The sequence below is a fragment of the Pseudomonas putida genome, assembly GCF_028682635.1.
Classification (GTDB): domain Bacteria; phylum Pseudomonadota; class Gammaproteobacteria; order Pseudomonadales; family Pseudomonadaceae; genus Aquipseudomonas; species Aquipseudomonas putida_AE.
This window is the reverse complement of record NZ_JANHLK010000019.1, coordinates 55,549-110,436: the sequence shown is the minus strand read 5'-3', so window position 1 is coordinate 110,436 and position 54,888 is coordinate 55,549. Positions and strand designations below refer to the sequence as shown.

General features: G+C 59.1%; 56 protein-coding genes and 2 tRNA genes (2 of these 58 cut by a window edge). 33 read left to right on the top strand and 25 right to left on the bottom strand.

Annotated features, from left to right (window positions below):
• The 4 genes in view from NPS56_RS22005 to NPS56_RS21990 are tightly spaced (at most 31 nt apart) and all read left to right on the top strand, a layout consistent with a single transcriptional unit that may run on beyond the window.
• Positions 1–406 carry the 3' portion of an ABC transporter substrate-binding protein gene (locus tag NPS56_RS22005; RefSeq protein ID WP_274076575.1) on the top strand. 401 nt of this gene lie to the left of the window's left edge, so only the last 406 of its 807 coding nucleotides appear in the window; the start codon falls outside the window, past its left edge; the stop codon is at positions 404–406.
• Positions 407–417: 11 nt separating this feature from the next.
• Positions 418–1,185, top strand: a complete 768-nt coding sequence (locus NPS56_RS22000) for an amino acid ABC transporter permease (RefSeq protein ID WP_274076566.1) — start codon at positions 418–420, stop codon at positions 1,183–1,185.
• A 1-nt stretch (position 1,186) separates the two neighbouring features.
• On the top strand, positions 1,187–1,966 hold the full coding sequence (locus NPS56_RS21995; RefSeq protein WP_274076565.1) for an amino acid ABC transporter ATP-binding protein: 780 nt from the start codon (positions 1,187–1,189) through the stop codon (positions 1,964–1,966).
• Between the two features lie 31 nt (positions 1,967–1,997).
• A complete protein-coding gene (locus NPS56_RS21990) occupies positions 1,998–3,608 on the top strand; it encodes a gamma-glutamyltransferase family protein (protein ID WP_274076564.1) in 1,611 nt (536 codons plus the stop codon).
• 411 nt (positions 3,609–4,019) lie between these two features.
• Here NPS56_RS21990 and NPS56_RS21985 read toward each other — a convergent pair whose 3' ends face one another.
• Positions 4,020–4,361 carry a DUF6124 family protein gene (locus tag NPS56_RS21985; RefSeq protein WP_274076563.1) on the bottom strand — a complete coding sequence of 114 codons (342 nt, stop codon included), beginning with the start codon at positions 4,359–4,361 and terminating at the stop codon, positions 4,020–4,022.
• A 129-nt stretch (positions 4,362–4,490) separates the two neighbouring features.
• Here NPS56_RS21985 and NPS56_RS21980 point away from each other — a divergent pair, with 129 nt between their 5' ends.
• Positions 4,491–5,129, top strand: coding sequence for a LexA family protein (locus NPS56_RS21980; RefSeq protein ID WP_274076562.1), 639 nt, complete (start codon positions 4,491–4,493; stop codon positions 5,127–5,129).
• Between the two features lie 39 nt (positions 5,130–5,168).
• Here NPS56_RS21980 and NPS56_RS21975 read toward each other — a convergent pair whose 3' ends face one another.
• The 4 genes from NPS56_RS21975 to NPS56_RS21960 all read right to left on the bottom strand — a co-directional run bounded on the left by NPS56_RS21975 (position 5,169) and on the right by NPS56_RS21960 (position 10,940).
• A complete protein-coding gene (locus tag NPS56_RS21975; RefSeq protein ID WP_274076561.1) occupies positions 5,169–7,124 on the bottom strand; it encodes an acetyl/propionyl/methylcrotonyl-CoA carboxylase subunit alpha in 1,956 nt (651 codons plus the stop codon).
• Positions 7,124–7,939 carry a gamma-carboxygeranoyl-CoA hydratase gene (locus NPS56_RS21970; protein WP_274076560.1) on the bottom strand — a complete coding sequence of 272 codons (816 nt, stop codon included), beginning with the start codon at positions 7,937–7,939 and terminating at the stop codon, positions 7,124–7,126. The genes NPS56_RS21975 and NPS56_RS21970 overlap by 1 nt, the downstream gene beginning before the upstream one ends.
• 135 nt (positions 7,940–8,074) lie before the next feature.
• Positions 8,075–9,679 (bottom strand): carboxyl transferase domain-containing protein, encoded by a 1,605-nt coding sequence (locus tag NPS56_RS21965; RefSeq protein ID WP_274076559.1) that lies wholly within the window; start codon positions 9,677–9,679, stop codon positions 8,075–8,077.
• Between the two features lie 97 nt (positions 9,680–9,776).
• Entirely contained in the window at positions 9,777–10,940 is a 1,164-nt protein-coding gene (locus tag NPS56_RS21960; protein WP_274076558.1) for an isovaleryl-CoA dehydrogenase, read from the bottom strand.
• Positions 10,941–11,215: 275 nt separating this feature from the next.
• On the opposite strand from NPS56_RS21960, the gene NPS56_RS21955 reads away from it, so the two are divergent.
• A complete protein-coding gene (locus NPS56_RS21955) occupies positions 11,216–12,913 on the top strand; it encodes an AMP-binding protein (protein ID WP_274076557.1) in 1,698 nt (565 codons plus the stop codon).
• Positions 12,914–13,605: 692 nt separating this feature from the next.
• On the opposite strand, the gene NPS56_RS21950 is transcribed toward NPS56_RS21955, so the two are convergent.
• The 3 genes from NPS56_RS21950 to NPS56_RS21940 all read right to left on the bottom strand — a co-directional run bounded on the left by NPS56_RS21950 (position 13,606) and on the right by NPS56_RS21940 (position 16,169).
• Positions 13,606–14,505, bottom strand: coding sequence for a hydroxymethylglutaryl-CoA lyase (locus NPS56_RS21950; protein WP_274076556.1), 900 nt, complete (start codon positions 14,503–14,505; stop codon positions 13,606–13,608).
• Between the two features lie 129 nt (positions 14,506–14,634).
• On the bottom strand, positions 14,635–15,033 hold the full coding sequence (locus tag NPS56_RS21945; protein WP_274076555.1) for a MerR family transcriptional regulator: 399 nt from the start codon (positions 15,031–15,033) through the stop codon (positions 14,635–14,637).
• Between the two features lie 206 nt (positions 15,034–15,239).
• The gene (locus NPS56_RS21940; protein WP_274076554.1) at positions 15,240–16,169 is read right to left on the bottom strand and encodes a LysR family transcriptional regulator; all 930 of its coding nucleotides are present in this window, start codon (positions 16,167–16,169) and stop codon (positions 15,240–15,242) included.
• Positions 16,170–16,333: 164 nt separating this feature from the next.
• On the opposite strand from NPS56_RS21940, the gene NPS56_RS21935 reads away from it, so the two are divergent.
• On the top strand, positions 16,334–17,563 hold the full coding sequence (locus tag NPS56_RS21935) for an acyl-CoA dehydrogenase (protein ID WP_008057192.1): 1,230 nt from the start codon (positions 16,334–16,336) through the stop codon (positions 17,561–17,563).
• A 44-nt stretch (positions 17,564–17,607) separates the two neighbouring features.
• Here NPS56_RS21935 and NPS56_RS21930 read toward each other — a convergent pair whose 3' ends face one another.
• Complete coding sequence (locus NPS56_RS21930) at positions 17,608–18,414, bottom strand: TatD family hydrolase (RefSeq protein ID WP_274076553.1); 807 nt, start codon at positions 18,412–18,414, stop codon at positions 17,608–17,610.
• A gap of 235 nt (positions 18,415–18,649) precedes the next feature.
• Between NPS56_RS21930 and NPS56_RS21925 the strand changes: the two genes are divergently transcribed.
• Together NPS56_RS21925 and NPS56_RS21920 are read left to right on the top strand one after the other, a co-directional pair.
• Positions 18,650–20,071: a transglycosylase SLT domain-containing protein gene (locus NPS56_RS21925; RefSeq protein WP_274076552.1), complete on the top strand. Its 1,422-nt coding sequence runs from the start codon at positions 18,650–18,652 to the stop codon at positions 20,069–20,071.
• A 103-nt stretch (positions 20,072–20,174) separates the two neighbouring features.
• Positions 20,175–20,609: a DoxX family protein gene (locus tag NPS56_RS21920; RefSeq protein WP_274076551.1), complete on the top strand. Its 435-nt coding sequence runs from the start codon at positions 20,175–20,177 to the stop codon at positions 20,607–20,609.
• Positions 20,610–21,419: 810 nt separating this feature from the next.
• Here the strand turns inward: NPS56_RS21920 and NPS56_RS21910 are convergent.
• Positions 21,420–22,703, bottom strand: a complete 1,284-nt coding sequence (locus tag NPS56_RS21910; protein WP_274076550.1) for an NAD(P)/FAD-dependent oxidoreductase — start codon at positions 22,701–22,703, stop codon at positions 21,420–21,422.
• Positions 22,704–22,886: 183 nt separating this feature from the next.
• Here NPS56_RS21910 and NPS56_RS21905 point away from each other — a divergent pair.
• Positions 22,887–22,963, top strand: a tRNA-Val gene (locus NPS56_RS21905).
• Positions 22,964–23,094: 131 nt separating this feature from the next.
• Here the strand turns inward: NPS56_RS21905 and NPS56_RS21900 are convergent.
• On the bottom strand, positions 23,095–23,469 hold the full coding sequence (locus NPS56_RS21900; RefSeq protein WP_274076549.1) for a hypothetical protein: 375 nt from the start codon (positions 23,467–23,469) through the stop codon (positions 23,095–23,097).
• Between the two features lie 177 nt (positions 23,470–23,646).
• On the opposite strand from NPS56_RS21900, the gene NPS56_RS21895 reads away from it, so the two are divergent.
• Positions 23,647–23,841 carry a hypothetical protein gene (locus tag NPS56_RS21895; RefSeq protein WP_274076548.1) on the top strand — a complete coding sequence of 65 codons (195 nt, stop codon included), beginning with the start codon at positions 23,647–23,649 and terminating at the stop codon, positions 23,839–23,841.
• Between the two features lie 62 nt (positions 23,842–23,903).
• Here the strand turns inward: NPS56_RS21895 and NPS56_RS21890 are convergent, their stop codons facing one another.
• Positions 23,904–24,656: a carbonic anhydrase gene (locus tag NPS56_RS21890; protein ID WP_274076574.1), complete on the bottom strand. Its 753-nt coding sequence runs from the start codon at positions 24,654–24,656 to the stop codon at positions 23,904–23,906.
• Between the two features lie 241 nt (positions 24,657–24,897).
• Here NPS56_RS21890 and NPS56_RS21885 point away from each other — a divergent pair, with 241 nt between their 5' ends.
• Positions 24,898–25,353 (top strand): DUF2214 family protein, encoded by a 456-nt coding sequence (locus NPS56_RS21885; protein ID WP_274076547.1) that lies wholly within the window; start codon positions 24,898–24,900, stop codon positions 25,351–25,353.
• A 97-nt stretch (positions 25,354–25,450) separates the two neighbouring features.
• On the opposite strand, the gene csrA is transcribed toward NPS56_RS21885, so the two are convergent.
• On the bottom strand, positions 25,451–25,642 hold the full coding sequence (gene csrA, locus NPS56_RS21880) for a carbon storage regulator CsrA (protein WP_008057174.1): 192 nt from the start codon (positions 25,640–25,642) through the stop codon (positions 25,451–25,453).
• A 251-nt stretch (positions 25,643–25,893) separates the two neighbouring features.
• Between csrA and NPS56_RS21875 the strand changes: the two genes are divergently transcribed.
• Entirely contained in the window at positions 25,894–26,259 is a 366-nt protein-coding gene (locus tag NPS56_RS21875) for an SPOR domain-containing protein (protein WP_274076573.1), read from the top strand.
• Positions 26,260–26,333: 74 nt separating this feature from the next.
• On the opposite strand, the gene NPS56_RS21870 is transcribed toward NPS56_RS21875, so the two are convergent.
• The 3 genes from NPS56_RS21870 to NPS56_RS21860 form a co-directional block, all read right to left on the bottom strand.
• Positions 26,334–27,023 (bottom strand): endonuclease I family protein, encoded by a 690-nt coding sequence (locus NPS56_RS21870; RefSeq protein ID WP_274076546.1) that lies wholly within the window; start codon positions 27,021–27,023, stop codon positions 26,334–26,336.
• A 4-nt stretch (positions 27,024–27,027) separates the two neighbouring features.
• Positions 27,028–27,318 (bottom strand): DUF1654 domain-containing protein, encoded by a 291-nt coding sequence (locus NPS56_RS21865; protein ID WP_274076545.1) that lies wholly within the window; start codon positions 27,316–27,318, stop codon positions 27,028–27,030.
• 147 nt (positions 27,319–27,465) lie between these two features.
• On the bottom strand, positions 27,466–28,554 hold the full coding sequence (locus tag NPS56_RS21860) for an asparaginase (protein ID WP_274076544.1): 1,089 nt from the start codon (positions 28,552–28,554) through the stop codon (positions 27,466–27,468).
• 325 nt (positions 28,555–28,879) lie between these two features.
• Between NPS56_RS21860 and NPS56_RS21855 the strand changes: the two genes are divergently transcribed.
• From NPS56_RS21855 to NPS56_RS21820, 8 genes are all read left to right on the top strand, one after another.
• Positions 28,880–29,302 (top strand): hypothetical protein, encoded by a 423-nt coding sequence (locus NPS56_RS21855; RefSeq protein WP_274076543.1) that lies wholly within the window; start codon positions 28,880–28,882, stop codon positions 29,300–29,302.
• A 153-nt stretch (positions 29,303–29,455) separates the two neighbouring features.
• A complete protein-coding gene (locus NPS56_RS21850) occupies positions 29,456–30,412 on the top strand; it encodes a sugar ABC transporter substrate-binding protein (protein ID WP_274076542.1) in 957 nt (318 codons plus the stop codon).
• 54 nt (positions 30,413–30,466) lie between these two features.
• Positions 30,467–32,020 (top strand): sugar ABC transporter ATP-binding protein, encoded by a 1,554-nt coding sequence (locus NPS56_RS21845; RefSeq protein ID WP_274076541.1) that lies wholly within the window; start codon positions 30,467–30,469, stop codon positions 32,018–32,020.
• Positions 32,017–32,994 carry an ABC transporter permease gene (locus NPS56_RS21840; protein WP_274076540.1) on the top strand — a complete coding sequence of 326 codons (978 nt, stop codon included), beginning with the start codon at positions 32,017–32,019 and terminating at the stop codon, positions 32,992–32,994. Before NPS56_RS21845 ends, NPS56_RS21840 begins: the two co-directional genes overlap by 4 nt.
• A 3-nt stretch (positions 32,995–32,997) precedes the next feature.
• On the top strand, positions 32,998–34,017 hold the full coding sequence (locus NPS56_RS21835) for a LacI family DNA-binding transcriptional regulator (RefSeq protein ID WP_274076539.1): 1,020 nt from the start codon (positions 32,998–33,000) through the stop codon (positions 34,015–34,017).
• 59 nt (positions 34,018–34,076) lie between these two features.
• The gene (gene rbsK / locus NPS56_RS21830) at positions 34,077–34,994 is read left to right on the top strand and encodes a ribokinase (protein WP_274076538.1); all 918 of its coding nucleotides are present in this window, start codon (positions 34,077–34,079) and stop codon (positions 34,992–34,994) included.
• Positions 34,991–35,395, top strand: coding sequence for a D-ribose pyranase (gene rbsD, locus NPS56_RS21825; RefSeq protein ID WP_274076537.1), 405 nt, complete (start codon positions 34,991–34,993; stop codon positions 35,393–35,395). The genes rbsK and rbsD overlap by 4 nt, the downstream gene beginning before the upstream one ends.
• The gene (locus tag NPS56_RS21820; RefSeq protein WP_274076536.1) at positions 35,347–36,363 is read left to right on the top strand and encodes a nucleoside hydrolase; all 1,017 of its coding nucleotides are present in this window, start codon (positions 35,347–35,349) and stop codon (positions 36,361–36,363) included. The genes rbsD and NPS56_RS21820 overlap by 49 nt, the downstream gene beginning before the upstream one ends.
• Before the next feature lie 18 nt (positions 36,364–36,381).
• Here NPS56_RS21820 and NPS56_RS21815 read toward each other — a convergent pair whose 3' ends face one another.
• A complete protein-coding gene (locus tag NPS56_RS21815) occupies positions 36,382–36,591 on the bottom strand; it encodes a hypothetical protein (RefSeq protein ID WP_274076535.1) in 210 nt (69 codons plus the stop codon).
• A gap of 133 nt (positions 36,592–36,724) precedes the next feature.
• On the opposite strand from NPS56_RS21815, the gene NPS56_RS21810 reads away from it, so the two are divergent.
• Positions 36,725–37,030, top strand: a complete 306-nt coding sequence (locus tag NPS56_RS21810) for a hypothetical protein (protein ID WP_274076534.1) — start codon at positions 36,725–36,727, stop codon at positions 37,028–37,030.
• A 168-nt stretch (positions 37,031–37,198) separates the two neighbouring features.
• Positions 37,199–37,516: an I78 family peptidase inhibitor gene (locus NPS56_RS21805; RefSeq protein ID WP_274076533.1), complete on the top strand. Its 318-nt coding sequence runs from the start codon at positions 37,199–37,201 to the stop codon at positions 37,514–37,516.
• Between the two features lie 71 nt (positions 37,517–37,587).
• Here NPS56_RS21805 and NPS56_RS21800 read toward each other — a convergent pair whose 3' ends face one another.
• Both NPS56_RS21800 and NPS56_RS21795 read right to left on the bottom strand, forming a co-directional pair.
• Complete coding sequence (locus NPS56_RS21800; RefSeq protein ID WP_003179963.1) at positions 37,588–37,800, bottom strand: cold-shock protein; 213 nt, start codon at positions 37,798–37,800, stop codon at positions 37,588–37,590.
• Between the two features lie 292 nt (positions 37,801–38,092).
• Positions 38,093–38,395, bottom strand: coding sequence for a hypothetical protein (locus NPS56_RS21795; RefSeq protein ID WP_274076532.1), 303 nt, complete (start codon positions 38,393–38,395; stop codon positions 38,093–38,095).
• 373 nt (positions 38,396–38,768) lie between these two features.
• Here NPS56_RS21795 and thrS point away from each other — a divergent pair, with 373 nt between their 5' ends.
• From thrS to NPS56_RS21750, 9 genes are all read left to right on the top strand, one after another.
• Positions 38,769–40,691, top strand: a complete 1,923-nt coding sequence (gene thrS / locus NPS56_RS21790; protein WP_046815517.1) for a threonine--tRNA ligase — start codon at positions 38,769–38,771, stop codon at positions 40,689–40,691.
• A complete protein-coding gene (gene infC / locus NPS56_RS21785) occupies positions 40,691–41,242 on the top strand; it encodes a translation initiation factor IF-3 (RefSeq protein ID WP_172435703.1) in 552 nt (183 codons plus the stop codon). Before thrS ends, infC begins: the two co-directional genes overlap by 1 nt.
• A 60-nt stretch (positions 41,243–41,302) precedes the next feature.
• Positions 41,303–41,497 (top strand): 50S ribosomal protein L35, encoded by a 195-nt coding sequence (rpmI, locus tag NPS56_RS21780; RefSeq protein WP_002553160.1) that lies wholly within the window; start codon positions 41,303–41,305, stop codon positions 41,495–41,497.
• Between the two features lie 28 nt (positions 41,498–41,525).
• Positions 41,526–41,882 (top strand): 50S ribosomal protein L20, encoded by a 357-nt coding sequence (rplT, locus tag NPS56_RS21775; RefSeq protein WP_007905879.1) that lies wholly within the window; start codon positions 41,526–41,528, stop codon positions 41,880–41,882.
• 109 nt (positions 41,883–41,991) lie between these two features.
• Complete coding sequence (pheS, locus tag NPS56_RS21770; protein WP_007905876.1) at positions 41,992–43,008, top strand: phenylalanine--tRNA ligase subunit alpha; 1,017 nt, start codon at positions 41,992–41,994, stop codon at positions 43,006–43,008.
• Between the two features lie 26 nt (positions 43,009–43,034).
• Positions 43,035–45,416, top strand: a complete 2,382-nt coding sequence (gene pheT / locus NPS56_RS21765) for a phenylalanine--tRNA ligase subunit beta (protein WP_274076531.1) — start codon at positions 43,035–43,037, stop codon at positions 45,414–45,416.
• A gap of 3 nt (positions 45,417–45,419) precedes the next feature.
• On the top strand, positions 45,420–45,722 hold the full coding sequence (gene ihfA, locus NPS56_RS21760; RefSeq protein WP_002553164.1) for an integration host factor subunit alpha: 303 nt from the start codon (positions 45,420–45,422) through the stop codon (positions 45,720–45,722).
• Complete coding sequence (locus tag NPS56_RS21755) at positions 45,703–46,059, top strand: MerR family transcriptional regulator (protein WP_003179985.1); 357 nt, start codon at positions 45,703–45,705, stop codon at positions 46,057–46,059. The genes ihfA and NPS56_RS21755 overlap by 20 nt, the downstream gene beginning before the upstream one ends.
• A gap of 89 nt (positions 46,060–46,148) precedes the next feature.
• Positions 46,149–46,225: transfer RNA gene (locus NPS56_RS21750), tRNA-Pro, on the top strand.
• Positions 46,226–47,310: 1,085 nt separating this feature from the next.
• Here the strand turns inward: NPS56_RS21750 and NPS56_RS21745 are convergent.
• Positions 47,311–49,740: an AAA family ATPase gene (locus tag NPS56_RS21745; RefSeq protein ID WP_274076530.1), complete on the bottom strand. Its 2,430-nt coding sequence runs from the start codon at positions 49,738–49,740 to the stop codon at positions 47,311–47,313.
• Positions 49,741–49,966: 226 nt separating this feature from the next.
• On the opposite strand from NPS56_RS21745, the gene NPS56_RS21740 reads away from it, so the two are divergent.
• On the top strand, positions 49,967–50,125 hold the full coding sequence (locus NPS56_RS21740) for a hypothetical protein (RefSeq protein ID WP_274076529.1): 159 nt from the start codon (positions 49,967–49,969) through the stop codon (positions 50,123–50,125).
• On the opposite strand, the gene NPS56_RS21735 is transcribed toward NPS56_RS21740, so the two are convergent.
• The 5 genes from NPS56_RS21735 to mobH form a co-directional block, all read right to left on the bottom strand.
• Positions 50,119–52,059 carry a DUF3732 domain-containing protein gene (locus NPS56_RS21735; RefSeq protein WP_274076528.1) on the bottom strand — a complete coding sequence of 647 codons (1,941 nt, stop codon included), beginning with the start codon at positions 52,057–52,059 and terminating at the stop codon, positions 50,119–50,121. The two genes, NPS56_RS21740 and NPS56_RS21735, sit on opposite strands and share 7 nt — an antisense overlap.
• Positions 52,056–52,541 (bottom strand): three component ABC system middle component, encoded by a 486-nt coding sequence (locus NPS56_RS21730; RefSeq protein ID WP_274076527.1) that lies wholly within the window; start codon positions 52,539–52,541, stop codon positions 52,056–52,058. The genes NPS56_RS21735 and NPS56_RS21730 overlap by 4 nt, the downstream gene beginning before the upstream one ends.
• 3 nt (positions 52,542–52,544) lie before the next feature.
• Positions 52,545–53,756 (bottom strand): ABC-three component system protein, encoded by a 1,212-nt coding sequence (locus tag NPS56_RS21725; protein WP_274076526.1) that lies wholly within the window; start codon positions 53,754–53,756, stop codon positions 52,545–52,547.
• Positions 53,757–53,982: 226 nt separating this feature from the next.
• Positions 53,983–54,123: a hypothetical protein gene (locus tag NPS56_RS21720; RefSeq protein WP_274076525.1), complete on the bottom strand. Its 141-nt coding sequence runs from the start codon at positions 54,121–54,123 to the stop codon at positions 53,983–53,985.
• A 179-nt stretch (positions 54,124–54,302) separates the two neighbouring features.
• Positions 54,303–54,888: the end of a MobH family relaxase gene (gene mobH, locus NPS56_RS21715; protein WP_274076524.1), read on the bottom strand. Its footprint extends 1,133 nt past the window's final position; 586 of the gene's 1,719 nt are visible here — the last part of the coding sequence; its start codon lies beyond the right edge, outside the window; its stop codon occupies positions 54,303–54,305.

Genomic DNA, 54,888 nt, shown 5'->3' with positions numbered 1-54,888 from the left:
GAACAGCCTGGAAGATCTGTCCGGATTGAAGGTGGCGGTCAGCAACGGTTCGACGATCCGGGTGCTGCTGGGCAAGGAAAACGAAAAACTCGAAGCGGCTGGCAAGGCGCCGATGAAACTGGTGGTGTACAACGTCGACGCCGATGCGTTCCAGGCCTTGCGCATCAATCAGGTGGACGCCTTCGGCACCACGGTCGAATCCGCCGGGCATTACCAGCAACTCGCCCCTGACCTGTTCCAGTCGGCGGTGCCGGCGTTCAATCGCATCCTCACCGGCTTCGGTGTACGCAAGAGCGATCCGCAGCTGACCGTGGCCTTGACCGAAGTCCTGCAAGGCATGCGCGCCGACGGCAGTTACGCCGCGCTCCTCAGTAAATGGCACGTCGACAGCGACAAACTGGACTGAGGGCAGACCGGATGAACTTCAATTGGGATGTGTTCTGGCAGTACCTGTTGCAGCCCAGCGATGTCTACCTGACGGGGCTGTGGCTGACCTGCCTGATCAGCGTGTCGGCGATGTTGCTCGGTTGCGTGCTGGGGCTGATCGCGGCGTTGATGAAGCTGTCGAGTAATCCGCTGTTGCAGTACCCGGTGCGCTTTTATGTCTGGCTGATGCGCGGCACGCCGTTGCTGGTGCAGATCGTGTTTCTGTACACGGCATTGGCGGCGGGGGGGATATTCCGCTTCGAAGACCTGGACCTCGGCTGGTTCATCGTGCCGGGCAACATCCAGGCGGCGATCATCGCCCTGGGCCTGAATGAAGGCGCGTACATGGCGGAGATCATCCGCGCCGGCATCGGTGCGGTGGACAAGGGCCAATACGAAGCCGGGCGATCCCTGGGCATGACCTTTGCCAAGTTGATGCGGCGCATCGTCCTGCCCCAGGCGTTCCGGGTGATCGTGCCGCCGCTGGGCAACGAGTTCAACGTGATGCTGAAAAACACCACGCTGGTCAGCGTCATCGGGGTGCAGGAATTGCTGCTCAGTACACAAATGGTGACCTCGGCGACGTTCCGGGTGTTCGAGTTGTACCTGGTCGTGGCCATCTACTTCCTGGCATTGACCACGTTGTGGGGCTTTTTCCAGCGCTGGCTGGAACAACGTTTCGGCCAGTCTGATCGTCCGGCACCGGCTGCCAGCCGGATGTTCGGCCGCAACACCATGAAACTGTTGAGGGGGCGTTGAGATGGCGCGCATGAGTGAAGAGCTGGTCATCGAGGCGCTGGATATTCACAAGTCTTTCGGTGACCTGGAAATTCTCAAGGGCATTTCACTGCAAGTGAAACGCGGTGAAGTGGTGGTGCTGATCGGCGCTTCCGGTTCCGGCAAAACCACCTTTATCCGCTGCATCAATCTGCTGGAAGAGATTCAATCCGGGCAGATCCGCGTCGGCGGTCGGCCCATGGGCTACCGCACCCGGGCCGATGGCAGCCTGGCCCGGGACTCGGAACGCAACATTGCCCGCCAGCGCCGGGACATCGGCATGGTGTTTCAGCGTTTCAACCTGTTCCCGCACATGACGGCCCTGGAAAACATCATCGAAGCGCCGATCCAGGTGCTCGGTGTGTCGCGCACGGCGGCGCTGGAACAGGCGAGGGCGCTGCTCAAGCGCGTCGGGTTGGCGGAAAAGGCCGATCACTATCCGTCGATGTTGTCCGGTGGCCAGCAGCAGCGGGTGGCCATTGCCCGGGCGCTGGCCATGAAACCCCAGGCGATGTTGTTCGACGAGCCCACCAGCGCCCTGGACCCGGAGACGGTGGGCGAAGTCTTGCAAGTGATGAAGGAGCTGGCCGAGGAGGGCATGACCATGGTCGTGGTCACCCACGAAATGGGTTTTGCCCGGGAAGTGGCCGACCGGGTGGTGGTGCTCGATCAAGGTGAGCTGATCGAGCAGGGGCCGCCTGAACAGATCTTCAGCCAGCCCAGGCATGCCCGCACCCGTGCCTTTCTGAGCCGCGTGCTTTGAGTCCATCAAACAAATTTGTGTGAGTCCTGCCATGTTCAATTTTTCTGCCCATGAGTACCCCTACGCCTCACAACGTCAAAGTGTCTTCGCCAAACGCGGCATGGTCGCCGCGTCGCAGCCATTGGCCGCCGAAGCCGGGATTGAAATGATGCGTCGCGGTGGCAATGCCATCGATGCCGCCATCGCCACGGCCGCGGCCCTGACGGTGGTCGAACCCACCGGTTGCGGGATCGGCGGCGACGCCTTCGCGTTGGTCTGGACGCAAAACAAGCTGCACGGTCTGAACGCCAACGGTGCGGCCCCGCAGGGTCTGAGCATCGAGGCGGTGAAGGCGGCCGGTCATGAAAAGATGCCGTTGCATGGCTGGACGCCCGTGACCGTGCCGGGCTGTCCATCCGCCTGGGCAGAGTTGTCCACGCGTTTCGGTCGTCTGCCCTTTGCTGATGTGTTGCAGCCAGCGATCAGCCTGGCGCGGGATGGGTTTCCAGTGTCGCCGGTGGTTGCGCTGCAGTGGCAAACCGCGCTGGAAGACTTCACCCCGGATCGTAACGAGGTGCTGGAAAGCTGGTTCGAAACCTTTCTGATTGACGGCCGCGCACCGCGCGCAGGTGAACTGTTCCGCAACCCGGCCCAAGCCGGCACCTTGAGTGAACTGGCGGCCACCGGTTGCGAAAGCTTTTATCGCGGGGCGCTGGCGCAACGCCTGGATGCCCATTCGCGCGCCACGGGCGGCTATCTGCGCGCCAGTGATTTGCAAGACTACCGCGCCCAGTGGGTCGAGCCGATCAAGGTCAACTACCGCGGCGTCGACGTCTGGGAGATTCCACCGAGCGGCCAGGGACTCGTGGCCCTGATGACGCTGAAGATTCTCGAGGGTTTCGATTTCGACCACCGTGACAGCCAGCAGACCTGGCACCGTCAGCTCGAAGCCATGAAACTCGCCTACAGCGATGGCCTGCACTACATCACAGACCCGCAGCACATGCGGGTCGCCGTGGACGACCTGCTGAGCGACGCCTACGCCAGCCATCGCCGGGCACAGATCGGTGAACGCGCGGTGGCACCACAACCGGGAGACCCCCATGCCAGTGGCACCGTCTACCTGGCCACCGCCGACGCCGACGGCAACATGGTTTCATTCATCCAGAGCAATTATCACGGTTTCGGTTCCGGCGTGGTGTTGCCGGACAGCGGCATCGCCCTGCAAAACCGCGGTGAGGAGTTCAGTCTTGATCCCGCTCACGCCAATTGCCTGGCACCCGGGAAAAAGACCTTCCACACCATCATTCCCGGGTTTCTCAGCAAGAACGGTGAGGCGCTGGGACCTTTCGGCGTGATGGGCGGCTACATGCAGCCGCAGGGGCATGTGCAGATGGTCATGAACCTGGTGGATTTCGGGCTGAACCCACAAGCGGCCCTGGATGCACCGCGCTGGCAGTGGTTGGGCGAAATGAAGGTGGGCATCGAGCAGGACGCTTCGCGAGACATGGCGGCGGCACTGGCACGGCGCGGGCACGAAGTGCAGGTGGTGTGCGATCGCACGAGTTACGGGCGTGGACAGATCATCCTGCGCGACCCTGAAACCGGTGTGTTGTGTGGCGGGACCGAGCCGCGTGCGGACTCGCATATAGCCGTGTATTGATGGCCTGAAGGGGGGGGGCGTCCTCCCTGACGCCGTCGCAGCTTAGAGATTATGCGATTGATTCTCAAGTGCTATTTGCCATTACTTTGCCCCAATGCCACAAGGCTTCTCTTGCCAACTGATGTTCTTTTGATATGATCCGCGCCATCGAATTTGCGACACATCAAGACTTCATTAGCCTGAAGCCATAAGCCAGAAAACTGGCAAAAAAAGACCCGGCAAAAAGCCGGGTCAAAAACCGTGATTAGCCTGATGAGGAGATAGTCCAGGAGACCGACCTAAGGTCACCTGGTCCATCGACTGATCTCGCGACCAGCTGATGCAATAATAATCATTCTCGTTTGCAAGTCAAACGATTTTGTCTGCGCGTCAGGAAAACTCTTTCCTGTCCTTCTGTTCGGCACCTACCTGCTAGCCATTCCTGCCACCCTCCAGGGAACGGTTCAACATTGCCTTTGCCATGTCGATCATGTGCACGGTCGAAAGCGCCAGGTCCCGATGCGCACCGTGCAGGTGACTGGCTGACTCGTAGGCAGTGGCGGCGGCGCAACGTAGCAGCCCGGAAGCATGCACCAGGGCTTCCTCGATGCTGATGTTACGGTTTACGTCAAACCAATGCTCCTGCACGCCTTCCTCTGCAACAGCTGGTTTCAAGTAATAATCCAGCGCGCGCTGTGCGGCGGCAGAGCCCTGGGGAGTGTGGAGGGACGTATCGATTTGCACGTCGGGCAAGTCGTTGCTGGGTGGATTCATGATCAAGGCGAGCTCCGTGATAAATTCAGGTCCGTGATCTCATCCTAATACGTTACGTATTTGTGACAATAGTATTAATAATACATTTTGTGTTTTGCCGGGCGAGGGCCGCCACGTATCGTGCCGCACATGGATAAATGGATAGAATTGGTCAAGGCCAAGATGAGTGAACTCAAGATCACTCAGGAAATACTCGCCGACCGCCTCGGGATGTCCCAGGGCGGCATCGGGCATTGGTTGACCAAACGCCGTCAGCCCGGCATCGACGACATGAATCGAGTCCTGCAGGCGCTGGGCCTGGACTTTCTCGAAGTGGCGCTGGTGATTCGCGAGCCTGCGCACGAACAGGATGATGAGGTTTGCCTGACGCAAAAGTACAACCCGTACTTTCGCTACCCGGTCAGTGACTGGCGGGACACCGCGCAGGTGCGCGATGGAGAGCAGGCGCCGTACCGTTTCGAACTGTCCGACTACCACGCCCGAGGCGCGGCGTTCTGGTTGACCGTGGTGGGTGATGCGATGACCGCACCCAGTGGCCCCAGCGTGGCCGAGGGCATGTTGATCCTGGTGGACCCGGATGTGGAAGCGGTGCCGGGCAAACTGGTGATCGCGCAATGGCCTGACAGCAGCGAGGCGATTTTCCGCAAGTTGAGCGAAGAGGGCGGGCAGCGTTACCTGGTCCCGCTCAATCCAACATACCCGAAAAGCCTGTTCAGCGAAGAATGCCGAATCATCGGCGTGGTGGTCCAGGCCACCGTGAAGTTCTAGCCCGGCCGGCCCGCGCCATGCGCACGGCCGGCCTGGCTGTCAGGCTTCTTCCAGTTCGACCAGCGCACTGCCTTCGCTGACCATCTCGCCTTCCTGGCAATACAGCGCCTTGACCACACCGGCGTGGGGCGCGCGGATGCTGTGCTCCATCTTCATGGCCTCCAGCACCACCAGTTGCGCCCCGGCTTCGACCGTTTGCCCGGCCTCCACCAGCACGCGCACGATGCTGCCATTCATGGGCGCGGTGAGGCCGCCGTGATGGCTGTGACTGGCTTCAACGGCCGTGATCGGGTCGTAGGTCTCGATGCGGCGCAGCTCGCCTTCCCATTGCAGGTAAAGGTAGTCACCCCGGCGGATCGCCCGGTGCTGGCGGCGCACGCCGTCGTGTTCGGTCAGCAATTGCTCGCCGGTGAGTCGTGCGCTATGGGACTGCGGGTTGCCCAGGGTCAAGGCGCGGTCCTGGCCCTCGCAACTCAGGTGCAGGGTGATTTGCGCGGGCAGGCCGGCGCGCAGGCCGTTGCCGATCGCCCATGGCGAGCTCGGGTCATCGACACGCGACGTGCTGGGCAGGCTCTGGGCAAAGGCCTGGCCGGCGGCTTGCCAGAATTCGTCGCTGAGCGCCGCGGGCTGTGGCAGCAGTTGTTCCTGATAACGGGGGATAAATCCGGTATCGAGTTCGGCCTGGGCAAACGCCGGGTGGCCGATGATCCGTCGCAGGAAGTTGATGTTGGTCTTGAGCCCGCCGATGGCGAATTCATCGAGCATGCTCAGCAAGCGCAAGCGCGCCTGTTCACGGTCTTCGCCCCAGGCAATCAGCTTGCCGAGCATCGGGTCGTAGAATGGCGAGATCTCGTCGCCTTCTTCAACACCGCTGTCCACCCGGCGACCCGCACCCGGCGCGGATTCGCGATACAGCTCCAGGCGACCGGTCGCAGGCAGGAAGTCATTGCCCGGATCTTCGGCGTACAAGCGCACTTCAATCGCGTGACCGTTCAGCGGCACCTGATCCTGGGTCATCGGCAAGGCTTCGCCACGGGCTACGCGGATCTGCCAGGCCACCAGGTCGAGGCCGGTGATGGCTTCGGTCACCGGGTGTTCGACTTGCAGGCGCGTGTTCATCTCCATGAAGAAGAACTCGCCGCGGGCATCGAGCAGGAATTCCACGGTGCCGGCTCCGACATAACCGATGGCCTGCGCCGAACGCACGGCCGCCTCACCCATGGCGCGGCGCAGTTCGGGGCTCAGGCCTGGCGCTGGTGCTTCTTCGACGACTTTCTGGTGCCGACGCTGGATCGAGCAGTCGCGCTCGTTGAGGTACAGGCAGTTGCCGTGTTGATCGGCGAACACCTGGATCTCCACGTGACGGGGTTTGAGCAGGTACTTCTCCACCAGCATCCGCGAATCGCCGAACGACGATTGTGCTTCGCGCTGGGCCGAGGCCAGGGCTTCGGCCAGCTGGCTGACGTCCTCGACCACTTTCATGCCCTTGCCGCCGCCGCCGGCCGTGGCCTTGAGCAGCACGGGATAGCCGATGCGTTCGCAGGCGGCGCGGAAGGTCTCGAGGTCCTGGGCTTCACCGTGGTAGCCCGGCACCAACGGCACGCCGGCGGTTTCCATCAAGGCCTTGGCCGCGGATTTGCTGCCCATGGCGTCGATGGCCGAGGCGGGCGGACCGAGGAAGATCAGGCCGGCCGCTTCGATGGCGCGGGCGAACCCGGCGTTCTCGGACAAAAAGCCGTAGCCGGGGTGTATCGCCTGGGCACCGCTGGCCTTGGCGGCGGCGATCAGTTTGTCGATCTGCAGGTAACTGTCGGCGGCCTTGCTGCCACCGAGGTCGACGCGGATATCGGCTTCACGGCTGTGCCGGGCATCGCGGTCGGTGGCACTGTGCACGGCCACGGTGGTCAGGCCCAGGGCCTTGGCGGTGCGCATCACCCGGCAGGCGATTTCGCCGCGGTTGGCCACCAGCAGGGTAGTGAGGACAGGTGCGCTCATCAACGCGGCTCCTTGGTGGTGGTTGCAGCTTGCCAGCTCGGCGGACGTTTTTGCAGAAAGGCGCGCAGGCCTTCCTGGCCTTCGGGACTGACGCGGATGCGGGCGATGGCGTTCTCGGTGTAGCGACGCAGGGACGGGGTCAACGAGCCGTCGCCGACTTCCCGCAGCAAGTCCTTGCTGGCGCGCATGGCGGCCGGGCTGTTGAGCAGCAGGTTGTCGATCCACTGCTGGATTTTCTGTTCCAGCTCGGCGATTGGGTAACTCTCCGACAGCAGGCCGAGTTCCCGTGCCCGTTGCCCGCCGAAACGTTCGGCGGTCAGGGCATAGCGCCGCGTCGCGCGTTCGCCGATGGCTTGCACCACGAACGGGCTGATCACCGCCGGCGCCAGGCCGATGCGCACTTCCGACAGGCAGAACTGCGCGTCATCGGCGCCAATGGCCATGTCGCAGCAACTGATCAGGCCCAGCGCGCCGCCGAAGGCTGCACCTTGCACCACCGCCAGGGTCGGGATTTTCAGCTTGGCCAGGTTGTACATCAGCTCCGCCAGTTCCCGGGCGTCGTCGAGGTTGGTGGCGTAGTCGAGTTCCGCCGATTGCTGCATCCAGGCGAGGTCTGCACCGGCGCTGAAATGCTTGCCACGACCGCGCACGATCAGGAATCGCAGGCTGGCATCGCTGGCCACCTTGTCCAGGGCGAGGATCAGTTCGCGGATCATCTCGGCGTTGAAGGCGTTGTTCTTTTCTTCACGGCTGAGCCACAGCGTGGCAAAACCACGTGGGTCGGTCAGCAGTTCGAGGGTATTGAAGTCGCTCATATTCATCCGTCTCCACAACTCTGTCCCTGTAGGAGCGAGCTTGCTCGCGATGGTCGTCAACGATAACGCGTGCTTACCGGGTAAACGCGTTGCCCTTTCGTCCTTCGCGAGCAAGCTCGCTCCTACAGGTTCGGATCACATCCGGAACACGCCGAAGCGGCTCGGTTCGATTGGCGCGTTCAACGACGCGGACAAGGCCAGTGCCAGCACGTCGCGGGTCTGGGCCGGGTCGATGACGCCGTCATCCCACAGGCGCGCGCTGGAGTAGTAGGGGTGACCCTGCTCTTCATACTGGTCGAGGATCGGTTGCTTGATCTCGGCTTCCTGTTCGGCGCTGAAACCGTGGCCGGCACGTTCGGCCTGCTCGCGCTTGACCTGCACCAGCACGCCGGCCGCCTGTTCGGCACCCATCACACCGATGCGCGCATTCGGCCACATCCACAGGAAGCGCGGATCGTAGGCCCGGCCGCACATGCCGTAGTTCCCGGCACCGAAGCTGCCGCCGATGATCACGGTGAACTTCGGTACCTTGGCGCAGGCCACCGCGGTCACCAGTTTCGCGCCGTGCTTGGCGATGCCGCCGGCTTCGTATTTCTGGCCGACCATGAAGCCGGTGATGTTTTGCAGGAACAGCAGCGGGATACCGCGCTGGCAAGCCAGCTCGATGAAGTGCGCGCCTTTCTGTGCCGCTTCGGCGAACAGGATGCCGTTGTTGGCGAGGATGGCGATCGGATAACCGTGCAGGTAGGCAAAGCCGCACACCAATGTAGTCCCGAACAGGGCCTTGAATTCGTCGAACACCGAACCGTCCACCAGCCGCGCGATGACTTCACGCACGTCGAACGGTTGCTTGGCATCGGCCGGCACCACGCCATACAGCTCGTCGCTGGCATAGAGCGGGGCGATCGGGGTGCGTTGCTGCACTTCACCCTGTTTGCGCCAGTTGAGATTGGCGACGCTGCGCCGGGCCAGGGCCAGGGCGTGTTCATCGCTTTCGGCGTAATGGTCGGCCACACCGGAAATCTTGCAGTGCACGTCGGCCCCGCCAAGGTCCTCGGCACTGACCACTTCGCCCGTCGCGGCTTTCACCAGCGGTGGGCCGGCGAGGAAGATCGTCGCTTGCTCGCGCACCATGATGGCCTCGTCGGCCATGGCCGGTACGTAGGCACCGCCCGCGGTGCAGGAGCCCATGACCACGGCAATCTGCGGGATGCCCTGTGCGCTCATGTTGGCCTGGTTGAAGAAGATCCGGCCGAAGTGCTCTCGGTCCGGAAATACTTCGTCCTGGCGCGGCAGGTTGGCGCCTCCAGAGTCCACCAGGTAGATGCACGGCAGGCGGTTTTGCTGGGCGATCGTCTGGGCGCGCAGGTGCTTTTTCACCGTCAGCGGGTAGTACGAGCCACCTTTTACCGTGGCATCGTTGGCGACGATCATGCATTCGACGCCTTCCACCCGGCCGATCCCGGCAATCACGCCAGCGGCGGGCACGTCTTCGCCGTACACCTCGTAGGCCGCCAGCTGGCTGATTTCCAGAAACGGCGAACCCGGGTCGAGCAAGCGGTTGATGCGCTCGCGGGGCAGCAGTTTGCCCCGGGAGGTGTGGCGCTCTTGCGCTTTCGGGCCGCCACCTTGCGCCACTTGGGCCAGCAGGGTGTGCAGGGCGTCGACCTGTTTGAGCATCGCCGCGCTGTTGGCGGCGAACTCCGCCGAACGGGGGTTGAGCTGGGTATGTAGGATCATGGCTTACTCCGTAAGCAGCTTTGAGCGGCACGCTACAAGCTGCAAGAGGATCGCTTCTACTTGTGGCTTGAAGCTTGCCGCTTGCAGCTGACGAAATTCATTTCGTCTCGTTAAACAGTTCACGCCCGATCAGCATGCGACGGATCTCACTGGTGCCGGCGCCGATTTCGTACAGCTTGGCGTCACGCAACAGACGACCAGCCGGGAATTCGTTGATATAGCCGTTGCCGCCGAGAATCTGGATCGCGTCGAGGGCCATTTGCGTGGCGCGTTCGGCGCTGTAGAGGATCACACCGGCAGCGTCCTTGCGGGTGGTTTCGCCGCGCTCGCAGGCCTGGGCTACCGCATAGAGATAAGCGCGGCTGGCGTTGAGCTGGGTGTACATGTCGGCGACCTTGCCCTGGATCAGTTGGAACTCGCCGATGCTCTGGCCGAACTGCTTGCGGTCGTGGATGTACGGCACGATCAGGTCCATGCAGGCCTGCATGATCCCGGTCGGGCCGCCGGACAGCACGACACGTTCGTAGTCGAGGCCGCTCATCAGCACTTTCACGCCGCCGTTGAGCACGCCGAGGATGTTCTCCTCCGGCACTTCGACGTCATCGAAGAACAGCTCGCAGGTATTCGAGCCGCGCATGCCCAGCTTGTCGAACTTGTTGCTGCGGCTGAAGCCTTTCCAGTCGCGCTCGACGATGAACGCGGTGATGCCGTGGGGGCCCTTTTCCAGGTCGGTCTTGGCGTAGATCACGTAGGTGTTGGCATCCGGGCCGTTGGTGATCCAGGTCTTGCTGCCGTTGAGCACGTACTTGTCGCCACGCTTGTCGGCGCGCAGTTTCATCGAGACCACGTCGGAACCGGCGTTCGGTTCGCTCATGGCCAGGGCGCCGATGTGTTCGCCGCTGATCAGCTTCGGCAGGTACTTGGCTTTCTGCTCGTGGTTGCCGTTGCGGTTGATCTGGTTGACGCAGAGGTTGGAGTGGGCGCCATAGGACAGGGCCACCGAGGCCGAGCCACGGCTGATTTCTTCCATCGCGACCACGTGCGCCAGGTAACCCAGGCCGGCACCGCCGTATTCTTCCGGTACGGTAATGCCCAGCAGGCCCATGTCGCCGAATTTGCGCCACAGGTCGGCGGGGAACAGGTTGTCGATGTCGATCTGAGCAGCGCGCGGGGCGATCTCTTTGGCGACGAAGGACTGGACCTGATCGCGCAGCATGTCGATGGTTTCACCGAGGGCAAAGTTCAGGGATGGGTAGCTCATGGGGCACCTTTTGGCTTTTTTGTAGGGTGGGGAGGGCGGTGTTTCAGCTCTCACCTTTACGTTAACGTAAACCTGTGACGAAAGGCTGTCAATCGCCCTTTACGTTAACGTCAACTTGAGCGAGAGTAGGGGCATTGAAACCTGTAGGAGCGGGCTTGCCCGCGAAGGCGTCGGATCTGTCGACATCAGTGTAGAACGTGCCGGCCTTTTCGCTGGCAAGCCAGCTCCTGCAGGGGACCATTCGCAGCCCATTAATAAAGACAATAGGGGTCGTCATGGATCAACCCAGTGCAAGCCCGCAACGCAGTTACACCCGTGGTTCCCAGGACAAAGCCTTGCTGGCGATGACCATCGGCCAGGCGTTCGACAATACCGTCGCGCAGTACCCGGACGGGGAGGCGCTGGTGGTGCGCCATCAACAGCTGCGCTACACCTGGCGGCAACTGGCGGATGCGGCAGACCTGCAGGCCAGGGCGCTGCTGGCGCTGGGCCTGCAGGCCGGCGACCGTCTGGGCATCTGGGCCCCAAACTGCGCCCAGTGGTGCGTCACGCAGATTGCCACGGCGAAAATCGGCGTGATCCTGGTCAACATCAACCCGGCCTACCGCAGCTCCGAACTCGAATACGTGTTGAAACAGTCCGGCTGCCAGTGGTTGGTCAGTGCCGGGGCGTTCAAGACTTCCGACTATCACGCCATGCTGCAGGGCCTGGTGCCGGAGCTGGCGGAGCAAGCCATCGGCAAATTGCACAGCGAGCGCCTGCCGGATTTGCGCGGGGTCATCAGTCTTGATGCGCAGCCTCCAATCGGTTTCCTGCCATGGTCGCAACTGAGCGAGCTGGCGGGCAGCGTATCGGTCGAACAATTGCACGAACGTCAAAACAGTCTGCATTTCGATCAGGCGGTGAACATCCAGTACACCTCCGGCACCACCGGCTTCCCCAAGGGCGCGACCCTCAGCCACTACAACATTCTCAATAATGGCTACATGGTCGGCGAAAGCCTGGGCCTTACGGCCTGCGACCGGTTGGTGATCCCGGTGCCGTTGTACCACTGCTTTGGCATGGTCATGGGCAACCTCGGCTGCATCACCCACGGCAGTACCATGATCTACCCCAATGACGCGTTCGATCCGCTGCTGACCCTCAGCACCGTCGCCGAAGAACAGGCCACCGCGCTGTATGGCGTGCCGACCATGTTCATCGCCATGCTCGATCAACCCCAGCGCGCCGATTTCGACCTGTCGAGCCTGCGCACCGGGATCATGGCCGGTGCCACCTGTCCGATCGAGGTCATGCGCCGGGTCATCAGCGAAATGCACATGAGCGAAGTGCAGATTGCCTACGGCATGACCGAGACCAGCCCGGTGTCGTTGCAGACCGGTCCGTCGGACGACCTGGAATTGCGCGTGACCACGGTCGGCCGTACCCAGCCACAGCTGGAAAGCAAGATCGTCGACGAGGCCGGCAACCTGGTGCCCCGTGGCACCATCGGTGAGCTGTGTACCCGCGGCTACAGTGTGATGCTCGGCTACTGGAACAACCCGCAAGGCACGGCTGAGGCGATCGACCAGGCCGGCTGGATGCACACCGGTGACCTGGCGAGCATGAATGAGGAGGGCTACGTGTGCATTGCCGGGCGCAACAAGGACATGATCATCCGCGGCGGCGAGAACATTTATCCGCGCGAACTGGAGGAATTCTTCTTCACCCACCCGGCAGTGGCCGATGTGCAGGTGATCGGCATTCCTTGCTCGCGTTATGGTGAAGAGATCGTCGCCTGGATCAAGTTCCACCCCGGTCACAGTGCCACCGAGCAGGAGCTGCAAGCCTGGTGCAAGGAGCGCATCGCGCACTTCAAGACACCGCGTCATTTCAAGTTCGTGGAAGAGTTTCCGATGACGGTGACGGGCAAGATCCAGAAATTCCGGATGCGCGAGATCAGCATTGAGGAGTTGCGTAGCAATAAGGCCTGACTCATTCCCTTGTAGGAGCGAGCTTGCTCGCGAAGAACTCAAGAGTGTCGCGTTGATCCAGAATGAGCGCGTTATCGTTGACGACCTTCGCGAGCAAGCTCGCTCCTACACAGGGCCGTGGAAATCTCAAACGCCAGACAGCACAAAGGGGAGCCGAAGCTCCCCTTTAATTTTCGTTGCGCTGCTCTTTTTTTATTATTGAGGGGCGGTCTGTTTTTGTTTTTGGTGACCGTTGACCCTTTACCGCTGTTTTTGTCGATCCCCATCCGGGATCAAGAGCAAACGTATTTTTTTGAGCGCTGATCTACTTTTTCGCTGAGCGATCCAACCAGTTCGGGAGCTACCTGAAGGTAGTTTTATTATTCTCTGCCCGGTTGCGGGTAACTCCGAAAAGCACCCTGAAAAGCACATCCTCTCCAAAAAAATCTGTTAGCTGCGTCTCTGCCGTGTTGTTTTTGTTATGTCAGAGTCGTTACGTCTTGTTTTTATTAGGGGTGTCGCCAATTTTTTTATTCTTGTTATGCGATAGATATAGCAGGAGCCGTGCCAACTTTTAAAAACCCTTTAAAAACAAGCACTTGAGTTTTTGTAGGGTTTTCGGCTTCAGGGAAAACCCTACATTTTGTTTCCGTGTTACTCGCTTGCGCCCACATTCAGGTGGTTGCGGTAACACCTCGACACACCCGCACGCATCAATGTGCGCTACGCGCCTTGGCCACGCGCGAACCGGTAGGTCGTCCCAGTACATCGCAGATTTGCTGGCCGGCCAGGATCAGTGCATCCAGGTCGATCCCGGTTTCAATCCCGAGGCCATTGAGCAGGTAAACCACGTCCTCGGTGGCCACGTTACCGCTGGCGCCCTTGGCATAAGGGCAGCCGCCGAGACCGGCAATGGAACTGTCGAACACCGAGATGCCTTCCAGCAGGCTGGCATAGATGTTGGCCATGGCCTGGCCATAGGTGTCGTGGAAGTGCCCGGCCAGTTTGTCCCGCGGCACCTGGGCCGACACCACCTCGAACATCCTGCGCGTGGCGCCTGCGGTGCCGGTGCCGATGGTGTCGCCCAGCGAAACCTCGTAACAGCCCATGGCGTAGAGCTCGCGGGCCACATGCGCTACCTGTTCCGGTGCGACGTGACCTTCATAGGGGCAGCCCAGCACGCAGGACACGTAACCGCGCACACTGACGCCATGCTGCCTGGCGGCATCCATGATCGGAACGAAGCGCTCCAGGCTTTCGCTGATCGAGCAATTGATGTTGCGCTGGGAAAACGCTTGCGACGCGGCGGCGAATACGGCGACCTCCTTGACCCCGCAGGCGAGGGCATCTTCAAAGCCGCGCAGGTTGGGGGCGAGGGCGCCGTAGGTGACGCCGGGTTTGCGCTGGATTTGCGCGAAGACATCGGCAGAGCCCGCCATCTGCGGCACCCACTTGGGCGAAACGAAGCTGCCGACTTCTATATAGCCAAGGCCCGCAGCCGTCAGCGCATCGACCAGTCGCACCTTGTCGGCAACGCTGATGGGTTGGGCTTCATTTTGCAGACCGTCGCGGGGGCCGACTTCGACCAGGCGTACGTGGGTAGGGAGGGACATGGGATTGGACCTGTTCTAATTGTTCATAGACCCTTGTAGGAGCGAGCTTGCTCGCGAAGGACGTCAACGGCAACGAGGGCAGTCTGAATGCACGCGGTGCCCTGACATCCATCGCGAGCAAGCTCGCTCCTACACAGATTCCTGACTCTTGAGCGTTTGTTCCAGCGCTTGCACACAACGCTCTTCAGCGGTATCGAGCTCCAGTTTCATCTGTTCGATGTCCAGCAGCTGCTGTTCCAGCTGTTCCCGGCGCTCGCTGATTTTTGCCAGCATGCTGTGCAGTTGCTTGGTGTTACCGCTGGACGGATCGTAGAGCTCGATCAGCTCGCGGCATTCGGCCAGGGAAAAGCCGATGCGCTTGCCCCGCAGGATCAGCTTGAGGCTGACCTTGTCGCGGGGTGAGTAGATGCGTTCCTGGCCACGCCGCTCGGGGCTGAGCAAGCCTTGTTCCTCATAGAAGCGAATGGCCCGGGTGGTGATGTCGAGCTCGCGGGCGAGGTCGGAAATGCTGTAGGTCTGGCTGCTCATGGGCGCGCTCGCAAAAAGTCATGCGCTAAGCTAATGGCAGGTTGACGTTTACGTCAAGGGGCGTGAGTTTTGGGTGTTCTTGCTGATCTCTTCGCGAGCAAGCCCGCTCCCACCTTTGATTTGCGTCGAACACAAATACCGTGTTCAGCAAAGATTAAGTGTGGGAGCGGGCTTGCTCGCGAAGAACGATAACGCGGTGTAACGCCTCACACCGTGTCCAGCTTCTTCTCCTGCGCCGTCACCTGCTGGCACAACTCGATCATCTGCTCGCGCATCCAGCGGTTCGCCGGGTCTTGGTCAGTGCTTTCGTGCCAGTAAAGGTGGGTTTCCACCGGCGGCACATCGTTGACCGGCAGATAAAAGGCGTGCAGGTCGTTACGGCGGGCGAAGCGTTCCGGCACGGTCATGACCATATCGGTCTGCTGCAGCACCTGCGAGGCCATCAGGTAATGCTGGGAGCGCAGGGCGATCTTGCGCTGGATACCCATTTTGCCCAGGGCCAGGTCAACATAGCCCAGGCCGCTGCGACGGCTGGAAATGTGGACGTGGGTCAGGCTCAGGTAATCATCGAGGGTGAGTTTTTCCTTGCCCGCCAGCGGGTGGCCCTTGCGCATGGCGCACACGTAACGATCTTCCATCAGCTTGACGTGGCGCACCTGCGGGTCGGTGTTGAGTGGTGCATCCACGGCGAAGTCGAGTCGGCCAGCGGCCAGTTCCTTGGTGGTCTCGCGCCGCTTGGACAGGAAGCTTTCGATGATCACGGTCGGCGCCAGGCGGCGCAGGCGCTGGAACAGCGGCGGCAGGATCACAGCTTCAGTGAGGTCGGTCATGCTGATGCGGTAGGTCTTGACCGCCTGCAAGGGATTGAAGATGCGGCTTTCCTGCACCGACACGCGCAGCAACGAAAGCGCGTTGCGCACCGGGCCGATAATGTTCTGCGCCATGGGCGTAGGCACCATGCCCTGGGCGGTGCGTACGAACAGCGGGTCGTTGAACGTCTCGCGCAATCGGGCCAGCGCGTTGGATACCGCAGGTTGGGTGATCCCGACAATCTGCCCGGCGCGGGTCAGGTTGGCCTCGGTGTAGATCGCGTCAAAGACGATGAAAAGGTTGAGGTCGACCTTGCTCAGATTCATTGCGCTGCACTCTTGTTTTAGGTGGGCTCGATCAGTCGATCATATATCGGTGATGAATGTTTATACACGCCGAGAATAGGCTAGGTAAATTTTCATGGCTGTTCTAGCATCGATTGCATGAACGAACAACTCCTCTGAAACCCGTTGAAAAGGTAGAGCTGGCCATGGATTTCGCTTATTCGCCCAAGGTGCAAGAACTGCGTGAGCGCGTGACCGCGTTCATGGACACCTACGTCTATCCCGCCGAAGCGGTCTTCGAGCGCCAGGTCGCCGAGGGCGACCGCTGGCAGCCGACGGCTATCATGGAAGAGCTCAAGCTCAAGGCCAAGGCAGAAGGCCTGTGGAATTTGTTTCTGCCTGAGTCCGAGCTCGGCGCCGGCCTGACCAACCTCGAATACGCTCCGCTGGCGGAAATCATGGGCCGTTCGCTGCTGGGGCCCGAGCCGTTCAATTGCTCGGCACCGGACACCGGCAACATGGAAGTGCTGGTGCGCTACGCCAACGAAGAACAGAAACAACGCTGGCTCGAACCCTTGCTGCGCGGCGAGATCCGCTCGGCTTTCGCCATGACCGAACCGGACGTCGCGTCCTCCGACGCCACCAACATGGCCGCCCGTGCCGTGCGTGACGGTGACGAGTGGGTGATCAACGGCAAGAAGTGGTGGACCTCCGGTGCTTGCGATCCGCGCTGCAAGATCCTCATCTTCATGGGCCTGAGCAACCCCGACGCACCGCGCCATGCGCAGCACTCGATGATCCTGGTGCCGGTGGACACCCCCGGGGTGAAAATCCTGCGTCCGTTGCCCGTGTTCGGCTATGACGACGCCCCCCACGGCCACGCCGAAGTATTGTTTGAAAATGTCCGGGTGCCGTATGAAAACGTCCTGTTGGGCGAAGGACGCGGCTTCGAAATCGCTCAAGGTCGTCTTGGCCCGGGGCGGATTCACCACTGCATGCGTTCGATCGGCATGGCTGAGCGTGCGCTGGAACTGATGTGCAAGCGCTCGGTGAACCGTACGGCGTTCGGCAAGCCTCTGGCACGCCTGGGCGGCAACATCGACAAGATCGCCGATTCGCGGATGGAGATTGACATGGCCCGCCTGCTGACACTCAAGGCGGCGTACATGATGGACACCGTCGGCAACAAAGTGGCGAAGAGTGAAATCGCGCAGATCAAGGTGGTGGCGCCGAATGTTGCCTTGCGCGTGATCGACCGGGCGATCCAGATCCATGGCGGGGCAGGGGTGTCCAACGATTTCCCGCTGGCCTACATGTATGCCATGCAGCGCACCCTGCGGCTGGCGGACGGTCCGGATGAAGTGCACCGCGCGGCCATCGGCAAGTTCGAGATCGGCAAGTACGTGCCCAAGGAAATGTTGCGCAGCAGTCATTAAGACGGCAGCGCGGGCCCAATCCGGGCCCGCGCTCACTCAACGGGTCAATCCACGCTGGGCAGCCCGTAGAACGCCCGCGCGCAAGCCGTACTGTGGGCGGCCAGGTCTTCCTGGCTTTCGCCGCGGTGCAAGGCCACCTCACGCAAGACTTCCGTCAGATACGCCGGCTCGTTGCGACCGTTTTTCGGTTTGGGGCGAAGGCTGCGCGGCAACAGATACGGCGCATCGCTCTCCAGCATCAACCGCCCGCGCGGGATCTCCTTGACCAAGGGATGCAAATGCGTGCCACGGCGCTCATCGCAAATCCAGCCGGTGATGCCGATGTGTAAATCCAGGTCCAGGTAACTGAACAGCGCTTTCTGTTCGCCGGTGAAGCAGTGCACCACGGCGGCCGGCAACTGATCGCGATAGTCACGCAGGATTTCCAGCAGACGCTGGCTGGCATCGCGTTCGTGCAGAAACACCGGCATTTGCAGTTCGACCGCCAGCGCCAGGTGTTCTTCGAGGACTTTCTCTTGCTGCGGACGCGGTGAAAAATCGCGGTTGAAATCCAGGCCGCATTCACCGACCGCCACGATGTTCGCCTCCTTCAGCAGGCTGCGCAGGCGACGGGCGCTGTCGGCATTCCAGTCGCTGGCCGCGTGGGGATGAATACCGGCGGTGGCGAACAGCTTTTGACCTGTTTCGTCCAGTTGCCGGCACAGCTCCAGCGCCTGTTCGCTGCCCTCGACATTGGTGCCGGTGAGCACCAATTGGCAGACCCCCGCGGCGTAGGCGCGGTCCAGTACGGCCTGGTGCTTGTCGGCGAAACTGGGGTTGGTCAGGTTGACGCCGATATCGATGAGTTGCATGGTGCTACCTCGGACCAGGGCCGCAAAGCATACCAGAGCTCTGGATTTATCAGAAAAGCCAAGAACTACAACGGGTTATGGCGGTCTCTTAATGTCGCGAACAAGTCTGGGTGGTGGCGATGCCATCATTGTGCCAGTCTTTCGCGCATTGCCAGCGTCTTCAGGCGCTTTATTTCTGACGCTTGATTGCATGAAATCATTCATGTGGTTGACCTGAATTCTTTGCGGAGAGTGGATGATTCGTCCCTCGGTTTTGCTACTGCTGTGTTGCTCGCTGTTGCTGCCGATGTCGGCGGTTGCGCGGCTGCCCGGGCCGCTGCAAGCCGTGCCGGCCGCCAAGGTCCGTGACCTCACGGACATCCGCAGCAGTCGTGTGCTGCGCGTGCTGGTCAACCAGAGCCGTAACAGCTCTGGCGAAGTCCAGGGCCAAGCCATCGGTGTCGAATACCATCGCCTGCGCGCTTTCGAGCAATACCTCAATGGCCACGCCCGGGATGGCCAGGAAATCACCCTCAAGATCATTCCCAAAGCCAAGGATCAATTGCTCGGTGCGTTGCAGCGCGGGGAGGGCGACCTGGTGGCCCCCGGCGAGCTGCTCGACCTGCAGCCGGGCTTCGCCGTCAGCAGCAGTGAACCGGTCGCCAGTAACATCCCGCTGGTGCTGGTGGGGATCAAGGGCGAGCGTCGCTACACCCGACTCGAACAACTGTCGGGCAAAACCCTGGCGCTGCCCAACGGCAGCGCCGCCGGTGACGCCATCAGCCAGATCAACCAGAAGCTGGCGCTGCACAAACTGCCGCCGGTCAAGATCGAGTGGGTCGATCCAAGCCTGGCGGTCGAGGACGTGTTGGAGATGGTCCAGGGAGGGATCTTTCACCTGACCATCGTCGAGCAGCCGATTGCCGAACGCTGGGGCAAGATCCTGCCGAAATTGCGTATCGATCGCCAGGTGCTGATCAGCGAGCCAGGCGAAGAGTTCTGGTTCGTGCGCCGCGACGCGTCGATGCTGAGGGCCAGCATCGATCGTTTCCTGGCGGGCTATAAAAAGCCGTCGGACCAGGACGTAGCGTTTCTGCGCATCTATAGACGCCTTTACCAGGTCCACTATCCGTTGGCCAAGGCTGACCGCCAGCGCCTGGAAAAGCTGCGGCCGGTGCTGCAAAAACATGCAACCGCCCAGGACATGGACTGGCTGAACCTGGCGGCGCTGGCGTTCAAGGAATCGGGCCTGCAACCTGCGGCGCGCAGTGGCGGTGCACCGACCGGGCTGATGCAGATCACGCCGTCAGCGGCCCAGCGTGTCGGTGTGAGCAACATTCACGAACTGGATGCCAATGTGCAGGCCGGGGCCAAGTACCTGGCGATGATTCGCCGCAAGTTCTTCGCCAGCCCCAAGCTCAATGAGCGCGAGCGCATGGCCTTTGTGCTGGCGGCCTACAACATCGGGCCGGAGCGGGTGCAAGGCATGCGCGCAGAGGCCCGTCGACGGGGGTTGAACCCCAACCAGTGGTTTTTCCAGGTCGAACGCATCGCCATGGAGCAGGTGGGAATGGGACCTGTCAGCTATGTTAATAGCGTGAACAAGTATTACCTGGCGTTCGATCGGGAGCGGGAGTCGTTGGAGCCCCAGGGGCAGAAAGTTGCCCTGCGTAAATGATCGAATAAACTGATTGTTATGGCGGATTATTTGCGCTTTTAACATGAGATTTACTGATTAATATAGCGGCCAACCAACACACACTCTCAAGGGATGTCACAGCATGAGCACACTGATCAACAAGGTCTTGTTTACCCGCGCTGGCTACGGCCTGACCGTTTTGCGGATTTTCGTCGGCATCATCTTCGCTGCCCACGGTGCACAGAAACTCTTCGGCGCATTCGGTGGCTATGGCCTGGCGGGCACCGCGCAGTACATGGAAAGCATCGGCCTGGCGCCGGGCTACCTGATGGCGACGCTGGCGGGCGGCACCGAGTTCTTCGGCGGCCTGGCTTTGATCATCGGCTTGCTGGTACGTCCGGCGGCGCTGGGCCTGACCTTCCTTTCACTGGTGGCGATTTTTACCGTGCATATCAGCAATGGCCTGTTCATGGCGAACAACGGCTATGAATTCGCCCTGGCGTTGCTCGGTGGCAGCATCGCGGTGCTGATCGAAGGAGCCGGCAAACTGTCGGCGGACCGCGCCATCGCCGGCTGACAGCTTTTCGAACAGACAAAAAAATGCCCGTATCACGGTAATGCTGTTCACTTTAGGTTGGAGGGCTTCAGGTGGATATTTGGATTAGGTGTATATCCATTCCTGCGGTAACGGCCACCTAAGGTTTCGCCCTTACGGCGAGTCACTTGGAAAAGCCTGTAGGAGCAAGCTTGCTCGCGATGGAGGTCAACGATGACGCGGGGAGCCTGACACCCCGCGGTGCTCTCAGGTTTTTCGCGAGCAATCGAGCGTCGACCGGCTGCTCCTACAGGGGCCCACTGCGCAGAACCTCCACTCGGCCTCTCGATGGGGCAAGAAAATCAAAAGCCAAAGCAAAAGCGAGGCGGCCTGACAGCCGACCTGATTAAGGGACCTGCCTACGATCCAATTGTGGGAGCAAGCTCGCTCCTACAGGGGAACGTGCTCATTTAAAATCAGGTCGGCTGTCAGGCCGCCTCGCTTTGCTTTTGATCGTGGCGCCCCGTTAAACCACGATGGCCGAACGCAGGCATTGCGTAGTGGGTAAACCGGCAGGACGCCGGTTTAGCCGCGCTGGGCCAGGGACGGCCCATCGCGGCGACCCACGGAGCAATGCCGGAGTGAGGGCATGCCGAGCCACAGCGAGGCACCGAGTGGTGGGGCAAGAGCCTTTTGGTTACTTTTGGGCTCTTCCAAAAGTGACTCGCTGTAAGAGCGAAACCATAAGTGGCCGTTACCGCAGCAATGGATATCCCCCCCAATCCAGTTCTTAACAACACCATGCTTAAGTGAACAGCATTGCCGTATCACGGGCATTTTTTGTTTAGGGCATCAGAACCCGAGTCTGTCGCGCAATCCGTAGTACCACGCGCCAAGTGCAGCAAAGGGTGTACGCAGCAGTTGGCCACCCGGGAACGGGTAGTGGGGCAGGTCGGCAAAGGCGTCGAAACGTTCGGCCTGACCACGCAATGCCTCGGCCAGGACCTTGCCCGCCAGGTGCGTGTAGGTGACGCCGTGGCCGCTGCACCCCTGGGAGTAATAGATGTTGTCGCCCAGTCGCCCGACCTGAGGCAGGCGCGACAGGGTCAGCAGGAAATTTCCGGTCCAGGCGTAGTCGATCTTCACATCCTTGAGCTGCGGGAACGCCTTGAGCATCTTCGGCCGAATGATCGCTTCGATGTTCGCCGGGTCCCTTGCGCCATACACCACGCCGCCGCCGAAAATCAGACGTTTGTCGCCGCTCAGGCGGTAGTAGTCGAGCAGGTAGTTGCAGTCTTCGACGCAATAGTCCTGGGGCAGCAGGCTTTTCGCCAACTCATCGCCCAGGGGCTCCGTGGTGATCACCTGCGTGCCGCAAGGCATCGATTTGGCCGCCAGCTCCGGCACCAGGTTACCCAGGTAGGCGTTGCCCGCCACGATGATGAACTTGGCCCTGACCTTGCCCTGAGGCGTGTGCACGACCGGGTTGGCACCGCGCTCGATGCGCACCGCCGGCGACTGCTCATGAATAGTGCCGCCCAGTGACTCCACGGCCGCCGCTTCGCCCAGCGCCAGGTTGAGCGGATGGATATGCCCGCCACTCATGTCGAGCATGCCACCGATATATTGATCGCAAGCCACCACCTCGCGGATGCGGCGCTGATCCAGCAACTCCAGCTGCGTATGCCCGAAACGCTCCCACAAACGCTTCTGCGCTTCCAGATGACCCATCTGCTTGTCAGTGATGGCGGCAAATACGCCGCCGTCCTTCAAGTCGCACTGGATGTTGTACCTGGCTACCCGATCACGAATGATCCGCCCGCCCTCGAACGCCATCTGCCCCAGCAACTGAGCCTGACGCGGACCGACAGTGCGCTCGATCACATCGATATCGCGGCTATAGCTGTTGACGATCTGCCCACCATTGCGCCCCGACGCACCGAAACCGACCCTGGCCGCCTCCAGCACCGTCACCCGAAAGCCGTGCTCCAGCAGGAACAGCGCCGAGGACAACCCGGTATAACCGGCGCCGATCACGCACACATCCGTCTCGACCTCACCCTGCAACGACGGACGCGGCGGCACCGCATTGGCCGATGCGGCGTAATAGGACTCTGGGTAAGGGGTGTTCGCCATCCTGCAGCCTCTGTTTAATAAATTTAACGAATGCGTCGATCCTACCCGAGTTGAAAAACCGCCGCCAGCCACCGGAAAATCTTCTTTGCCGCAGCGAAATTAAATATTTTGCATATTCATAGGGTTAGCGCGAAAAAAGGTGTTGACACCCTCCCGGAATTCCGTAGAATGCCGCCTCACAGCAGGCACGTAGCTCAGTTGGTTAGAGCACCACCTTGACATGGTGGGGGTCGTTGGTTCGAGTCCAATCGCGCCTACCAAACAAAATCCGCTCTGCTGGGCGGTCTGGAAGGGCTCACCGAAAGGTGGGCCCTTTTTGGTTGTCTGCGATTTAAAAAGCCTATGCAAAGCCTGCAATCAAGCGCCAATCGACGCGTTGCGCAGCCCCGCCTTATTGAATGTATTTCAAACCCACCACATTCCTGTTCAGCTTGGCTCGCTCGCTCCAGGCAATGGTATGGCTGGCCTTGTTCCATCGAACGTTGCTGATGCCCTGACTTGCCGCTTTTTCAATCGCATCCTTGTTGAGACTTCCTTGGATCCACTGGCCACAAAATGGATCTCGTAACGTTCCCTCATTGACTTCGGCATCCTCGCCATTCATTCTCACTTGAGAAATATTATCATTTGAAGGTGGCGTTGACGCGAGCCGAATGAAAATCAGTTCGTCTCGGGTTGAACTGCCAGCAGCCAATTGCATCAAAGCAAGACAGGCAACCGGGCAAAGCTGCATCGAGGCGGGAGGGAGTGATGAGGAGGCGGACAATGATCAAGTTCTTTGCGGCTTACCTGTCCATTTGCCTCTTGCTTCAGTGGACGGTGGTCGAGGCGTCGCCATGGATTGCCAGCCATGTCCTGCTGCGCTGGATCCTGTAACGCTACGGGCGCGACAGGGGTCTCAGGCGTAAGATAAGCAGTGTTACCTCATCTGAAGGAGTCGTTTATGATCTCCGACCAAGTGAACAGACAGGCATCCGATCACAAGGCTGTGTGGGATCAATATTTCTGCGCCGCGTTGATTGCCGAAAGCAACCTGACGGCACCCGTCGTAGGCGGGGCCACGCATGAAGACCGGCAGAATCTGTTGATTGAAAGGGCCAGGGCGCTCGCGGACAAGATGATGGACTGCAGGAAATAACCAGAGCCCAGCCTTCGCGCTGGGCTCTTCACATCTGCGCAGTGGCACCGTAGCTGATTGATTCAGGCAATCAGCTCGACCTTGCCTGTGGCCAGGCGATAAATGCCCCCCACTATTTTCAACTGGCCCCTGCCGAGCGCGTCAGACAGCAAGGGAGTGGCTTGCTTGAGGCGCTCGATCGAGTTCTTGATGTTTTGTACGGTCGCGTTTTCAACCAGGTCACCTGGATGACTGCCTGCCTGCTCGATAGCGGATTTGAGTGCATCCGTCAGTGCAGGGATCTTCCCGGGGAACACCGTGTGATCCTTGACGGCTTTCACGCCGGCCTCGATGGCACCGCAGCGCTCATGGCCCAGTACCAGGATGAGCGGGGCGCCGAGCACGGCCACGCCGTATTCAAGGCTTGCCAGGCCTTCGTCCGTGACGAAGTTGCCGGCCAGGCGTACGGCGAAAAGGTCGCCCCGGGCGGTATCGAAAGCGTATTCCGGTGCAATGCGCGAGTCAGAGCAGCTCAGCACCGCCACAAAAGGGTTCTGGCCGGTAACCAGTGCTTCTCGTTCATCCTTGAAGTCGTGGGTTTCCGAGTTTCCGCTGACATAGCGTTGGTTGCCCTCCATCAGCCTTTTCAGTGCCTCATCCGGGGTGATGACGTTTTTCGGCTTTGGTGGCGCGGCGTTTTTCTCCGCTGCTTGAACAATTCGGCTCGGCAGGGCGCCGGCCAATAACAGGGCGCCTGCTCCTAATCCGGCAAGGCGAAGAAAGCGACGGCGCTCATTGGTTTTTGCTGCGGCGTTTGAATCACATGATTCACACATGATGTTGTGCACTCAAGGTCAATTTGGTGGGAATGACTGCCGTTGGGGAGCGTACCTGCGGGGGCTCAACACTGGAATGTTTGAGTCTAGTCGGTGTGTAACATCACGTTTTACGGGGCTTGCAGCGAATGTGCGGGTGAGGCCTTGATACAAAATGCAGGTTGTCCGGCAGGTGCAATCCATTGATTGATGAGCTACTACTGACAGGCTGATTCGACTTGGTCCTTACAGGAGTTTCCCGATGCTGACTCACTGGTTGCTTGCAGCGGTTCATCTTTTGGCGTTTGCGCTTGGATTCTGGGCTGTCCTGACGCGTGGCACGGCTTTTCGGCGCCTGGCGATCGGCACGGGAGAGGCTCGCAGTGTGTTGATGGCAGACAACCTATGGGGCATTTCTGCGGTTGTGCTGCTGGTTACCGGCGGCATGCGGGCCTTTGGCGGCTTCGAAAAAGGTACGGATTACTACCTGCACCAGCCGTTGTTCCACCTCAAGATGACGTTGTTCGTGCTCATCCTGTTACTGGAAATTGCGCCGATGGTGGCGTTGATCAAATGGCGGGTTGCACGGTCGCGTGGCGCTGCTATCGATACCTGGCGTGCGACGCTGTTTGCACGAATCAGTCATATCGAAGCTGTGCTGATGTTGCTGATGATGGTGGCGGCCACCGGCATGGCGCGCGGTATCGCTTTCGGCTGATCGAGGGGGTTCGGTTAAAGCGCAGGCGATGTTGCGCTTGCATCTTAGCCAGCCGTCGTTGCGGGGCGTACGGGCTGGCTACTGACTGCGACAGGATTCAGGTTTGTGGCTTTTCCGGGGCGGTGAGGCCGGCCTGAATGCGCTGATAAATCTCTTCGCGGTGCACTGCGACGTCTTTGGGCGCGTTGATGCCAATCCGGACTTGCTGGCCGCTTACGCCCAGGATGGTGATCGTAATGTCATCACCAATGTTTATGCTTTCACCGACTTTGCGGGTGAGTATCAGCATGGTCTTCTCCTTGATTGCTTTGTGGGGCACCTGATTCGGACAGTGCAGAGGTCGGTGTTATGTATAGATTAGTGCGAAGTCTCACAGTTTGGGTGCCTCTTTCTGACGCGCAGATGCAGCATTAATTCCCAAGGCGTAACTATACAGAGGCCGCCACTATCATTCTCGTTGTTTTGAGTCCATTTTGCGGCACTCGCTAAGTATTCATGAATGCTAAAATCCCCCGCTTTAAGCATTCAGAGGGAAACGCTGTGCGCAAAATGGTCTTGGCAATCGCGGTATTGGCGCTGGCGGGATGCGGTGAGGGCAAGCGCGAAGAAGCGCAAAAACCGCAGCCTGCAGCGGCGGCAACAGCGGCGCAGGTATCGGGGCCACAGTGGGACCTCGAAGTGCGGGGTGAAACACCTCAGGCCGTCAGCGATCTCAGCGGCTGGCTGATCGAACACAGCTTCATGTCCAACGTGATCAGGGAAAACGGCAAGACTCGGATTCTGATGGGGCCGTACAGCTCCAGGGAAGAAGCCGAGGCCAAGCAGGCGCAGGTGAACGCCGCGCTGATCAAGGCGAAAAAGCGGAACATTGAAGTGCTGGTGCTGGAGCGCCCGACGGTTCAGTAAAGGCTGAAGTGGGTGGCTGAAAGACAAAGGCCCGGGGTGTGAAGCCCCGGGCCTTTGTTTTGTTCGGCGAGTATTCAGCCGCAGGCTTTCATGTCCACCGGGCCGACAAATTCGTTGCCGCGCCCCATGACGCACGCCACGCTCTGGTTGCGTTGGCGTTCCCAGGCTTGCACCGGGTAAGTCTTGTCCCAGGCCTTGTACAGCTGCTGGTCCTGTTTCGACAGGCGCAAACCGTATTGCTTGCTCATGTAGAAATAGGTCCGGGCGATCATGCCGCGGATGGAAGGGCGGGGCATGACTTTTTTCGCCTTGAAGTCGACCTGGGTCAGGCACGAACCGTATTGCCCCGATTGCTCCGGCAGCCAGCCGAAACTGAAGTTGCTGCGGTCACCATTGACCTCGCCGATGCTGGGCACCAGGTTGTGCAGATCGGCCTCGGCCTTCTGGTAGGTCGGATCGTACCGCGTACAGTTCTTACGCCCTCCTTCCTGCCAGCATTGACGCTGATGGCCGATCTGCCAGGCCGGAACGATGTGCTCCCACTCGATGCGTGCCGCGCGCTTGGCGTTTTTGCGCGGCACATACCCGCAGGCTGCGAGGTTCACCTTGTTGCCGGTGTATTTGCAGCCACAATAGAACTCGGTGGATTGCGGCGCATACAGCTTCCAGGCGACTTTCTTGGCTTCGCTGAAGGTGCGTGGCGCATCGGCCTGGGCACCCGTGGCGAACACCAGGAACAGCAAGGCAAAAAAACGGACACTCATCGACTCAGTCTTCCTTCGGCACTACCCAGAAAATCTGCACGCCACCGTCGTCGCGATAGGCGAGAGTGACGTTGTCGTTCTCGTCGATTTCTTCGAGCAGGCGTTCCCACTCGTCCACGGGCTCGTCTGGAAGGCGGAAGATCAGGGCGGCCCTGGCTTTCTGAGCAGTAGGGCCATTGATGATTTTCTGAACGCGCAGGCCCATGCGCACATAGGTGTCTGGTGAGGCGGAGGTGCTGTCCACAGGATTATCCTTATTAAGCTGTACGTGCATACAGTATTTAACTGTAGGCATTTTCGCAACCGCTTAAAATTCAAGAGAATCCTCTGACAGTGGTTTTTGCCGATTGGTGTAGGGGGGATGAGAGTTTTTTGTCAGGCAAGTGCTGCGAGGCGAGTGGCCAAAGAGGTGCCCGACCGGAGTCGGTCGGGCGAGGGCGAATCAATATTCCCAGAACATCCGTTGCAGCTCTTTGCTGTCATTGGTCTTGGTCAGCGCGACCATCGCCAGGATGCGGGCTTTCTGCGGGTTCAGGTCATGCGCCACCACCCAGTCGTACTTGTCGTCAGGCTGTTCGGCGTTACGCAGGACGAAACCGCCGGCATTGACGTGGGAAGAGCGGATGATCTGCACCCCGTCCTTGCGCAGGGCTTGCAGGGTGGGAACGACCCGGGAAGACACCGAACCATTGCCGGTGCCGGCATGGATGATGGCCTTGGCGCCCGACTGGGCCAGGGCTTTGTAGGCGGTGTCGCTGACGTTGCCGTAGGAGTAGGCGATTTCGACGTCAGGCAGGCTTTCAATGGTCTTGATGTCGAATTCCGAGTCCATGGTGTGGCGCTTGGCCGGGAGGCGGAACCAGTAGGATTTTCCTTCGACCACCATCCCGAGCGGACCCCAGGCGCTTTTGAACGCCTCGGTCTTGATGTTGATCATCTTGCTGACATCGCGACCCGACTGGATTTCATCATTCATGGTCACCAGCACGCCTTTGCCACGCGCGTCTTTGCTACTGGCCACGGCGACGGCGTTGTACAGGTTCAACATGCCGTCGGCGGACATTGCGGTGCCCGGGCGCATGGAGCCCACGACAATGATCGGCTTGTCGGTTTTTTCCACCAGGTTGAGGAAATAGGCGGTTTCTTCCAGGGTGTCGGTGCCGTGGGTGATCACGATGCCATCGACGTCCTTGCTGTCCGCCAGTTCGGCGACGCGACGGCCCAGCTGCAGCAGGTTGTCGTTGGTGATGCTTTCGGAGGCGATCTGCATGACCTGTTCGCCGCGGACATTGGCCAGTTGGCCAAGCTGTGGAACCGCGGCGATCAATTGTTCGATGCCGACTTTCGCCGCCTGGTAGGTGGCGCTGTTGGCGGCGCTGGCGCCCGCGCCGGCGATGGTGCCGCCGGTGGCCAGGACCACGACGTTGGCCAGCTTCTGTTGGGTTTCGGCTTCTTTCGCCTGAAGGGCGGCGGGCAGGAGCAGCAGGAGGGCCAAGGTGCCCGGGAGAAGGTTTTTCAAAGCAGATGTCATTATTTTTCTCTCTAGTGGTGACGGTGCCGATGCAGGTTCATCTAGATGCGCCCCAAAGGGATCTGGACCTTTTGGGGTGCTGGAGAAAAGCACGACGCGTACCAGTTACAACTGGAATCATAAATAACTCGTAACACACTGATTTGTTTATCGTTTTAAACGGAAGGTTGAACGGCGATCGCTCGGCTCTGTCCGGTTTTCCGATTATCCGTGGGTTTTTCATTCGGCATTCCGAAAGGATTACGGACCCAATTTAAACATCGGCGTTAAAGAAACCCGCCGGCAGGTCGATGCTTCAATGAAGAATCATGCCCAGGGAGTTCACATGTCATTGACGATCGGTTTGCCCCATTCAGCGGTGATCAATATCGGCGGGAAATCCGTCGACACCTTGAGCGACGCGACCTCGGCGCAACAGCCGGGTGTGCCAGTGAAAGAAGAAAAGCCTGTGAGCCTTGGGCAGGGCGCGCAGGTGGGTGAAAAAACCGAAGGCGCTGGCAGCCAGCAAAGCGTCGCGGTGCAAATGTTGCTCAAGCGCCTGCAGGAACTGCAGGAGCAACTGCCCGAGCAACAGCAACAATTGGCGGCTACCCAGGCCGCGTCTTTTCAGTCTGAAGAGGCCAAGGCCACGGCCGTGATGTCGCTTCAGGCGCAGGTTGCAGATACGTCGGCGGCGTTGATGCAGGTGGCCGCCAGCCTGGCGAAAGCCTTGACCGATTCTGGCAGTATTGTCAGCACTACGGCTTGACCAACCTGACGCTTGATTGTGCGCGTAGCCGGCGAACGGGGTAGGTTGACAAAGTCCGGTAACGTTCGCATAGTCAGGCTTCGCAAACGTTTGCGACACCTCCAGATGCCGCCTCGACGTTGCTCACAATAATCATAAGATCGGAGTGAATCCATGAAGCTGCCATTCGCAGGACGTCTTCTTGCTGTCGCCATACTGGCTGGCGCCACCGCCACGCTGCCTGTTTCTTCGGTGTTCGCCCAGACGCCTGAAAAGCCTAAAGTCGCGCTGGTGATGAAGTCCCTGGCCAACGAATTCTTCCTGACCATGGAAGACGGCGCCAAGGCCTACCAGAAAGACCACTCCGGCGAGTTCGAGCTCATCTCCAACGGCATCAAGGATGAAACCGACACCGCCAACCAGATTCGCATCGTCGAGCAAATGATCGTGTCCAAGGTCGATGCGCTGGTGATCGCACCGGCTGATTCCAAGGCCATGGTGCCCGTGATCAAGAAAGCCGTCGACGCTGGCATCACCGTGATCAACATCGACAATCAGCTCGACCCGGCCGTGGTCAAGAGCAAGAACATCAGCGTGCCGTTCGTAGGCCCTGACAACCGCAAGGGCGCGCGCCTGGTGGGTGAGTACCTGGCCCAGAAGCTCAAGGCCGGTGATGAAGTCGGCATCATCGAAGGGGTGTCCACCACAACCAATGCCCAGGCCCGCACCGCAGGCTTCAAGGATGCGATGGAGGCTGCGCAGATCAAGGTCGTGTCCGTGCAATCGGGCGACTGGGAAATCAACAAGGGTAACCAGGTTGCCGCCTCCATGCTCAGCGAGTACCCGAACATCAAGGCCCTGCTGGCCGGCAACGACAGCATGGCCGTAGGCGTGGTGTCAGCCGTGCGCGCCGCGGGCAAGGCAGGCCAGGTCCAGGTGGTCGGTTACGACAACATCAATGCCATCAAGCCGATGCTCAAGGATGGCCGCGTCCTGGCCACCGCCGATCAATTTGCTGCCAAACAGGCGGTATTCGGCATCGAGACCGCGTTGAAGATCATCAAGGGCCAGAAGGTCGACAGCGGCACCAACGGCGTGATCGAAACTCCGGTAGAGCTGGTTACCCAGTAATTTTCCGCCGGCACAATGACGCTCGCCCGTCCCGGCGAGCGCCTGGAGAGTTTTATGTCCGTTAGCGCCCCGCACGCTGTCCTCTCGGTCAGTGGCATTGGCAAGACTTACGCCCAGCCGGTCCTGGCCGGCATCGACCTCACGCTCATGCGCGGCGAGGTGCTGGCCCTGACCGGCGAGAATGGCGCTGGCAAAAGCACGCTGTCGAAGATCATCGGCGGGCTGGTCACACCGACCACCGGGCAGATGCAGTTTCAGGGTCAGGACTACCGCCCGGGCAGCCGCACCCAGGCCGAAGACCTGGGCATCCGCATGGTGATGCAGGAGCTCAATCTGTTGCCGACCCTGTCGGTGGCGGAAAACCTGTTTCTGCACAAGCTGCCAAGCACCGCTGGCTGGATCAACCGCAAGCAACTGCGCCAGGCGGCGCTCGAGGCCATGGCTCAGGTCGGGCTCGACGCGATCGACCCGGACACGCTGGTGAGTGAGTTGGGCATCGGCCACCAGCAGATGGTCGAGATCGCGCGCAACCTGATCGGCGATTGCCATGTGCTGATCCTCGATGAGCCGACCGCGATGCTGACCGCCCGTGAAGTCGAAATGCTCTTCGAGCAGATCACGCGCCTGCAGGCCCGTGGCGTGTCGATCATCTATATTTCCCACCGCCTCGAAGAACTGGCTCGGGTGGCCCAGCGCATTGCGGTACTGCGCGACGGCAACCTGGTGTGTGTCGAGCCGATGGCCAACTACAACAGTGAGCAACTGGTCACGCTGATGGTCGGGCGCGAGCTGGGCGAACACCTCGACATGGGGCCTCGGGACATCGGCGCGGCGGCGTTGACGGTCAAGGGGCTGACCCGCGCCGACAAGGTGCGTGACGTGTCCTTCGAAGTGCGGGCCGGCGAGATCTTTGGTATTTCCGGATTGATCGGGGCAGGGCGCACCGAGTTGCTGCGGTTGATCTTCGGCGCCGACGCCGCGGACAGCGGCACGGTGGCGCTGGGTTCTCCCGCGCAGGTGGTGAATATCCGTTCTCCGGTGGACGCGGTCGGGCATGGCATCGCCCTGATCACCGAAGACCGCAGGGGCGAGGGCCTGCTGCTGACGCAATCGATCGGCGCGAACATTGCCCTGGGGAACATGCCCGGTATTTCCAGCGGTGGATTGGTCAATCCGGGCGATGAGGCGGCGTTGGCCCAGCGTCAGATCGATGCCATGCGCATCCGCAGTTCCGGGCCGGCGCAGTTGGTGTCCGAGCTGTCCGGTGGCAACCAGCAGAAAGTGGTGATCGGTCGCTGGCTGGAGCGCGATTGCTCGGTGCTGCTGTTCGACGAGCCGACCCGGGGCATCGATGTCGGCGCCAAGTTCGACATCTACGCGCTGCTCGGCGAGCTGACTCGCCAGGGCAAGGCGTTGGTGGTGGTGTCCAGTGACCTGCGCGAATTGATGTTGATCTGCGACCGCATCGGCGTGCTCTCGGCGGGGCGCCTGATCGACACCTTCGAGCGGGACAGCTGGACCCAGGATGATTTGCTTGCCGCCGCGTTCGCCGGCTACCAGAAACGTGATGCGCAGCTCTTCGAAGCAGCGCCAAAGGATCTTCAATGAAAAGCGCATCTTCGGCCGGCCAGCGCAGCGGCAATTTCTATGGGCTGGGCACTTACCTGGGGCTGGCCGGTGCCTTGCTGGCCATGGTCGTGCTGTTCTCGCTCCTGAGCAGCCATTTCCTCTCCTACAGCACCTTCAGCACCCTGGCCAACCAGATTCCGGACTTGATGGTACTGGCGGTCGGCATGACCTTCGTGCTGATCATCGGCGGCATCGATCTGTCGGTGGGTTCGGTGCTGGCGCTCGCCGCCTCGACGGTCAGCGTGGCGATTCTCGGCTGGGGCTGGAGCGTGCTGCCTGCGGCATTGCTCGGCATGGCGGCTGCCGCGCTGGCGGGGACCGTCACCGGTTCGATCACCGTGGCCTGGCGGATTCCGTCGTTCATCGTGTCCCTGGGCGTGCTGGAAATGGCTCGCGGCCTGGCTTACCAGATGACTGGTTCGCGCACGGCCTACATCGGTGATGCCTTTGCCTGGCTGTCCAATCCGTTCGCCTTCGGGATCTCGCCGTCGTTCATCATTGCCTTGCTGATCATTTTCATCGCCCAGGCCGTGTTGACCCGTACCGTGTTCGGCCGCTACCTGATCGGCATCGGTACCAACGAGGAAGCGGTGCGCCTGGCGGGGATCAACCCCAAACCCTACAAGATCCTGGTGTTCAGCCTGATGGGGCTGCTGGCCGGGATCGCCGCGCTGTTCCAGATTTCGCGCCTGGAAGCGGCAGACCCCAATGCCGGCTCCGGACTGGAGCTGCAAGTGATCGCTGCCGTGGTGATTGGCGGCACCAGCCTGATGGGCGGGCGCGGCTCGGTCATCAGCACCTTTTTCGGTGTGCTGATCATTTCCGTATTGGCGGCCGGTCTGGCGCAGATCGGTGCCACCGAGCCGACCAAACGCATCATCACTGGCGCTGTGATCGTGGTGGCGGTGGTGCTGGATACTTATCGCAGTCAACGCGCAAGCCGGCGGACCTGAGTCATGGCAACGATCAAGGATGTAGCGGCACTGGCGGGGATTTCCTACACCACGGTTTCCCACGTGGTGAACAAGACCCGGCCGGTCAGTGAAGAAGTGCGGGTCAAGGTCGAGGCCGCGATCAAGACCCTCGACTACGTACCCAGTGCCGTGGCCCGGTCACTCAAGGCCAAGACCACGGCCACCATCGGCCTGCTGGTGCCCAACAGCCTCAACCCGTACTTCGCCGAGCTGGCGCGGGGCATCGAGGATTATTGTGAGCGCAATGGCTATTGCGTGATCCTGTGCAATTCCGACGACAACCCGGACAAGCAGCGCAGCTACCTGCGGGTACTGCTGGAGAAACGCATCGACGGGCTGATCGTCGCCTCGGCCGGGGGTGACAGCGGGCTGGCCCAGGGCCTGGCGAACGTGCGCACGCCGATGGTAATCGTCGACCGCGCGCTCGAAGGCGTCGATGCGGACCTGGTGCGCATCGACCACGAGTACGGCGCCTACCTGGCCACCCGGCACCTGCTGGAGTTGGGGCATCGGGATATCGCCACCATCAGCGGCCCGGCGACCACCAGTGTGGCGCAGATGCGTCTGGCCGGATTTTGCCGGGCCCTTGCAGAGGCAGGCCTCAGCGTTGCGCCCGAGCGCATGCTGGAAAGCGATTTCACCAGCACCGGCGGTTACAGCGCCGCCGCGACGCTGCTGGAACATAATCCGCCCAGCGCGATTTTTGCCGCCAACGACATGATCGGTTTTGGCGTACTGCGTGCCGCCGCCGAGCGCAATATCCGCGTGCCCACGGACCTGTCGGTGATCGGCTTCGACGACATCCAGATGAGCCGTTATGTCTATCCGGCCTTGACCACCGTGGGGCAGTCGATCCTGCAGTTGGGCGAAATGGCGGCGGGGGTGCTGCTGCGCCGGATCGCCACGCCGACCCTTTCGACCGAGCAACGGATCGTCACCCCCAGCATCGTCATGCGCGAATCCACCGCGCCGTTGGCTGGGGTGTTTGAGCAGTACCGATAAACAAAAAGTACCGCTGAATCCAAAGCAGCGCTGAAACCGTCTTGATGAGTAGCAATGTAATGTCAGCAAAAGTAGTGGTAGTCGGCAGCTTGAACATGGACCTGGTGACCCGGGCGCCGCGCTTGCCCCGTGGTGGAGAAACACTGATCGGCCAGTCGTTTGCGACCGTCTGTGGCGGCAAGGGCGCGAACCAGGCTGTGGCGGCCGCGCGCCTCGGCGCGCAGGTGTCGATGGTGGGCTGCGTGGGCAGCGATGCCTATGGCCAGGTGTTGCGCCAGGCGTTGCTGGACGAGGGCATCGATTGTCGGGCCGTCAGCGCCGTGCAGGGCACCAGTGGCGTGGCGTTGATCGTGGTCGACGACAACAGCCAGAACGCCATCGTGATCGTCGCCGGGGCCAACGGCGCACTGACGCCGGCGGTGCTCGGCTGTTTCGATGCGGTGCTGCAGGAGGCGGACGTGATCATCTGCCAGCTGGAAATGCCGGACGCCACGGTCGGTCATGCGCTCAAGCGCGCCCGTGAACTGGGCAAGACCGTGATCCTCAACCCCGCGCCGGCCAGCCGACCGTTGCCGGCGGATTGGTATGAGTCCATCGATTACCTGATCCCCAACGAAAGTGAAGCGGCGGCGCTTAGCGGTTTGCCGGTGGACTCGCTGCAATCGGCGCAGATTGCGGCCACTCGCCTGATCGAGATGGGCGCCGGCAAGGTCATCATCACCCTCGGCGCCCAGGGCTCGTTGTTTGCCGATGGCAAAGGCTTTGAACATTTCCCGGCGCCGAGCGTGAAGGCGCTCGATACCACGGCGGCCGGCGATACCTTCGTGGGTGGCTTTGCCGCAGCGCTGGTGGCCGGCCAGAGCGAAGCCCAGGCGATACGGTTCGGGCAGGTCGCCGCTGCGTTGTCGGTCACCCGGGCTGGCGCGCAACCCTCGATCCCCACCCTGGCCGATGTGCAGGCGTTTAAAACACCATGAAAAAGACTCCTTTGCTCAATGTCGCGCTGTCGCGGCTGATCGCCTCCCTGGGGCATGGCGACACTGTGGTGATCGGCGATGCGGGCCTGCCGGTACCGCCCGGTGTCGAGTTGATCGACCTGGCCCTGACCCAGGGCATTCCGGATTTTGTCAGCACCCTGAAAGTCGTGCTCAGCGAAATGCAGGTCGAAAGCCATGTGCTGGCGCAGGAGATTCTTGACCGGCAGCCGCCGGCACTGGCGGTCCTGGACGCACTGGAAGTCGAGGGTGCGCTGGGGCGGCGCGAACTGCTCAGCCATGAACAGTTCAAGGTCCTCAGTCGACAGGCGCGGGCGATCGTGCGGACCGGCGAATGTCAGCCTTACTGCAACATCGTGCTGGTGGCCGGGGTGACGTTTTGATCCCGATCAGCGCAAACCAGGCACCACAACCGATCGACCTGATCATCGATACCGATCCCGGTGCCGACGATGTGATTGCCTTGCTGTTTGCCCTGGCATCGCCGCAGGAATTGAACGTGCGCGCATTGATCACGGTCGCCGGCAACGTGCGCCTGGACAAAACCTCGCGCAATGCCCGGCTTGCCCTTGAGTGGGCCGGGTGCGAAGCGGTGCCGGTGTATGCCGGGGCGCCGAAGCCGCTGAAACGCACGCCGATCTATGCCGAGCACGTCCACGGCGAAGAAGGTTTGCCGGGCGTCGCGGTCCATGAGCCGAAGAAGGGTCTGGCCGAGGGCAGCGCGATCGACTTCCTGATCGACACGCTGCTGGCCGCCAGGCCCCAGAGCATCACCATCGCCATGCTGGGGCCGCAGACCAACCTTGCCCTGGCGCTGATGCGCGAGCCTGGGATCGTTCGGGGCATCAAGGAAGTGGTGATCATGGGCGGTGCGCACTTCAACGGCGGTAACATTACGCCGGTGGCGGAATTCAACCTGTTCGCCGATCCGCACGCTGCCGAGGTGGTGCTCAAGAGTGGCGTAAATCTGGTCTATCTGCCGCTGGACGTGACCCACAAGATCCTCACCAATGACGCGCGCCTGGAGCGGATTGCGGCGTTGAACAACAAGGCCGGCAAGCTGGTGGGCGACATCCTGAATGAGTGCATCGGCGGTGACATGGCGCGCTATGGCATTCCCGGTGGCCCGGTGCATGACGCCACGGTCATCGCCTACCTGCTCAAGCCGGCGCTGTTCAGTGGCCGCTCGGTCAATGTGGTGGTCGACAGCCGCGAAGGTCCGACGTTTGGCCAGACCATCGTCGACTGGTATGACAGTCTCAAGGCGCCGAAGAACGCTTTGTGGGTTGAAAGCGGTGACGCCCAGGGATTCTTCGATCTGTTGACCGAGCGCCTGGCGCGTCTGAAGTAGCGCTCGAACCCTGGGGGCTCACCCTCGCTGCGTTTGCCCGGCACCATGATTGTTCGAGTGTTTTTCGAAAATCTGGTCGATGAAAGACCGCGCCGCTTCGGTGCCCAGGTCCTTGACCAACAGGTCAATGCCGATGATGGCCAGCTCTTCCGGGCTGCCGGGGCTGTAAGAAATATGGCCGTCCGGCCATTTGATCTTGATATCGGCGTCGATGCTCACGGTGGTCATGGTAGGGCTCGAGAGTCAGGGAAAATTGTGAGTGTCGAGTTAATCACTTTATGGCGCTTTTGGCACTGCGACTTAGGCATGAGCGCAGGGCTATGCGACACTTGGTCTTTGACAATTATTCAAGGACCGCGCTGTGCAGATCGATTTGAACACTCCCGGCGGCTTGACCCTTGAAACAGTGCGTCAGTTGTTGGCTGCAGCCAGCGACGATGAGCACACGCAATTGCGCGTGACCAAGGGCGGCATCGCCTATATTTCATCGGGGGTCGTGGGTGGCACCGATATCGACGGCTTGCTGTTTCGCCTGGAGACCTGGGCCAAGGGGTCAGGTTATGTCGGGCGGGTGGCGGCCAGTGATGAAGTCTGGGTCATGCAGATCTACAATGCGTTGAAGCAGAACTGGCCAAAACCGGCTTTTGACTACATCGACGTCTACTGAGAGCCGTTCATATCCCGTCACGATTGAAAGGTGAAGGGCAGGGCGCTGCTCAGGCAAACTTGTCGTTTGTCCGTGTTTAAGGACGGGATGCCTGGGCTCCCCCGTGAAACCAAACGCCGCATTGGCGGTCGCAAGAATTCAGCTAAATCATTGAAATAAGGAGGCGTCATGCCTTGGAAGCTCGCGTCATTGGGTACTGTGCTGGCTGCTGCCATGCTGGTCGGTTGCAGCACGGCCACCACCGAGCCGACTGACCCAGCCACTACCACGGAGTCAGGTCATAGCCGTTGCGAGGCCAAAGCGGCCGAATTCACCATCGGCAAGCAGGCGTCGCCTGAGCTGCTGGAGCAGGCACGCACCCGTGCCGGCGCGCAGAACGCACGGTTCCTGCAGCCTAACGACATGATCACGCTGGAATACCGCTCCGACCGCCTGAACCTCAACACCGATGCCAATCGGGTCGTCACCCGCGTCAACTGCGGCTGATCGATCAGGCTTATGTGTCGCCCATAAAAAACCCCGTCACATGGACGGGGTTTTTTTAGTGCGCCTGGAAATTACTCTGGGCGAACTTGAGCAGCTTGCATACCCTTTTGGCCTTTCTCAGCCACGAAGGAAACAGTCTGGCCTTCTTTCAGGCTTTTGAAACCGTCGCTTTCGATAGCTTTGAAGTGTACGAACAGGTCGTCACCGCCACCTTGAGGAGTGATGAAGCCGAAGCCTTTTTCATCGTTGAACCATTTAACGGTGCCGGTTTGGCGATTAGACATGGTGTATCTCCAAGAAACATATATTTTCAGTAGTACTGTGCTGCTCAGGCCAACTGGGCACACCCGAGTATCATAGTCGAAATGTTCGCTTTGGGAGCCCCCCACAGCGGTTGTTTGCCCTACAGTCGCACATTCTTTGTTGGCTGATGCGGCTGAAAGCCCCGTATTTAAAGGCTTTCAGCCCGAAGTAAAGGTGATAAAAAAAGCTGTAAAACCTGAATAAATTGTACGAAAGGGTCTGATTTGGAGGCTTTTTACCGGCAAATCATGGCCCGCAAGTACTGGGATGAGGTCATTTCGCCTCTTTATTGCTGGCCTTGCAGGCCGCAATTTTGTCCAGGGCCGCTTTCTTCAGATCATCACTTGCGGTGTTGTTCATCAAAGCCTGAATATCGCTGGCCGGGTACGACTTGATAGCGTCGGCGCCACAGGCGCAGTGGGATTTCGCGGCTGGCGTGCCAATCTTCTCCGCGGCCGCAGGAACGCACTGCGCCATGTATTTCTGCCGCTCGCCCTTGGGCCAGTCCGCATGGGCGGCCAGGGGCAGCAGGAGAACGACAGGGGCGATGACTGCGAACAAACGATTCAGACGCATGCTGGGATGCTCCTTGTGGGTCAATGTCTTGTTATCTGAGGGGTAAAGCGCGGTTCAAGTTCAGCACTCTGGCATAAAACAACGGATTTGCCCCGCCAGAAAACCTCTTCACCGCCACGACCGTTCATCTGTGCTAGCATGCCTGGCTCGGGCGTTCGCAGGCGCCGGTCGACCTTCAGTCCCGGCCGCGGCAGATGCCCGAATAACCCTGATTTGAATCCCAGTCACTCTGGTTCGGTTTCCCGGTTGGCCGCAAGGCTCCTGCCGCTGTAAGGCAGGCGTTCGTCATTGAATGGCCTGGATCGGATCTTGTACTGGCTCATCCCAACCCACGTGACCTTTGGTAGGGGTCACCACTAGGAGAGGAGGCGCCATGCCAACTATTACTCTTCCCGACGGCAGTCAACGTTCATTCGATCACCCGGTTTCCGTAGCCGAGGTCGCCGCATCCATCGGTGCCGGCCTGGCCAAGGCCACCGTAGCGGGCAAGGTCGACGGCAAGCTGGTCGACGCCAGCGACACCATCAGCAGCGACGCCACGCTGCAAATCATCACGCCAAAGGATGAAGAGGGGCTGGAGATCATTCGCCACTCTTGCGCCCACCTGGTCGGTCACGCTGTCAAGCAACTGTACCCGACGGCCAAGATGGTCATCGGTCCGGTCATTGACGAAGGCTTCTATTACGACATCGCCTTCGAGCGTCCTTTTACCCCGGACGACCTGGCCGCCATCGAACAGCGCATGCAGCAGCTGATCGAAAAAGATTACGACGTGATCAAGAAAGTCACTCCGCGCGCCGAAGTGATCGAAGTGTTCAAGGCCCGCGGCGAAGACTACAAGCTGCGCCTGGTCGAGGACATGCCGAACGAGCAGGCCATGGGCCTGTACTATCACGAAGAATACGTCGACATGTGCCGCGGTCCGCACGTGCCGAACACCCGCTTCCTGAAATCCTTCAAACTGACCAAGTTGTCCGGCGCCTACTGGCGTGGCGATGCCAAGAACGAGCAATTGCAGCGCGTCTACGGCACCGCATGGGCTGACAAGAAGCAGCTGGCGGCCTACATCCAGCGCATCGAAGAAGCCGAGAAGCGCGACCACCGCAAGATCGGCAAGCGCCTGGGCCTGTTCCACACCCAGGAAGAGTCGCCGGGCATGGTGTTCTGGCACCCGAACGGCTGGACCCTGTACCAGGTGCTCGAGCAGTACATGCGCAAGGTGCAACGCGACAACGGTTACCTGGAGATCAAGACTCCACAGGTCGTTGACCGCAGCCTGTGGGAGAAATCCGGGCACTGGGCCAACTACGCCGACAACATGTTCACCACCCAGTCGGAAAACCGCGACTACGCGATCAAGCCAATGAACTGCCCTTGCCACGTGCAGGTGTTCAACCAGGGCCTGAAAAGCTACCGCGAGTTGCCGATGCGCCTGGCCGAATTCGGTGCCTGCCACCGTAACGAGCCATCGGGTGCGCTGCACGGCATCATGCGCGTACGTGCGTTCACTCAGGACGACGCCCACATCTTCTGCACCGAAGAGCAGATGCAGGCCGAATCCGCGGCATTCATCAAGCTGACCATGGACGTCTACGCCGATTTCGGCTTTAAAGACGTCGAGATGAAGCTGTCCACTCGTCCGGAAAAACGCGTCGGTTCCGACGAGTTGTGGGATCGCGCTGAAGCTGCACTGGCTGCAGCCCTTGATAGTGCTGGCTTGCCGTACGATCTGCAGCCGGGTGAAGGTGCGTTCTACGGTCCGAAGATCGAGTTCTCGCTAAAAGATTGCCTTGGCCGTGTCTGGCAATGTGGTACCCTGCAGCTCGATTTTAACCTGCCTGTCCGTCTGGGTGCCGAATTCGTCTCCGAAGACAACAGCCGCAAGCATCCGGTGATGTTGCATCGGGCGATCCTGGGCTCCTTCGAACGTTTCGTCGGAATCCTGATCGAGCACTACGAGGGTGCATTCCCTGCGTGGCTGGCTCCGACCCAGGCAGTGATCATGAATATCACTGACAAGCAGGCGGATTTTGCCGCCGAAGTGGAAAAAACTCTCAACGAAAGCGGGTTTCGTGCCAAGTCTGACTTGAGAAATGAAAAAATCGGCTTTAAAATCCGCGAGCATACTTTGCTCAAGGTTCCTTATCTCTTGGTTATCGGAGATCGGGAAGTCGAGATGCAGACTGTCGCTGTGCGTACTCGTGAAGGTGCTGACCTGGGCTCGATGCCCGTCGCCCAGTTCGCTGAGTTCCTCGCGCAAGCGGTTTCCCGGCGTGGTCGCCAAGATTCGGAGTAATTATTATTAAGCGTGAAATGAGACAAGATAAACGAACTGCACCGAAAGCCCCGATCAACGAGAATATCTCGGCACGCGAGGTTCGGTTAATTGGGGCTGAAGGTGAACAGCTCGGGATTGTGTCAATTGAAGACGCGCTTCTTAAGGCTGAAGAGGCCAAACTGGATCTGGTGGAGATTTCCGCCGATGCAGTACCACCTGTTTGCAAACTGATGGACTACGGCAAATCGATCTTCGAAAAGAAGAAGCAGATTGCTGCGGCCAAGAAAAACCAGAAGCAGATCCAGGTTAAAGAAATCAAGTTTCGTCCAGGGACGGAGGAAGGGGATTACCAGGTAAAACTGCGCAACCTGGTACGTTTCCTGAGTGACGGGGACAGGGCCAAGGTATCCTTGCGATTCCGCGGCCGTGAGATGGCCCACCAGGAGCTGGGGATGGAACTCCTCAAGCGAGTTGAAGGTGACTTGCTCGAGTACGGTTCGGTCGAACAGCATCCTAAGATGGAAGGACGCCAGCTGATCATGGTCATCGCCCCGAAAAAGAAGAAGTAATCAACAGGGCACGGCAGGCCTTCTGATTATGTTTATCAACTGAATGCGGAGTATCCGAACATGCCAAAAATGAAGACCAAAAGTGGTGCTGCTAAGCGGTTTCTGAAAACTGCTAACGGTATCAAGCACAAGCACGCTTTCAAGAGCCACATCCTGACCAAAATGTCGACCAAGCGTAAGCGTCAACTGCGCGGTAGCAGCTTGCTGCATCCGTCTGACGTGGCAAAAGTCGAGCGCATGCTGCGCCTTCGTTAATTTTAGTCAAGAATAGAGGAAGTAACTCATGGCTCGTGTAAAGCGTGGCGTCATTGCCCGTAAGCGTCACAAAAAAATTCTGAAACTTGCTAAAGGCTACTACGGCGCACGCTCCCGCGTATTCCGTGTTGCCAAGCAAGCGGTAATCAAGGCAGGCCAATACGCCTACCGTGACCGTCGTCAGAAAAAACGTCAGTTCCGCGCTCTGTGGATCGCTCGTATCAACGCTGGTGCTCGTATCAACGGTCTGTCCTACAGCCGTTTCATCGCCGGCCTGAAAAAAGCGTCCATCGAGATCGACCGTAAGGTTCTGGCTGATCTGGCAGTGAACGAAAAAGCGGCGTTTGCTGCGATTGTCGAGAAAGCTAAAGCCACCTTGGCTTAAGTACCCCCGACAGTCACCCGGCCTCACCTCCGTGGGGCCAGGTGTTAAACGTCATAAATAGGGGAAGAGCCTTCAAGCTCTTCCCCTATTTTGTATCTGGAGTCTGTACATGGAAAACCTGGATGCGCTCGTCTCTCAAGCACTAGAGGCTGTGCAAAGCGCTGAAGATATCAATGCCCTGGAGCAAATCCGGGTTCACTACCTTGGCAAGAAGGGCGAGTTGACTCAGGTGATGAAGACCCTGGGGAATTTGCCGGCAGAAGAGCGTCCGCAAGTCGGCGCCCTGATCAACGTTGCCAAGGAGCGTGTCACAGAGGTTCTCAATGCCCGCAAGGCACTGTTTGAAGAGGCCGACCTGGCCGCCAAACTGTCTGCCGAGTCCATTGACGTGACCCTGCCTGGCCGCGGCCAGACCTCGGGTGGCCTGCATCCGGTTACGCGCACTCTGGAACGTATCGAACAGTTCTTCACCCATATCGGCTACGGCATTGCCGAAGGCCCTGAGGTCGAAGACGACTACCACAACTTCGAAGCACTCAACATCCCAGGCCATCACCCGGCCCGGTCGATGCATGACACCTTCTATTTCAACGCCAACATGTTGCTGCGCACCCATACCTCGCCGGTACAGGTCCGCACCATGGAGTCGAAACAGCCGCCGATCCGCATCGTCTGCCCAGGCCGTGTGTACCGTAGCGACTCGGATATCACCCACTCGCCGATGTTCCACCAGGTCGAAGGCCTGCTGGTCGATCGCGACATCAATTTCGCCGATCTCAAAGGCACCATCGAAGAATTCCTGCGGGTGTTCTTCGAAAAAGAACTGGCCGTGCGTTTCCGTCCTTCCTACTTCCCGTTCACCGAGCCATCGGCCGAAGTCGACATGGAATGCGTGATGTGCAGCGGTAAAGGCTGCCGCGTCTGCAAGCAGACCGGCTGGCTGGAAGTGATGGGCTGCGGCATGGTTCACCCGAACGTGCTGCGCATGTCCGGGATCGACCCGGAAGAGTTTTCGGGCTTCGCCTTCGGCATGGGCGTCGAGCGCCTGGCCATGCTGCGTTACGGCGTGAACGACTTGCGTCTGTTCTTCGACAACGACTTGCGGTTCCTCGCGCAATTTCGCTAGTCGTAACGAATTCTTAGGAGAGCAGGATGAAATTCAGTGAACAATGGCTGCGTGGCTGGGTAAGCCCGCAGGTAAGTCGCGACGAGCTGGTTGCCCGTCTGTCGATGGCCGGTCTTGAGGTCGATAGCGTTACGCAGGCCGCCGGTGAATTCAGTGGCGTCATCGTGGGCGAGGTGCTGAGCACCGAACAGCACCCGGACGCCGACAAGCTGCGCGTTTGCCAGGTCAGCAACGGCTCGGAAACTTTCCAGGTGGTGTGCGGCGCGCCAAACGTGCGCCCGGGCCTGAAGATCCCGTTCGCCACCATCGGTGCCGAACTGCCGGGCGACTTCAAGATCAAGAAAGCCAAGCTGCGGGGCGTCGAGTCCAACGGCATGCTGTGCTCGCAAGCCGAGCTGCAAGTGGGTGAAGGCAACGACGGCCTGATGGAATTGCCGGCCGATGCGCCTGTTGGTCAAGACATTCGTGAATACCTGAAACTGGACGATGCCAGCATCGAGGTCGACCTGACCCCGAACCGTGGCGACTGCCTGTCCCTGGCCGGTCTGGCCCGCGAAGTCGGTGCGCTGTATGCCGCTGAAGTCACCCGTCCGGTGGTACCTGCCGTGCCTGCCGTGCACGACGAAGTGCGTTCGATCGAAGTCCTGGCGCCGGCTGCCTGCCCGCGTTACCTGGGCCGAGTGATTCGCAACGTCGACCTGACCAAGCCAACGCCGCTGTGGATGGTTGAACGCCTGCGTCGTGGCGACGTGCGCAGCATCGACGCTGCCGTCGACATCACCAACTATGTGATGCTGGAGCTGGGTCAACCGCTGCACGCCTTCGATCTCGCTGAAATCAATGGCGGCATCCGCGTGCGCATGGCGGAAGAAGGCGAGAAGCTGGTACTGCTCGACGGTCAGGAAGTCAGCCTGCGTAGCGATACGCTGGTAATCGCCGACCACACCCGCGCCCTGGCCATCGCCGGCGTCATGGGTGGCGAGCACAGCGGTGTAAACACCGCGACCACCCGCGACATCTTCCTCGAAAGCGCGTTCTTCGATCAGATCGCCGTCGCTGGCAAGGCCCGTTCCTATGGCCTGCACACCGATGCCTCGCACCGCTACGAGCGTGGCGTGGACTGGCAACTGGCCCGTGAAGCCATGGAGCGCGCCACCGGCCTGCTGCTGGAAATCACCGGTGGCGAAGCCGGCCCGATCATCGAGACCGTCAGCGAACAACACCTGCCGAAGATTGCCCCGGTCACCCTGCGTGCCCAGCGCATCACCCAGATGCTGGGCATGGAAATGGATTCGGCCGAAGTCGAGCGCCTGCTCAACGGCTTGGGCCTGACCGTTTCTGCCGATGGGGCAGGGCAGTGGCGCGTAGAAGTGCCAAGCCATCGCTTCGACATCAGCCTGGAAGTCGACCTGATCGAAGAGCTGGCCCGCCTATACGGCTACAACCGCCTGCCGGTTCGTTACCCGCAAGCGCGCCTGGCGCCGCAAGCCAAGGCTGAAGCCCGTAGCGACCTGCCTGAACTGCGTCGCCTGTTGGTCGCCCGTGGTTACCAGGAAGCGATCACCTACAGCTTCATCGATCCAAAACAGTTCGAACTGTTCAATCCAGGTGTCGAGCCGTTGCTGCTGGCCAACCCGATCTCGAACGACATGGCCGCCATGCGCTCGTCCCTGTGGCCAGGCCTGGTCAAGGCGCTTCAGCACAACCTGAACCGTCAGCAGGATCGCGTTCGCCTGTTCGAAAGCGGCCTGCGTTTCGTCGGTCAGTTGGAAGGCCTGAAGCAAGAGCCGATGCTGGCCGGTGTCGTCTGCGGCAGCCGCCTGCCGGAAGGCTGGGCACAGGGTCGCGATACCGTCGACTTCTTCGACGTCAAGGCTGACGTGGAAGCGGTGCTGGGCTTCGCCGGTGCGCTGGATGCCTTCACTTTCGTGCCGGGCAAACACCCTGCGTTGCACCCGGGTCAAACCGCGCGCATCGAGCGAGAAGGTCGTCTGGTCGGTTTCGTCGGCGCCATCCACCCGGAACTGTCGAAAACCCTGGGTCTGGACCGTCCAGTCTTCGTTTTCGAGCTGGTCCTGGCGGAAGTGGCCTCGGGTAAAATGCCTAAATTCCACGAGTTGTCGCGCTTTCCTGAAGTGCGTCGTGACCTTGCATTGATTGCTCACAAAGATGTTGCGGCCGCGGCAGTGCTGGACGTAATCCGTGAAAATGCAGGCGAATGGCTGACAGACCTCAGGCTATTTGACGTGTATCAGGGTAAAGGCATTGATCCTGATAGAAAAAGCCTTGCAGTTGGCTTGACCTGGCAGCATCCATCGCGCACTCTTAATGACGATGAGGTGAATTCCACGACGCAAAATATCCTCACCTCGCTCGAACAAAGGTTGGACGCCACGTTAAGGAAGTGACGTATGGGGGCTTTGACGAAAGCTGAGATGGCGGAACGTCTGTATGAAGAGCTGGGCCTGAACAAGCGGGAAGCCAAGGAATTGGTCGAACTGTTTTTCGAGGAAATCAGGCACGCTCTCGAAGACAACGAGCAGGTCAAATTGTCCGGTTTCGGCAATTTCGACCTTCGGGACAAACGCCAGCGGCCTGGCCGCAACCCGAAAACGGGGGAAGAAATCCCGATCACGGCTCGCCGTGTGGTCACCTTTCGTCCAGGGCAGAAGTTGAAGGCCCGAGTTGAGGCTTATGCTGGAACCAAGTCATAACGACGAGCTTCCCGTCATCCCAGGCAAACGCTACTTCACCATTGGTGAAGTCAGCGAGCTGTGTGCGGTAAAACCACACGTGCTGCGCTACTGGGAGCAGGAGTTTCCTCAACTCAACCCCGTCAAACGCCGCGGAAACCGCCGGTATTATCAGCGCCAGGACGTGCTGATGATCCGGCAGATCCGCGCGCTGCTGTACGATCAGGGTTTCACCATCGGCGGCGCACGCCTGCGCCTGTCCGGCGATGAAGCCAAAGACGACACCACCCAGTACAAACAGATGATCCGGCAGATGATTGCCGAGCTCGAAGATGTCCTGGTTGTCCTCAAGAAATAAATTTCTGCTTTTAAATACTTCCAGTTTTCAAAAGCTTGCGATATATTCTTGAGCGTTCCTCGAGGTGAGGAACAAGATACACGCCTAGTCGGGGCGTAGCGCAGTCCGGTAGCGCACTAGCATGGGGTGCTAGGGGTCGAGTGTTCGAATCACTCCGTCCCGACCATTTATTCTTAAGAAATCCAGTCATTTAGCGGTGACTGGATTTTTTTATGGCCCATCGTTTTTTTTGCGGAGCTAATTTTGCCCCACTTTTTGCCCCACTGAGGTTTTGCCCAGCCGCTGGTCGGGTGGTAGACGTATTAGCGGCGAGTCAGGTTGCGATTCACGTTATCGCTATTATTGGAGGGGAAAGTGTTTTCCTCATTGGTATAAAGTTCTACGCTTCCGCCACTAATTTTCATTAAGGCTATGATTTATCAGGGTTTTTTATTTCAACCTAATTCCAGCCCATACCCCAGCCCATACTTTGGGCGCTGGCTTCCAGTGTGCGTCGTTGGAATTTTCCGCCGAACGGACCCTTTGTTGCTCCGTGTGACGCCTTGATATGAGGTACTGGTCCACCTCAATGCAGGAGCGCTCTCGCTGTCCGTGCAGCCCGTGGGGGGGCAGCGCTCCCCTGTCTGGGTGAGACGAACATTAGTTTCACGTTATTTTCGATGTTCCGGCAGAGCTCATCGGTGCGAATGCTGCTCTGGCTATGTCCGAACGGCGCCTGAGGTCTGTGCCTATGCGGGCGATAGTTGAGCGGCGGTTTGTCGCCTTGGTGTTCATGGTGATACTGGGCTACTTAATGTGGTGGCTTCGGTGACCCGTTTTGGCTCGACACCCAACGTTGGTAGCTGCCTAACGTGAGCTGTCAGCCGTTTGGCGTTGTACGGTCATCGTGCTGGCCGTCCTGATCGATTATGTATTACCCGTGCTGGGCGGCAGCCTGGTATTGCTGTTGGCGTTGGACCTGGTCCTTACCCAACGCGCATCAGCCGCCAGAATGGCGGATGAAACCGCCTGAGCTAAACCGAATAGCATGACGCTAAGCAGGCAACTGCTTGGCGATCTTCGCCATGCTCATGGTGCTGTTCGGGCCGTTGATCGGCCAGGGCAGCGCCTAGGCGCATCGCTCCCAGGCGGCTGAGCTTTACTGCATGACCATGCAGGCTAAGAAACATGGCCATCCAGGCTCCCGCTTCACCAAAAGGCTGGTAGCCAGCCCAATCATCTACCAGATGCTTCCTCGGCAGTCCAAAGTCTTCAAAACGGTATCTCCTGATCGAACCCAAGCTGGTCGATCTCAGACTTGGAAGCAATGTGCTCGGAAGCTGATACCACGGCGGCACCGCTAGTTTGGAGTGCGGCTGAGCCAGGAACGACTATGTCCAGATCTGCGGCACCTGCATCATCAGCTACAACGATCTCCTCTTCCCCAGCATCCGTCTCCTGCTGCTGCTCTGCAGGCTCTTCCGGATCTAGATCAACATAGGCATCGCCCATCATCATTCTGTAATGCGCATCATGCTTGGCTGCTTTGAATATTTTGAAGAAGATTTTCAGGTAGCTTGCTGCCATATTGTCACTAATGGCCACATAGAGTTCATCCGGAGCGTAATGCGAGCCATCATTCACCCAGCTCATTAAAGACTGGCACTGTGTCTTTTCGATACCTTCAAACTGGTCGATCAAATGGTACGTATCGACACCGCCCAAGATCTTGAAATAGTTCTCCAAAATCCGGCGCATGGTGTTCTGCAACGTAAGCACTGGCAACGGCGTTCTCTTCAGCTCCGCCCAGAGCAGCTGATAAGAAGTTCTGATGGGATTGCTTGAGTGAAATTCGATCACCGAATGCTCATTGGGCTTACGGACGATCCAGAACGTCTCATCACCGAGGGATCTGTCGGGCTTCCGACGCTGATCGTAAGTAATCTCTTTATGGAAATGTATATTGTGAGTGAGCACCACAACCTGTTTAAGATGACTACCACTCTTTCTGACCTCAGCAAAGAGCTCCTTGATCAAGCTACTCACGATAAACAACACATCACTGTCAAGGCTTGAAACAGGGTCATCGATAACCACGATTCGATCACTGGTGATACCAGAGGTCGTAATACTCCCTCTCAGCAGGTGGTAGAAATACAGGAACGTTACGAAGGTCTTCTCACCCTCGCTCAAGGTTTGCTTGGCATCCCTCCCATCAGCTCGGATCAGTCTATAGGAGTTACCTACACAGGCAGGGTCGAGCGAAAAGCTGCGAAAGCCAAAATTCTTAAGAATTTTATTTATGGCAATTACTGTCGGCTTCACGCTGGTGAGTTCTGTCTCAATCTTATCTATCTCGATATCAACAGCATCAATGCTGCCCGAGGCCTTGTCCCGACTCAATGCGATACCGGCAATGGACTTCTGTAATTTGTCCTTCTCAGAGGTGTAGTCAGCCAAAGTGTTCTTGAGCTCGGCACCTATAATATATTTCCACACCTCTCCAGTGAGCTTGCTCTGCTCAGCAGTAAAGCTTGCCACAAGGCGATTGTGCTCGGTGATTTTCGCGTTCGCCGCGCCAACAATTTCGTTAATACCAGCCTGGATATCTTCCAGTCCCTCAAGACCAATCTCAGCGCTTGGGCTGGCTACTTTATTGTCCATTCGCCCTTTATTGACAAGAACGACAGCTTCCAGCGCCTGAATCTCAGGATTGAGTTTTTCCTTATCCAGATCTGCGCAGTCCAAAGCCAATAAAGCACGCGCCTGAATCAATAGTTCCTCTGCAGCTTGGAAATAGTTAGTACGTAGGGTGGAGACCGCCTTCGAATCAGCCTCAAATGCCTCATCAAAATAGTCGGAAAGTTCCTTTTCGAAGTCGTGAGGCAGATCCTGCTGACAGAACGGACATTGTTCATCCGTATGATCCAAAAACCTCATGCCCTGCCTGACCCAGTCGCTATTACCTAGCCGCTGAATAATGCCCGATATACTGACATCGTCTTTGCCTATCACTTTTTTAGCCAGAACCGGGCTTGTCTCGAATGCGATCAGCCGTGACAAATCCAAAGTCGGAACGGGAGCTATTCTCGCAGGCTGGTCGCCATATAAAACTGCCGCTCTAGCCTGGAGTTCAGCAAAATCTACCAAGGCGGACTTGTTACTCGCGTGCTCTTGAGTAACCCTTGCCTTGAACGCCTCCTTATTGTTCCTCAAACCAGTAAATGCACCCTTAAGATGCTCATCATGCTTTACTTTCTGCTCCCAGCATCGGGTGACCAGTTTTGCTTCCAAAGAAATCAGTTCAGCATGCTTTCCGGGTTTTCCATTTTCGCCATCAAGAGAAATGATTGACTTGGCTTTCAACTGTTCGTGGCGCTTTCTTTCTTCCTTAAGGTCTTTGAGGCGATCGAGCTGCGCTTGCTCAGCCTTGCCGAGTGTAAATACACCTTGGAACTCTTTGGAATCTATGAAGTTGGCAGTAATGAAGTCGTTGTTGTAGACCATTGCTGGCACTGGCGTATTTCTGAGCCAGTTGATGCTGGAGTCTGCTGAGATGCCAGGTTTCTCAATGAGCCGGCTGATTGTGGTCTTGCCCGCCCCGTTTGCCCCATAAATGAAGTTGACCGGTTTGAGGTTGATGACTTCGGGCTTGGCTGCGCTGTAGGTGGCGATGTTGGACAGACTAATTGACTCGATCATGACGGGGCATCCCAGCACGCTGGGGCGCTTGGCTGGCCCCTGCTCAGTGAAATTCTGGAGGGTCTAGGAGTTGGATTGTCTGCCTGACCGTTGTGCGATCGCGTGATGGCGATTGGCCGCATAAGCGTAGTCGGCGTGACAATTTATGCAAAAGCTGACGATGCACGATGTCACTGGGCAGTAGTTGCTTTGCGTACGCCGGAGTTTCGGGAGGGAGGGTTACCGGATGCAAGGGCTGGTCGGCGCACTCATTGCCCTGGAGGCCGATGTGCCCGAACAACTACTGCTCGGTAACTTTGTGCCGGTTACCCTACTCGCAAATAGAAAAGCCCGCCGTAAAAAGCGGGCTGGTCACAGGGCAGATGCCATAGAAATTGATTACTGAGTGTCCTGCCTTCTCGGCCAGTCCAGAGGAATCAGCGCATCACCCGAAAGCTTGTTCCAGCGCTTGCGCGTGGCCGCCACATACCGTGGATCGTCACCGAAGTACGCATGTTCGATCAACAGCACCTGCAGATGCTCCTGCGCAGCGGTTGTATTGAAGAGAAAATCCAGGTGCCGGCGCATGGCCGATACTTCCTCGTTTTCGCCGATGTCTGATTCGTCATCGCCACGTTGCGGATAGTAGGGTCGGCTGATCTGGTCGAAAGCAAGGAACGCTGGTACTGGGGCGTTCACCTTCGCCAGGTACTTCTGAAGCGCGAAGGACAGGGCGATATGGATGGCCAGGTAGTTCTCATCCGAGCCAGCATCCGGAAGCCTCAAAACCGCACCGGAATTCTGCTCGATGATCGCAATATCTGGTGGTTTGGCTGAAAACTCCAGCTCGGCACCGATACACGGTTGGACAGTGGGCAAATCTGCGAACGCTTCGGAGAGATACTGGGAAATCTTGCGTTCAGCGCGAGATAGCAGGATCTGCTTGGCGTCACTGTCAACAAGGGCTTCCAAGCCCTGGATCTGTTCACGCAGCACATCCAGGTCGGGGCCAGGCAGTGGCGTCGTAGGGTTCATCTCCAGGAACTGATGAACCTTGCCCAAGAGCAATGTGCGGTGCTGAGCAGCAGTCTCAAACTGTTTGGCCTCCTCACTTTGTCGAACCCACGTCTTAATACGTTCATCGACACCGTTGAGCGTCAGATTCAGACGTGAAAGCTCCAGCTGCAGGGAGTCCTCATGCTCGACGAAACGTGGCCGGACATTCTCAACGGCCACGGTTTCTGAACGAATGATGTTCATGGAGCGGTGGATGGCCTCGGCGATCTCAATGCCACGTTCGCTAGGAGTATCACAAAGCGGGCAGGCAGTAGCCGCAGGCTGAAGGTGCTCGGCAATCTTCAGCTTCTCGTACTGCCGGCGCACAGAGCCTTCGAAGGCAGTAATGTCTTGCAGGGTCTTGCGGGTCGCGCGAGACTTTCGACGCACATTCTCGATGTCGGTGAGAAGACTGCGGCGCTGCGCATGAAGATTCGCAAGCTCACTTTCTTCAGGGTTCTTACCAGCACCTGGCTTGGTTTGCTTGACGACAGTCAAGACTCCTTGGAGATCAGCCTCAGATGCAGAGTCTGATGGCATATCGCACAGGCCAATACGGTGGGCGTCCATCAACAGACGCATGGCGAATTTCTTATAGTCGCTGCCTGCCGCTTGACGCGTTTTGAGCTTCCGCTCTTCGCCGTCAAGCTTCTTGCGAAGGTCGCGTAGGCGCCTCTCTTGCAGCACAGTATCTTCATTCACCACGCCCAAGAAGTACGGCATGGTTTCGATGATAGCCGGCGCTTCATCAGCCTGGTCGAGCCCATGAAGCAGTGCTGTTTCGTTGTAGATCACGTCCTTGGGAACAAACATGTAAGCCGTGGCGTGACGCAGAGTTGGGCGCCATTTGCGCGCGGTGGTGTCTTCTGGGGTTTCCTGTACCGCGCTGATGCCAAATGCCCGCTCAATGTAGGCTTTACCCGCAAGCAACGTGGTAGCGCCTTGGAACTCGTCCACAGAGCTTGGGATGGGAAGATCGCGCCCGTTGCTCACGAACATCCGAGTACTTGTACCTTGGCCAACAGGTGGAACGAGGCGCCCGGTGATCATCTGCGCCTCACCCATCACCCATTTAACCCCCACCGCCAGACTGTGCCTTCTGACATGTGCGGCCAGCTCACATTGGCGCGACCCAAGGCAGTAGTCGATGGACTTGATAAGGGTCGACTTACCGGTACCAGACGCGCCGGTGATGATGTTGACCTCTCCTGGTTTCAGATCGAGGACGCGAACCCTTCCGCCTTCGCCGATAAAGAAGATGTCAGAAATATTCCAGCGACTCATAGCTCCAGGCCCATCATGTCGAATGCCGTCCTTGTGGATCCTGCCAAAGCTAACCAGCAGCCCAGGCGATCAATGTTCTTAAAAATTGTCTGAGTCTCTTCGCTGAACTGCTTCGCGAACTGTTTTGGCAAAGGTGATCCGCCAGCAACTAAACGACCTTCTGTATTGATCGTCAGCAGTCGGCTGAAGCAGGCGAAGCGGATTGCCTCGGTGACAATGTCCAGCGAGCCATTCACACGGTCTGCCAGGCGGATCTGAATGGCGGGGCTTCGCCGTAGCCATTCGAGCAGGCCAGTTCGCCGGTCAGTGCGGTCGAACGTCGAAGCGAGGTCTCCCGATAGCGCCAGTGGCAGAGCGGCATAGCACAGCGAGATGTCCGGATTGACATCGTTACGGCTTCTGTATGCCTCAACGAAGGTTTCCAGAAGCGCAGCACAGTAGCCAGGGTTCGTTTCGGCATAGATATCATGTGCGATCACCATGCCTTATTTCCCCAAACGCTTGCGGTAGTCTGCGTGCCAACCCACAAGCAGGTCGATCGCAAGTACTTGGTAGGTGCCTCGGACGTAGTAGTGCCCATTCCAGCTTCGAGAAATCGGCTCGACTTGAATCGGTGCTTCCTTGTGCGACCAGCGCAACAATTCCAGGCCCTTAGCTTCGATCTCGCCTTCATCAAGACCTTCACAATCGTCAGCCATTTCCGAATGTCGATCTGACCATTGTTCGGTCAGTTTGGTGTCGTAGCCCGCGATCTTCGAACGCATACTGGGGTTATCTACGATCCATTTCGCGCGTTGCATCTTTGCCCGCCACTCCTCCCGAACAGCTTTCTGCACATCAGAAGGCTTGCCGCCAACCAGCTCAATCTGGCAATACAGCATGCCGTCCGCTTGATAATCTTCTGGCTGAGCCACCGAGTCGAAATCGGCAATCAGCTCCTCGTCCTCCAGTTGCGCGATGATCGAGGAGATGCAGTGCTCCATCTCACTGCGCTGGATGACACGTTCACGTTTGCCGCACAGGGTGTACACAACTTGCTGATCCCACCATGCCAGCAGGTGCTCGGCGACCTGGGCACGTTGCGCCTTGGGAATGATGTGAAGTCGCTTTGCAACCTCATTCGGGATTTGCTCGATGGTGACGCTGTCCTGTTGAATGCGGACGCGCTTTTGTAGGCTCAGGCGGGCGGTGGCAGTCATCTTTAGGAATGCTTCGCAACCAGCGGCACGCGGGGCATGCGGTAGTTTGTCGCCGGCCGCTTTCGCTTCGGCTCGCTCCTGGACAACCCGGTTCGCTTCTTCACTCATCGCCTTGAGCAGCGCCCGGCGATCTTTTCCGGGATCACATAGAGCCATCAAAGGCGACTCGCTCGGTACCTTTCCCACCGCCACGAGATGGAAAGTGGTATCAGCAAGCGATACCAGAGGTAAGGCGTCGATCCAAACGCGCACCGTTTTCCACAACGCTACAGAGGCAAGCGTGACAGGCGGCGGGTTGGCCTGCACGGAGTGCTTCAATTGATAAAGCAGCTTGCCGCCATTCGCCGTGATCTCAACATCGTCGAGTCGTTCGATTGCCACAGCGGCTTCATCAGCGAACTGAGAAATGAGCGTCAGCAATGCAAACTGGCTCTGGTAATAAAATCCCAACGCGGCAGCCGTTGCTTCATGAACCGCGTTCGAGTCCGTGCTATCCATCCCTTACAAGCACCTCCCGCTGCGGCATGTGATCCTTTTTTAGGGCGAAAGATGATACCAGAATGACATCGCGGTATGTGGATCGAAAGGGGAATGCAACAAACGCCCGGTAGAGGTAGAGCGCCCCTAAATGTGCAGAGGATGGTCGGGATCATTCAAAGACCGCTGGAGCGGCGAATCAAGAGATGTGCAGTCACTAGGATGGAGGAATGATAGACTTGGCAAGTCAAGTATCCAGGAGATGGCCATTCTGGTAGAGCTCGACCTGGATCAAAACGACGGCGATACGCTGCTTCACCACGGCCAAACCTTCATCCTGGATAACGGAGAGCCGTTGTCCGGCTTGGTCACTCTTCCACTTCTTCATCACTCATCTTATGTTGGCAACTACTTGGGTGCAGGTCCTGAGCGATGTGGTGTTCGCTCTAGCGAAGCCTCTGGAATGCTAACCGAAATTAATTGACTGCGATCACGGCTCCATCGCGAGTCGCATAATTGTGCTCATTCTCTTGGCTCTGTTTTAATGCGTTAGGCTTAGGGGGCCGCTTACCTGACCAGTATGAGATATGGGTTATTCGCCGGAGGGGGAGTAAAAATAGCTGCTGAGCTGTGCAGTAGGTAGCCATTCAGAACGCTCGTTTTGCGAGGACCTCTCACCGCGCAGGTCCAAATGTTTTGGCCGTTGGGCTTTTTCAGATGAACGTCCAGCTTCTCAAACTGGCGTTGGATACGCCGCCAGGCCTCGCTATCAGGATCTCCACTGGTTATTCCTGGATGCTCGGCCGCGTAGCGTTGGAAAATGCCCGGTGTAACCAGGAAAAAGGTTCCTTCAACGGTGTGAATTTTTGCCTTGCTGTCGTTGATCAATAGGCGATGACTGTGGATTCCCTCGCGCAGCCATTCGATGAAGGCCTGCTCCGCGGCATCCTGGAGTGGCGGAGGTAAAGGTTGCATACCCTTCGTGCCCGATTCATCCTCGAGCTCGCCTGGTTCCTGCAACATATCCATCAGATCGTCGAGGTAGTCGAATTTCTGATTCAGGGGCGCGGTGGCTGGCCGTTTTTCTTCCGGTGCAGTTTCAGGCCGACCCAGAACCGACTCGCTGGCTTCACTGGTTGGGAAGGGGGCGTCC

What these genes read in the sequence shown, in the direction of transcription:
- NPS56_RS22000 (WP_274076566.1), top strand. Translation starts at nt 418, where the DNA reads ATGAACTTCAATTGGGATGTGTTCTGGCAGTACCTGTTGCAGCCCAGC.
- NPS56_RS21995 (WP_274076565.1), top strand. Translation starts at nt 1,187, where the DNA reads ATGGCGCGCATGAGTGAAGAGCTGGTCATCGAGGCGCTGGATATTCAC.
- NPS56_RS21990 (WP_274076564.1), top strand. Translation starts at nt 1,998, where the DNA reads ATGTTCAATTTTTCTGCCCATGAGTACCCCTACGCCTCACAACGTCAA.
- NPS56_RS21985 (WP_274076563.1), bottom strand. Translation starts at nt 4,361, where the DNA reads ATGAATCCACCCAGCAACGACTTGCCCGACGTGCAAATCGATACGTCC.
- NPS56_RS21980 (WP_274076562.1), top strand. Translation starts at nt 4,491, where the DNA reads ATGGATAAATGGATAGAATTGGTCAAGGCCAAGATGAGTGAACTCAAG.
- NPS56_RS21975 (WP_274076561.1), bottom strand. Translation starts at nt 7,124, where the DNA reads ATGAGCGCACCTGTCCTCACTACCCTGCTGGTGGCCAACCGCGGCGAA.
- NPS56_RS21970 (WP_274076560.1), bottom strand. Translation starts at nt 7,939, where the DNA reads ATGAGCGACTTCAATACCCTCGAACTGCTGACCGACCCACGTGGTTTT.
- NPS56_RS21965 (WP_274076559.1), bottom strand. Translation starts at nt 9,679, where the DNA reads ATGATCCTACATACCCAGCTCAACCCCCGTTCGGCGGAGTTCGCCGCC.
- NPS56_RS21960 (WP_274076558.1), bottom strand. Translation starts at nt 10,940, where the DNA reads ATGAGCTACCCATCCCTGAACTTTGCCCTCGGTGAAACCATCGACATG.
- NPS56_RS21955 (WP_274076557.1), top strand. Translation starts at nt 11,216, where the DNA reads ATGGATCAACCCAGTGCAAGCCCGCAACGCAGTTACACCCGTGGTTCC.
- NPS56_RS21950 (WP_274076556.1), bottom strand. Translation starts at nt 14,505, where the DNA reads ATGTCCCTCCCTACCCACGTACGCCTGGTCGAAGTCGGCCCCCGCGAC.
- NPS56_RS21945 (WP_274076555.1), bottom strand. Translation starts at nt 15,033, where the DNA reads ATGAGCAGCCAGACCTACAGCATTTCCGACCTCGCCCGCGAGCTCGAC.
- NPS56_RS21940 (WP_274076554.1), bottom strand. Translation starts at nt 16,169, where the DNA reads ATGAATCTGAGCAAGGTCGACCTCAACCTTTTCATCGTCTTTGACGCG.
- NPS56_RS21935 (WP_008057192.1), top strand. Translation starts at nt 16,334, where the DNA reads ATGGATTTCGCTTATTCGCCCAAGGTGCAAGAACTGCGTGAGCGCGTG.
- NPS56_RS21930 (WP_274076553.1), bottom strand. Translation starts at nt 18,414, where the DNA reads ATGCAACTCATCGATATCGGCGTCAACCTGACCAACCCCAGTTTCGCC.
- NPS56_RS21925 (WP_274076552.1), top strand. Translation starts at nt 18,650, where the DNA reads ATGATTCGTCCCTCGGTTTTGCTACTGCTGTGTTGCTCGCTGTTGCTG.
- NPS56_RS21920 (WP_274076551.1), top strand. Translation starts at nt 20,175, where the DNA reads ATGAGCACACTGATCAACAAGGTCTTGTTTACCCGCGCTGGCTACGGC.
- NPS56_RS21910 (WP_274076550.1), bottom strand. Translation starts at nt 22,703, where the DNA reads ATGGCGAACACCCCTTACCCAGAGTCCTATTACGCCGCATCGGCCAAT.
- NPS56_RS21895 (WP_274076548.1), top strand. Translation starts at nt 23,647, where the DNA reads ATGATCTCCGACCAAGTGAACAGACAGGCATCCGATCACAAGGCTGTG.
- NPS56_RS21890 (WP_274076574.1), bottom strand. Translation starts at nt 24,656, where the DNA reads ATGTGTGAATCATGTGATTCAAACGCCGCAGCAAAAACCAATGAGCGC.
- NPS56_RS21885 (WP_274076547.1), top strand. Translation starts at nt 24,898, where the DNA reads ATGCTGACTCACTGGTTGCTTGCAGCGGTTCATCTTTTGGCGTTTGCG.
- csrA (WP_008057174.1), bottom strand. Translation starts at nt 25,642, where the DNA reads ATGCTGATACTCACCCGCAAAGTCGGTGAAAGCATAAACATTGGTGAT.
- NPS56_RS21870 (WP_274076546.1), bottom strand. Translation starts at nt 27,023, where the DNA reads ATGAGTGTCCGTTTTTTTGCCTTGCTGTTCCTGGTGTTCGCCACGGGT.
- NPS56_RS21865 (WP_274076545.1), bottom strand. Translation starts at nt 27,318, where the DNA reads ATGCCTACAGTTAAATACTGTATGCACGTACAGCTTAATAAGGATAAT.
- NPS56_RS21860 (WP_274076544.1), bottom strand. Translation starts at nt 28,554, where the DNA reads ATGACATCTGCTTTGAAAAACCTTCTCCCGGGCACCTTGGCCCTCCTG.
- NPS56_RS21855 (WP_274076543.1), top strand. Translation starts at nt 28,880, where the DNA reads ATGTCATTGACGATCGGTTTGCCCCATTCAGCGGTGATCAATATCGGC.
- NPS56_RS21850 (WP_274076542.1), top strand. Translation starts at nt 29,456, where the DNA reads ATGAAGCTGCCATTCGCAGGACGTCTTCTTGCTGTCGCCATACTGGCT.
- NPS56_RS21845 (WP_274076541.1), top strand. Translation starts at nt 30,467, where the DNA reads ATGTCCGTTAGCGCCCCGCACGCTGTCCTCTCGGTCAGTGGCATTGGC.
- NPS56_RS21840 (WP_274076540.1), top strand. Translation starts at nt 32,017, where the DNA reads ATGAAAAGCGCATCTTCGGCCGGCCAGCGCAGCGGCAATTTCTATGGG.
- NPS56_RS21835 (WP_274076539.1), top strand. Translation starts at nt 32,998, where the DNA reads ATGGCAACGATCAAGGATGTAGCGGCACTGGCGGGGATTTCCTACACC.
- rbsK (WP_274076538.1), top strand. Translation starts at nt 34,077, where the DNA reads ATGTCAGCAAAAGTAGTGGTAGTCGGCAGCTTGAACATGGACCTGGTG.
- rbsD (WP_274076537.1), top strand. Translation starts at nt 34,991, where the DNA reads ATGAAAAAGACTCCTTTGCTCAATGTCGCGCTGTCGCGGCTGATCGCC.
- NPS56_RS21820 (WP_274076536.1), top strand. Translation starts at nt 35,347, where the DNA reads ATGTCAGCCTTACTGCAACATCGTGCTGGTGGCCGGGGTGACGTTTTG.
- NPS56_RS21815 (WP_274076535.1), bottom strand. Translation starts at nt 36,591, where the DNA reads ATGACCACCGTGAGCATCGACGCCGATATCAAGATCAAATGGCCGGAC.
- NPS56_RS21805 (WP_274076533.1), top strand. Translation starts at nt 37,199, where the DNA reads ATGCCTTGGAAGCTCGCGTCATTGGGTACTGTGCTGGCTGCTGCCATG.
- NPS56_RS21800 (WP_003179963.1), bottom strand. Translation starts at nt 37,800, where the DNA reads ATGTCTAATCGCCAAACCGGCACCGTTAAATGGTTCAACGATGAAAAA.
- NPS56_RS21795 (WP_274076532.1), bottom strand. Translation starts at nt 38,395, where the DNA reads ATGCGTCTGAATCGTTTGTTCGCAGTCATCGCCCCTGTCGTTCTCCTG.
- thrS (WP_046815517.1), top strand. Translation starts at nt 38,769, where the DNA reads ATGCCAACTATTACTCTTCCCGACGGCAGTCAACGTTCATTCGATCAC.
- rpmI (WP_002553160.1), top strand. Translation starts at nt 41,303, where the DNA reads ATGCCAAAAATGAAGACCAAAAGTGGTGCTGCTAAGCGGTTTCTGAAA.
- rplT (WP_007905879.1), top strand. Translation starts at nt 41,526, where the DNA reads ATGGCTCGTGTAAAGCGTGGCGTCATTGCCCGTAAGCGTCACAAAAAA.
- pheS (WP_007905876.1), top strand. Translation starts at nt 41,992, where the DNA reads ATGGAAAACCTGGATGCGCTCGTCTCTCAAGCACTAGAGGCTGTGCAA.
- pheT (WP_274076531.1), top strand. Translation starts at nt 43,035, where the DNA reads ATGAAATTCAGTGAACAATGGCTGCGTGGCTGGGTAAGCCCGCAGGTA.
- ihfA (WP_002553164.1), top strand. Translation starts at nt 45,420, where the DNA reads ATGGGGGCTTTGACGAAAGCTGAGATGGCGGAACGTCTGTATGAAGAG.
- NPS56_RS21755 (WP_003179985.1), top strand. Translation starts at nt 45,703, where the DNA reads ATGCTGGAACCAAGTCATAACGACGAGCTTCCCGTCATCCCAGGCAAA.
- NPS56_RS21745 (WP_274076530.1), bottom strand. Translation starts at nt 49,740, where the DNA reads ATGATCGAGTCAATTAGTCTGTCCAACATCGCCACCTACAGCGCAGCC.
- NPS56_RS21740 (WP_274076529.1), top strand. Translation starts at nt 49,967, where the DNA reads ATGCAAGGGCTGGTCGGCGCACTCATTGCCCTGGAGGCCGATGTGCCC.
- NPS56_RS21735 (WP_274076528.1), bottom strand. Translation starts at nt 52,059, where the DNA reads ATGAGTCGCTGGAATATTTCTGACATCTTCTTTATCGGCGAAGGCGGA.
- NPS56_RS21730 (WP_274076527.1), bottom strand. Translation starts at nt 52,541, where the DNA reads ATGGTGATCGCACATGATATCTATGCCGAAACGAACCCTGGCTACTGT.
- NPS56_RS21725 (WP_274076526.1), bottom strand. Translation starts at nt 53,756, where the DNA reads ATGGATAGCACGGACTCGAACGCGGTTCATGAAGCAACGGCTGCCGCG.
- NPS56_RS21720 (WP_274076525.1), bottom strand. Translation starts at nt 54,123, where the DNA reads ATGAAGAAGTGGAAGAGTGACCAAGCCGGACAACGGCTCTCCGTTATC.